This is a genomic window from Terribacillus saccharophilus, from assembly GCF_000725365.1.
GTDB classification, from domain to species: Bacteria; Bacillota; Bacilli; order Bacillales; family Amphibacillaceae; genus Terribacillus; species Terribacillus saccharophilus.
Genome location: NZ_CP008876.1, coordinates 230,686 through 285,844, shown reverse-complemented (window position 1 = coordinate 285,844; position 55,159 = coordinate 230,686). Strand labels below are relative to the sequence as shown.

The 55,159-nt window shown below is 43.4% G+C and carries 68 protein-coding genes and 3 riboswitches (2 of these 71 running past the window's edge); of the genes, 18 read left to right on the top strand and 50 right to left on the bottom strand.

Annotation, left to right across the window (positions count from 1 at the left end):
- The 4 genes from queE to ddlA all read right to left on the bottom strand — a co-directional run.
- Positions 1 to 693, bottom strand: partial view of a 7-carboxy-7-deazaguanine synthase QueE gene (gene queE / locus GZ22_RS01485; RefSeq protein ID WP_038558022.1) — the 5' portion only. The gene continues 39 nt to the left of window position 1, outside the view; the window shows 693 of its 732 coding nt (coding positions 1-693); the start codon lies at positions 691 to 693; its stop codon lies off the left edge, out of view.
- Positions 683 to 1,120, bottom strand: coding sequence for a 6-carboxytetrahydropterin synthase QueD (gene queD, locus GZ22_RS01480; protein WP_038558020.1), 438 nt, complete (start codon positions 1,118 to 1,120; stop codon positions 683 to 685). Before queD ends, queE begins: the two co-directional genes overlap by 11 nt.
- Positions 1,117 to 1,776: a 7-cyano-7-deazaguanine synthase QueC gene (gene queC, locus GZ22_RS01475; protein WP_038558018.1), complete on the bottom strand. Its 660-nt coding sequence runs from the start codon at positions 1,774 to 1,776 to the stop codon at positions 1,117 to 1,119. Before queC ends, queD begins: the two co-directional genes overlap by 4 nt.
- A gap of 104 nt (positions 1,777 to 1,880) precedes the next feature.
- A riboswitch (PreQ1 riboswitch) is annotated at positions 1,881 to 1,925 on the bottom strand.
- Between the two features lie 390 nt (positions 1,926 to 2,315).
- Complete coding sequence (gene ddlA / locus GZ22_RS01470; protein WP_038558016.1) at positions 2,316 to 3,422, bottom strand: D-alanine--D-alanine ligase; 1,107 nt, start codon at positions 3,420 to 3,422, stop codon at positions 2,316 to 2,318.
- Between the two features lie 144 nt (positions 3,423 to 3,566).
- Here ddlA and GZ22_RS01465 point away from each other — a divergent pair, with 144 nt between their 5' ends.
- From GZ22_RS01465 to GZ22_RS01455, 3 genes are read left to right on the top strand one after another with little or no spacing between them, the layout of a single operon-like run.
- Positions 3,567 to 4,022: a DUF4385 domain-containing protein gene (locus GZ22_RS01465; RefSeq protein WP_425427793.1), complete on the top strand. Its 456-nt coding sequence runs from the start codon at positions 3,567 to 3,569 to the stop codon at positions 4,020 to 4,022.
- A gap of 58 nt (positions 4,023 to 4,080) precedes the next feature.
- Entirely contained in the window at positions 4,081 to 4,707 is a 627-nt protein-coding gene (locus GZ22_RS01460; RefSeq protein ID WP_038558013.1) for a metal-dependent hydrolase, read from the top strand.
- A gap of 13 nt (positions 4,708 to 4,720) precedes the next feature.
- Complete coding sequence (locus tag GZ22_RS01455) at positions 4,721 to 5,851, top strand: MBL fold metallo-hydrolase (RefSeq protein WP_038558010.1); 1,131 nt, start codon at positions 4,721 to 4,723, stop codon at positions 5,849 to 5,851.
- 39 nt (positions 5,852 to 5,890) lie between these two features.
- Here the strand turns inward: GZ22_RS01455 and GZ22_RS01450 are convergent, their stop codons facing one another.
- The gene (locus tag GZ22_RS01450; RefSeq protein WP_038558008.1) at positions 5,891 to 7,069 is read right to left on the bottom strand and encodes a pyridoxal phosphate-dependent aminotransferase; all 1,179 of its coding nucleotides are present in this window, start codon (positions 7,067 to 7,069) and stop codon (positions 5,891 to 5,893) included.
- A gap of 106 nt (positions 7,070 to 7,175) precedes the next feature.
- Positions 7,176 to 7,278: riboswitch (SAM riboswitch) on the top strand.
- Positions 7,279 to 7,357: 79 nt separating this feature from the next.
- Here GZ22_RS01450 and GZ22_RS01445 point away from each other — a divergent pair.
- From GZ22_RS01445 to GZ22_RS01435, 3 genes are all read left to right on the top strand, one after another.
- Positions 7,358 to 8,452 carry an iron-containing alcohol dehydrogenase family protein gene (locus tag GZ22_RS01445; protein ID WP_038558006.1) on the top strand — a complete coding sequence of 365 codons (1,095 nt, stop codon included), beginning with the start codon at positions 7,358 to 7,360 and terminating at the stop codon, positions 8,450 to 8,452.
- A complete protein-coding gene (locus tag GZ22_RS01440; protein WP_038558004.1) occupies positions 8,449 to 9,231 on the top strand; it encodes a carbon-nitrogen family hydrolase in 783 nt (260 codons plus the stop codon). The genes GZ22_RS01445 and GZ22_RS01440 overlap by 4 nt, the downstream gene beginning before the upstream one ends.
- Before the next feature lie 94 nt (positions 9,232 to 9,325).
- Entirely contained in the window at positions 9,326 to 9,619 is a 294-nt protein-coding gene (locus tag GZ22_RS01435; protein ID WP_038558002.1) for a DUF3817 domain-containing protein, read from the top strand.
- 29 nt (positions 9,620 to 9,648) lie between these two features.
- Here GZ22_RS01435 and GZ22_RS01430 read toward each other — a convergent pair whose 3' ends face one another.
- The 4 genes from GZ22_RS01430 to GZ22_RS01415 form a co-directional block, all read right to left on the bottom strand.
- Positions 9,649 to 10,131 (bottom strand): DUF456 domain-containing protein, encoded by a 483-nt coding sequence (locus GZ22_RS01430; protein ID WP_038565413.1) that lies wholly within the window; start codon positions 10,129 to 10,131, stop codon positions 9,649 to 9,651.
- Positions 10,132 to 10,200: 69 nt separating this feature from the next.
- On the bottom strand, positions 10,201 to 11,277 hold the full coding sequence (locus tag GZ22_RS01425; RefSeq protein WP_038558000.1) for a tetratricopeptide repeat-containing glycosyltransferase family 2 protein: 1,077 nt from the start codon (positions 11,275 to 11,277) through the stop codon (positions 10,201 to 10,203).
- Between the two features lie 65 nt (positions 11,278 to 11,342).
- Entirely contained in the window at positions 11,343 to 11,705 is a 363-nt protein-coding gene (locus GZ22_RS01420; RefSeq protein ID WP_038557997.1) for a DoxX family protein, read from the bottom strand.
- Between the two features lie 23 nt (positions 11,706 to 11,728).
- The gene (locus GZ22_RS01415) at positions 11,729 to 12,232 is read right to left on the bottom strand and encodes an NUDIX hydrolase (RefSeq protein ID WP_038557995.1); all 504 of its coding nucleotides are present in this window, start codon (positions 12,230 to 12,232) and stop codon (positions 11,729 to 11,731) included.
- 74 nt (positions 12,233 to 12,306) lie between these two features.
- On the opposite strand from GZ22_RS01415, the gene GZ22_RS01410 reads away from it, so the two are divergent.
- Positions 12,307 to 13,350: an ArsR/SmtB family transcription factor gene (locus GZ22_RS01410; RefSeq protein WP_038557993.1), complete on the top strand. Its 1,044-nt coding sequence runs from the start codon at positions 12,307 to 12,309 to the stop codon at positions 13,348 to 13,350.
- Positions 13,351 to 13,354: 4 nt separating this feature from the next.
- A complete protein-coding gene (locus GZ22_RS01405) occupies positions 13,355 to 14,551 on the top strand; it encodes an MFS transporter (RefSeq protein WP_164071997.1) in 1,197 nt (398 codons plus the stop codon).
- A gap of 46 nt (positions 14,552 to 14,597) precedes the next feature.
- On the opposite strand, the gene GZ22_RS01400 is transcribed toward GZ22_RS01405, so the two are convergent.
- From GZ22_RS01400 to thiE, 4 genes are all read right to left on the bottom strand, one after another.
- On the bottom strand, positions 14,598 to 15,860 hold the full coding sequence (locus GZ22_RS01400) for a S8 family peptidase (protein WP_038557988.1): 1,263 nt from the start codon (positions 15,858 to 15,860) through the stop codon (positions 14,598 to 14,600).
- A 242-nt stretch (positions 15,861 to 16,102) separates the two neighbouring features.
- Positions 16,103 to 17,173, bottom strand: a complete 1,071-nt coding sequence (locus GZ22_RS01395; RefSeq protein ID WP_038557986.1) for a copper resistance D family protein — start codon at positions 17,171 to 17,173, stop codon at positions 16,103 to 16,105.
- Positions 17,174 to 17,179: 6 nt separating this feature from the next.
- Entirely contained in the window at positions 17,180 to 17,737 is a 558-nt protein-coding gene (locus GZ22_RS01390) for a copper resistance CopC family protein (protein ID WP_038557984.1), read from the bottom strand.
- A gap of 117 nt (positions 17,738 to 17,854) precedes the next feature.
- Positions 17,855 to 18,499 (bottom strand): thiamine phosphate synthase, encoded by a 645-nt coding sequence (gene thiE / locus GZ22_RS01385; protein WP_038557982.1) that lies wholly within the window; start codon positions 18,497 to 18,499, stop codon positions 17,855 to 17,857.
- Between the two features lie 183 nt (positions 18,500 to 18,682).
- On the opposite strand from thiE, the gene GZ22_RS01380 reads away from it, so the two are divergent.
- Positions 18,683 to 18,997: a YckD family protein gene (locus tag GZ22_RS01380; protein WP_038565409.1), complete on the top strand. Its 315-nt coding sequence runs from the start codon at positions 18,683 to 18,685 to the stop codon at positions 18,995 to 18,997.
- Between the two features lie 40 nt (positions 18,998 to 19,037).
- Here the strand turns inward: GZ22_RS01380 and thiM are convergent, their stop codons facing one another.
- The 10 genes from thiM to GZ22_RS01330 form a co-directional block, all read right to left on the bottom strand.
- The gene (gene thiM, locus GZ22_RS01375) at positions 19,038 to 19,835 is read right to left on the bottom strand and encodes a hydroxyethylthiazole kinase (RefSeq protein WP_038557979.1); all 798 of its coding nucleotides are present in this window, start codon (positions 19,833 to 19,835) and stop codon (positions 19,038 to 19,040) included.
- Positions 19,822 to 20,658, bottom strand: coding sequence for a bifunctional hydroxymethylpyrimidine kinase/phosphomethylpyrimidine kinase (gene thiD / locus GZ22_RS01370; RefSeq protein ID WP_038557977.1), 837 nt, complete (start codon positions 20,656 to 20,658; stop codon positions 19,822 to 19,824). The genes thiM and thiD overlap by 14 nt, the downstream gene beginning before the upstream one ends.
- On the bottom strand, positions 20,651 to 21,349 hold the full coding sequence (tenA, locus tag GZ22_RS01365) for a thiaminase II (protein ID WP_038557975.1): 699 nt from the start codon (positions 21,347 to 21,349) through the stop codon (positions 20,651 to 20,653). Before tenA ends, thiD begins: the two co-directional genes overlap by 8 nt.
- 114 nt (positions 21,350 to 21,463) lie before the next feature.
- Positions 21,464 to 21,564: riboswitch (TPP riboswitch) on the bottom strand.
- A 60-nt stretch (positions 21,565 to 21,624) separates the two neighbouring features.
- Entirely contained in the window at positions 21,625 to 22,653 is a 1,029-nt protein-coding gene (gene splB, locus GZ22_RS01360) for a spore photoproduct lyase (protein WP_038557973.1), read from the bottom strand.
- On the bottom strand, positions 22,646 to 22,891 hold the full coding sequence (locus GZ22_RS01355) for a transcriptional regulator SplA domain-containing protein (protein WP_038557971.1): 246 nt from the start codon (positions 22,889 to 22,891) through the stop codon (positions 22,646 to 22,648). The genes splB and GZ22_RS01355 overlap by 8 nt, the downstream gene beginning before the upstream one ends.
- 189 nt (positions 22,892 to 23,080) lie before the next feature.
- Positions 23,081 to 24,793: a methyl-accepting chemotaxis protein gene (locus GZ22_RS01350; protein WP_038557969.1), complete on the bottom strand. Its 1,713-nt coding sequence runs from the start codon at positions 24,791 to 24,793 to the stop codon at positions 23,081 to 23,083.
- 202 nt (positions 24,794 to 24,995) lie between these two features.
- Positions 24,996 to 26,027: an EAL domain-containing protein gene (locus GZ22_RS01345; RefSeq protein WP_051747930.1), complete on the bottom strand. Its 1,032-nt coding sequence runs from the start codon at positions 26,025 to 26,027 to the stop codon at positions 24,996 to 24,998.
- The gene (locus tag GZ22_RS01340; protein ID WP_038557966.1) at positions 26,027 to 26,440 is read right to left on the bottom strand and encodes a secondary thiamine-phosphate synthase enzyme YjbQ; all 414 of its coding nucleotides are present in this window, start codon (positions 26,438 to 26,440) and stop codon (positions 26,027 to 26,029) included. The genes GZ22_RS01345 and GZ22_RS01340 overlap by 1 nt, the downstream gene beginning before the upstream one ends.
- Before the next feature lie 110 nt (positions 26,441 to 26,550).
- The gene (locus GZ22_RS01335) at positions 26,551 to 27,021 is read right to left on the bottom strand and encodes a flavodoxin (RefSeq protein WP_245609695.1); all 471 of its coding nucleotides are present in this window, start codon (positions 27,019 to 27,021) and stop codon (positions 26,551 to 26,553) included.
- 72 nt (positions 27,022 to 27,093) lie between these two features.
- Positions 27,094 to 27,297, bottom strand: a complete 204-nt coding sequence (locus GZ22_RS01330; protein ID WP_051747928.1) for a hypothetical protein — start codon at positions 27,295 to 27,297, stop codon at positions 27,094 to 27,096.
- Between the two features lie 97 nt (positions 27,298 to 27,394).
- Here GZ22_RS01330 and crcB (GZ22_RS01325) point away from each other — a divergent pair, with 97 nt between their 5' ends.
- Complete coding sequence (crcB, locus tag GZ22_RS01325; protein ID WP_217258987.1) at positions 27,395 to 27,787, top strand: fluoride efflux transporter CrcB; 393 nt, start codon at positions 27,395 to 27,397, stop codon at positions 27,785 to 27,787.
- On the top strand, positions 27,784 to 28,128 hold the full coding sequence (crcB, locus tag GZ22_RS01320; protein ID WP_038557964.1) for a fluoride efflux transporter CrcB: 345 nt from the start codon (positions 27,784 to 27,786) through the stop codon (positions 28,126 to 28,128). Before crcB (GZ22_RS01325) ends, crcB (GZ22_RS01320) begins: the two co-directional genes overlap by 4 nt.
- 37 nt (positions 28,129 to 28,165) lie before the next feature.
- On the opposite strand, the gene GZ22_RS01315 is transcribed toward crcB (GZ22_RS01320), so the two are convergent.
- From GZ22_RS01315 to GZ22_RS01285, 7 genes are all read right to left on the bottom strand, one after another.
- Positions 28,166 to 28,591 carry a DUF4064 domain-containing protein gene (locus tag GZ22_RS01315; protein WP_051747922.1) on the bottom strand — a complete coding sequence of 142 codons (426 nt, stop codon included), beginning with the start codon at positions 28,589 to 28,591 and terminating at the stop codon, positions 28,166 to 28,168.
- Between the two features lie 23 nt (positions 28,592 to 28,614).
- Positions 28,615 to 29,025, bottom strand: a complete 411-nt coding sequence (locus GZ22_RS17905; RefSeq protein ID WP_051747920.1) for a DUF4064 domain-containing protein — start codon at positions 29,023 to 29,025, stop codon at positions 28,615 to 28,617.
- Positions 29,026 to 29,051: 26 nt separating this feature from the next.
- Positions 29,052 to 29,474 (bottom strand): DUF4064 domain-containing protein, encoded by a 423-nt coding sequence (locus tag GZ22_RS01305; protein WP_038557962.1) that lies wholly within the window; start codon positions 29,472 to 29,474, stop codon positions 29,052 to 29,054.
- Positions 29,475 to 29,494: 20 nt separating this feature from the next.
- The gene (locus GZ22_RS01300; RefSeq protein ID WP_245609694.1) at positions 29,495 to 30,424 is read right to left on the bottom strand and encodes an ABC transporter permease; all 930 of its coding nucleotides are present in this window, start codon (positions 30,422 to 30,424) and stop codon (positions 29,495 to 29,497) included.
- Positions 30,411 to 31,337, bottom strand: coding sequence for an ABC transporter ATP-binding protein (locus GZ22_RS01295; protein ID WP_038557957.1), 927 nt, complete (start codon positions 31,335 to 31,337; stop codon positions 30,411 to 30,413). Before GZ22_RS01295 ends, GZ22_RS01300 begins: the two co-directional genes overlap by 14 nt.
- A 125-nt stretch (positions 31,338 to 31,462) precedes the next feature.
- Positions 31,463 to 32,824 (bottom strand): processed acidic surface protein, encoded by a 1,362-nt coding sequence (locus GZ22_RS01290; protein ID WP_038557955.1) that lies wholly within the window; start codon positions 32,822 to 32,824, stop codon positions 31,463 to 31,465.
- A 163-nt stretch (positions 32,825 to 32,987) separates the two neighbouring features.
- Entirely contained in the window at positions 32,988 to 33,494 is a 507-nt protein-coding gene (locus GZ22_RS01285; protein ID WP_038557953.1) for a GNAT family N-acetyltransferase, read from the bottom strand.
- 160 nt (positions 33,495 to 33,654) lie between these two features.
- Here GZ22_RS01285 and GZ22_RS01280 point away from each other — a divergent pair, with 160 nt between their 5' ends.
- A complete protein-coding gene (locus GZ22_RS01280; RefSeq protein WP_038557951.1) occupies positions 33,655 to 34,032 on the top strand; it encodes a hypothetical protein in 378 nt (125 codons plus the stop codon).
- Positions 33,981 to 34,763 carry a membrane protein insertase YidC gene (yidC, locus tag GZ22_RS01275; protein ID WP_038557948.1) on the top strand — a complete coding sequence of 261 codons (783 nt, stop codon included), beginning with the start codon at positions 33,981 to 33,983 and terminating at the stop codon, positions 34,761 to 34,763. Before GZ22_RS01280 ends, yidC begins: the two co-directional genes overlap by 52 nt.
- A 45-nt stretch (positions 34,764 to 34,808) precedes the next feature.
- Here the strand turns inward: yidC and GZ22_RS01270 are convergent, their stop codons facing one another.
- The 7 genes from GZ22_RS01270 to GZ22_RS01240 form a co-directional block, all read right to left on the bottom strand.
- Positions 34,809 to 35,225: an organic hydroperoxide resistance protein gene (locus tag GZ22_RS01270; protein WP_038557946.1), complete on the bottom strand. Its 417-nt coding sequence runs from the start codon at positions 35,223 to 35,225 to the stop codon at positions 34,809 to 34,811.
- Between the two features lie 99 nt (positions 35,226 to 35,324).
- On the bottom strand, positions 35,325 to 36,269 hold the full coding sequence (locus GZ22_RS01265; protein ID WP_038557943.1) for an ABC transporter permease: 945 nt from the start codon (positions 36,267 to 36,269) through the stop codon (positions 35,325 to 35,327).
- The gene (locus tag GZ22_RS01260) at positions 36,262 to 37,182 is read right to left on the bottom strand and encodes an ABC transporter ATP-binding protein (protein WP_038565394.1); all 921 of its coding nucleotides are present in this window, start codon (positions 37,180 to 37,182) and stop codon (positions 36,262 to 36,264) included. The genes GZ22_RS01265 and GZ22_RS01260 overlap by 8 nt, the downstream gene beginning before the upstream one ends.
- A 43-nt stretch (positions 37,183 to 37,225) precedes the next feature.
- The gene (locus GZ22_RS01255; RefSeq protein ID WP_038557941.1) at positions 37,226 to 37,915 is read right to left on the bottom strand and encodes an ABC transporter ATP-binding protein; all 690 of its coding nucleotides are present in this window, start codon (positions 37,913 to 37,915) and stop codon (positions 37,226 to 37,228) included.
- Entirely contained in the window at positions 37,908 to 38,285 is a 378-nt protein-coding gene (locus tag GZ22_RS01250; protein ID WP_038557939.1) for a GntR family transcriptional regulator, read from the bottom strand. The genes GZ22_RS01255 and GZ22_RS01250 overlap by 8 nt, the downstream gene beginning before the upstream one ends.
- A gap of 3 nt (positions 38,286 to 38,288) precedes the next feature.
- Positions 38,289 to 39,074 (bottom strand): hypothetical protein, encoded by a 786-nt coding sequence (locus GZ22_RS01245; RefSeq protein ID WP_038557936.1) that lies wholly within the window; start codon positions 39,072 to 39,074, stop codon positions 38,289 to 38,291.
- 125 nt (positions 39,075 to 39,199) lie between these two features.
- Positions 39,200 to 40,309: a glycerol dehydrogenase gene (locus tag GZ22_RS01240; RefSeq protein ID WP_038557934.1), complete on the bottom strand. Its 1,110-nt coding sequence runs from the start codon at positions 40,307 to 40,309 to the stop codon at positions 39,200 to 39,202.
- Between the two features lie 155 nt (positions 40,310 to 40,464).
- Here GZ22_RS01240 and GZ22_RS01235 point away from each other — a divergent pair, with 155 nt between their 5' ends.
- A complete protein-coding gene (locus GZ22_RS01235) occupies positions 40,465 to 41,367 on the top strand; it encodes an SDR family oxidoreductase (protein ID WP_038557931.1) in 903 nt (300 codons plus the stop codon).
- Positions 41,368 to 41,411: 44 nt separating this feature from the next.
- Here GZ22_RS01235 and GZ22_RS01230 read toward each other — a convergent pair whose 3' ends face one another.
- Positions 41,412 to 42,578, bottom strand: a complete 1,167-nt coding sequence (locus GZ22_RS01230; RefSeq protein WP_038557929.1) for an iron-containing alcohol dehydrogenase — start codon at positions 42,576 to 42,578, stop codon at positions 41,412 to 41,414.
- A gap of 107 nt (positions 42,579 to 42,685) precedes the next feature.
- A complete protein-coding gene (locus tag GZ22_RS01225; protein ID WP_038557927.1) occupies positions 42,686 to 43,543 on the bottom strand; it encodes a dimethylarginine dimethylaminohydrolase family protein in 858 nt (285 codons plus the stop codon).
- Between the two features lie 129 nt (positions 43,544 to 43,672).
- Between GZ22_RS01225 and GZ22_RS01220 the strand changes: the two genes are divergently transcribed.
- Complete coding sequence (locus GZ22_RS01220) at positions 43,673 to 44,095, top strand: pyridoxamine 5'-phosphate oxidase family protein (RefSeq protein ID WP_038557916.1); 423 nt, start codon at positions 43,673 to 43,675, stop codon at positions 44,093 to 44,095.
- A gap of 13 nt (positions 44,096 to 44,108) precedes the next feature.
- Here GZ22_RS01220 and GZ22_RS01215 read toward each other — a convergent pair whose 3' ends face one another.
- From GZ22_RS01215 to GZ22_RS01185, 7 genes are all read right to left on the bottom strand, one after another.
- Positions 44,109 to 44,870, bottom strand: a complete 762-nt coding sequence (locus GZ22_RS01215) for an STAS domain-containing protein (RefSeq protein ID WP_051747918.1) — start codon at positions 44,868 to 44,870, stop codon at positions 44,109 to 44,111.
- Positions 44,857 to 45,504 (bottom strand): cobalamin B12-binding domain-containing protein, encoded by a 648-nt coding sequence (locus tag GZ22_RS01210; RefSeq protein WP_038557914.1) that lies wholly within the window; start codon positions 45,502 to 45,504, stop codon positions 44,857 to 44,859. Before GZ22_RS01210 ends, GZ22_RS01215 begins: the two co-directional genes overlap by 14 nt.
- A 12-nt stretch (positions 45,505 to 45,516) precedes the next feature.
- Positions 45,517 to 45,897 carry a hypothetical protein gene (locus tag GZ22_RS01205; protein ID WP_038557912.1) on the bottom strand — a complete coding sequence of 127 codons (381 nt, stop codon included), beginning with the start codon at positions 45,895 to 45,897 and terminating at the stop codon, positions 45,517 to 45,519.
- Entirely contained in the window at positions 45,894 to 46,199 is a 306-nt protein-coding gene (locus tag GZ22_RS01200) for an antibiotic biosynthesis monooxygenase family protein (protein WP_038557909.1), read from the bottom strand. The genes GZ22_RS01205 and GZ22_RS01200 overlap by 4 nt, the downstream gene beginning before the upstream one ends.
- A 127-nt stretch (positions 46,200 to 46,326) precedes the next feature.
- Entirely contained in the window at positions 46,327 to 47,565 is a 1,239-nt protein-coding gene (locus tag GZ22_RS01195) for an MFS transporter (RefSeq protein ID WP_051747916.1), read from the bottom strand.
- An 18-nt stretch (positions 47,566 to 47,583) separates the two neighbouring features.
- Entirely contained in the window at positions 47,584 to 47,988 is a 405-nt protein-coding gene (locus GZ22_RS17900) for a MarR family winged helix-turn-helix transcriptional regulator (protein ID WP_051747913.1), read from the bottom strand.
- Between the two features lie 119 nt (positions 47,989 to 48,107).
- Positions 48,108 to 48,341: a hypothetical protein gene (locus tag GZ22_RS01185; RefSeq protein ID WP_095233479.1), complete on the bottom strand. Its 234-nt coding sequence runs from the start codon at positions 48,339 to 48,341 to the stop codon at positions 48,108 to 48,110.
- 116 nt (positions 48,342 to 48,457) lie between these two features.
- On the opposite strand from GZ22_RS01185, the gene GZ22_RS01180 reads away from it, so the two are divergent.
- Positions 48,458 to 48,949, top strand: coding sequence for a GNAT family N-acetyltransferase (locus tag GZ22_RS01180; protein ID WP_038557907.1), 492 nt, complete (start codon positions 48,458 to 48,460; stop codon positions 48,947 to 48,949).
- 174 nt (positions 48,950 to 49,123) lie between these two features.
- Here the strand turns inward: GZ22_RS01180 and treR are convergent, their stop codons facing one another.
- The 3 genes from treR to treP are packed head-to-tail and all read right to left on the bottom strand — an operon-like array spanning position 49,124 to position 52,954.
- The gene (treR, locus tag GZ22_RS01175) at positions 49,124 to 49,837 is read right to left on the bottom strand and encodes a trehalose operon repressor (RefSeq protein ID WP_038557905.1); all 714 of its coding nucleotides are present in this window, start codon (positions 49,835 to 49,837) and stop codon (positions 49,124 to 49,126) included.
- Positions 49,838 to 49,850: 13 nt separating this feature from the next.
- A complete protein-coding gene (gene treC, locus GZ22_RS01170; protein ID WP_038557903.1) occupies positions 49,851 to 51,524 on the bottom strand; it encodes an alpha,alpha-phosphotrehalase in 1,674 nt (557 codons plus the stop codon).
- 20 nt (positions 51,525 to 51,544) lie between these two features.
- Positions 51,545 to 52,954 (bottom strand): PTS system trehalose-specific EIIBC component, encoded by a 1,410-nt coding sequence (gene treP / locus GZ22_RS01165; RefSeq protein ID WP_038557900.1) that lies wholly within the window; start codon positions 52,952 to 52,954, stop codon positions 51,545 to 51,547.
- Positions 52,955 to 53,164: 210 nt separating this feature from the next.
- On the opposite strand from treP, the gene coaA reads away from it, so the two are divergent.
- Positions 53,165 to 54,088: a type I pantothenate kinase gene (gene coaA / locus GZ22_RS01160; RefSeq protein ID WP_038557896.1), complete on the top strand. Its 924-nt coding sequence runs from the start codon at positions 53,165 to 53,167 to the stop codon at positions 54,086 to 54,088.
- Between the two features lie 24 nt (positions 54,089 to 54,112).
- The gene (locus tag GZ22_RS01155; protein ID WP_038557893.1) at positions 54,113 to 54,979 is read left to right on the top strand and encodes a MurR/RpiR family transcriptional regulator; all 867 of its coding nucleotides are present in this window, start codon (positions 54,113 to 54,115) and stop codon (positions 54,977 to 54,979) included.
- Between the two features lie 10 nt (positions 54,980 to 54,989).
- On the opposite strand, the gene GZ22_RS01150 is transcribed toward GZ22_RS01155, so the two are convergent.
- Positions 54,990 to 55,159 carry the 3' portion of a lysozyme family protein gene (locus GZ22_RS01150; RefSeq protein WP_051747911.1) on the bottom strand. It continues 475 nt past the right edge of the window, so the window shows 170 of its 645 coding nt (coding positions 476-645); its start codon lies beyond the right edge, outside the window; its stop codon occupies positions 54,990 to 54,992.

The following is a 55,159-nucleotide window of genomic DNA, read 5'->3' as shown; positions in this document are numbered from 1 at the left end:
CTGCGGCAGGACACGCACATGATTCAGTTCATTGGAGGCAGATACCTGGTCAATCAGCCATTCATACTTGGAAAGTAATGCATCCTTCAATGCCGCATCATCCAAAGTAGCTGTATCATGATTACCGACTTGTACATAAAAACTCACATCTGGATAACGTTTATGAACATTCGTTGCATAACGCAAGTCTTCTTCGTCAAATATAACAACCTTCAAACTCACATGCATAAGACGTCCTGCTTCTCTAAGATTGTTAATTATCTCATCAAGACGATGAAAATCGGTCTTCATCAATGAGCTTGGCGGCTTAGGCGATATAGTAAGATCATCGATTTCAAGGAACCACGGCTGATACCGACTTCCTTGAGTCTCCAAAGCAACTTTTACTTCTTTCTTTTTCAGAAGCTCTGTGAACTCCCCTAGATTCTTAAGTAGTGCAGGGTTCCCGCCAGAGATAGTTACATGACGGAAACGATCTCCGCCTACTTCCTCCAATTGGTCCCATATCTGTTCAGCCGTCAGCTGTCGAATGTCATCCTTCGCTGATCCATCCCATGTAAAGGCAGAATCACACCAGCTGCAGCTATAGTCGCAGCCTGCTGTACGGACGAACATCGTCTTCTGTCCGACAACCATTCCTTCTCCCTGCACGGTTGGACCGAATACTTCTAAAACTGGAAATTTACTTGCCATTTTTTGTTCCTCGCTTTGGTCGGTATACGCAATAGCTGGTCGGCGTCTCACGCAAGAAGACTTGCAGACACTTCGGCTGATGAGGCAGCTGATCCAGCTCTTGTTGAATCAATTCATAAATTTTACGCGCCATCACTTCTGTTGTCGGGAAATCGTCTTTTCCAAATACATCTGTATGGTCATTTAATAAGGTGTGGTCAAATTTCTTATGAATCAATGCTTTGATTGTGGAGAAATTGAATAAAAATCCACTGTCATCCAATTCATCGCCAGCAATCGTAACATTGGCAAAATACGTATGGCCGTGCACTTGCTGGCATTTTCCGGCATCCGGATGCTGGATGCTGTGTGCTGCAGCGAAATGCAGATCCTTATTCAATTCGTAGCTATAGTCATGCTGCACTTGCGGATAAATTTGCTGGATCATACCCCGGCCGCCTTTTTCGCTTCATATTGATCAAGTCCATTTTGGCGCAGCTTACAAGCTGGGCACTCTCCGCATCCTTCGGCAACGATGCCGTTGTAGCAAGTAAGTGTTTTTTCTTTTACATAATCAAGCTGGCCTAGCTGATCTGCCATTTCCCATGTTTCTGCTTTATCCAGCCACATAAGCGGGGTATGGATGACGAAATCTTTATCCATTGATAGATTGAGAGATACATTCAATGATTTCACGAAGATGTCTCGGCAGTCTGGGTAGCCGCTGAAGTCTGTTTCACAAACACCTGTCACAAGATGCTTCGCGCCTACTTGATGTGCCAAAATCGCTGCAAAGGATAGAAATACTAGATTACGTCCTGGTACGAATGTGGACGGCAGTTCCCCTTCTTGCTGTTCGATTTCGATATCGTCTCTTGTTAATGCGTTTGGTGCAAGCTGATTTAATAAAGACATGTCCAATACGTGATGTCTGATGCCTTGTTCTTTCGCAATTTGTTCAGCTACCTCGATTTCCAAACTGTGGCGCTGATTATAATTGAACGTCACAGCTTCCACTTCTTCAAACTGCTCCATTGCCCAAAACAAACAAGTTGTACTATCTTGACCGCCGCTGAATACGACGATGGCTTTATCCTTCTTCATTACGTTTCTCCTTTTTTCCAGACACTCCAATAAAAAAGCCTCTTCCAATAGGAAGAGGCTGCCAATTATCCATAAAAAATAAAAAAGACTATACCCAAGGATATAGTTCCTTAGTTTTTTATAGAGGGTTGTGCTAGAACCTCTCCCAGGATGGCCTGGATTTTTTATTCTATTCTGCAGTTCATTGTATCACAGTTAGGTACAATTGCATATGGAAAGACGAGTAAATAAAATGCCAAAACCAAGGAATCAGTATCTGAATGCCGCTTCGGAAATACACTCCGCTTTCCTGCGGGCGGCTGGTGAGCCTCCCGCGGGAGTCTCCGCGTATTTCCTACGCTGAATAGCAGACTTTCTTTTTGTGAGCAATTCTAAATAAGCAGGTTTCTTCTGTATTCATCCTAAGATTCTTTATACAATCTCCTACTCTCATAAGCCCCCAGAATGTAAATTCATTCCTAAACAAAAAGAAATCCGGACTTGAAGAGTATACCTCCTAGTCCAGATTTCTTTTTTAAAAACTTCTATTCAGGAACCAATTACTGCTGCTGAAAAGCTGCGTTGCTTAGTTCGTTATCTCGTTGATGACGTTCGATAGCAAGCTGGATCAGACGGTCAATGAGGTCTGGGTAAGAAATACCAGTGATGTCCCAAAGTTTTGGATACATACTGATTTTCGTGAAACCTGGCAGCGTGTTTACTTCATTTACGACGAATTCCCCGTCTCCTGTTAAGAAGAAGTCGACACGCGCAAGTCCTTCGACATCAAGTGTCTGGAATACTTCTACCGCAAGCTTTCTTGCTTGTTCTGTAACAGACTCTGAAAGTTGAGCCGGGATAGCGAGTTCTGCTCCTGATTCGTCGATATACTTGGATTCATAAGAATAAAATTCTGTTTTTGGCAAGATTTCTCCAGGTAAGGAAGCGATCGGTTCTTCATTTCCAAGTACCGCTACTTCGATTTCGCGTCCGACGATTGCTTCCTCGACTAGAACTTTCGTATCGTAGCGGAAAGCTTCTTCCAAGCCCTTGTAGAACTCTTCTTCGGTTTTCGCTTTGCTCACGCCGACAGAGGAGCCTTGGTTCGCAGGCTTGATGAAGACTGTAGAGCCTAGTACTTCTGCTACCTCTTCATAACGGATAGATCCAAGCTGGCGTTTTTTGAATGTGAAGCCATTTGCTACTCTTATACCAGATTCCTTTAGCAGACGCTTCGCAATGTCCTTATCCATGCATACAGCTGAGCTTAGTACATTCGGGCCTACATACGGTAAATTAGCGATGCGCAGCATTCCTTGCATGCTACCATCCTCGCCGAGTGTACCGTGGAGGATACTGAAAATAACATCCACTTGATCAAGGACAGCGCCTTGACTCGGATTGACGAGCTGTTTCTCTTTCAAACCAGGTACAACAGCGATACCTTGCTCGGAAGGCTTCAGTTCGATATTCTTCGGATCATTTGCGTTCAGCAGATAGTCTGCCTTGTCATTCAGTTGCCATTTCCCTTGTTTATCGATTCCGATTAAGACAACATCATATTTATTTTTATCAATTGCATCGGCAATATTTTTTGCAGATTGTAAGGATACTTCATGTTCCGCCGATTTTCCGCCGAAAACGATTCCTACTTTTGTTTTACCCACCTGTAACCATTCCTTTCTAACGTGAGACCATTACTTTCATTTTATCACAAACGTGTGCGGCTGCCTCCTATGTCCATAATAAAAAATCGCGTTTCACATGGAGCACATTCGGTAACTATATACATTAACAACAGAGACAGGGGGATGGGAATGGGCTATTACGATCATTTTGATGCCTCAACTGATTTTCGCAAACACCCGGATAAATATCGTGTCGGCCGCGGTGAGCAAGGTGTGCTGATGGTGGAGCCTTATAAAAGTGAGATCCTTCCTCATTGGCGATTCAAGACTCCGGATATTGCAGAGGAATCCTGCCAGAAGATTTCAGAGATGTTCGAGGAATATCGCAAGCAGGATGATTTTGTCGGGATGGATATGGCTAGGAAATACATTCAAATGGGTTATACCCGCGCTCGTCGCTATGCTAATTATAAGGGCGGCAAGAAATATAAGGATGCGGACAAGACAGAAAGGTATGACCGGCAGATCGATGATGAAAAAGCAGCATCTGCACAGATCTTCAAAAAAAAGTGGGATGAAATAAGAGAAGATGAAGATTATCTTTCTCGAAAGAAAGCGCATCAGAAACAATACGGATAGCCATCACATAAAGATTCTAGTATGCTTTTAAAGACTAACTTTTGGAGGCACAGCTAGAATGAAAGGAATCACACATCTATTAATTGGAGCTGGCGCAGGTTTCGCCAGTGCCACCGCATTGAATGCTGAAGGCGCTGTGACGGTCACAATGACTTGTACAGCAGCAGTCGCAGCTCTTGTACCAGATTTGGATACAGGAGGTCTCCTCTCTAACCGAATTACATTTTCACATAAAGCCATCCGCAATATTACAATTTTTATCGGATTATTGCTCATCCTATATAGTATGTGGAATTTATTCGGCCAAGATCGTTATATCGGGTTAGCAATCGGGGCAGGAATTATGGTTCTCTCCCGCGTAATCAATAAGAAGTTCATGCTGCTGATTACAGGCATCGCTGTTCTGCTGACCGGGTTGTATGCAGGGCATACTTGGGTGGTCATGAGCGGATGTTATATCGGGATTGCATCTTTCCTAGCTCACCGATCTTACACTCACTCCTTGATCGGGCTGATCTATTTCTACATATTGATGACATTCTTTGAACAAGAGACTGCCCTATTCGGCACACAGCTTGCCGGCACAGCCGGTTATGCAAGCCACCTGCTCGCAGACAGCAGGATATTCCCTGTGAATAAGAAAGGAGTCAAACTGCTCCTTCCTATAATCAAAAAAGATTTCTAAAGGAGACGATTGCATGAATCCATTGCACACAGCAGAACTGGCAGAAAAAATAAAAGCAAAAGATACCGTTCATTTGCTTGATATCCGGCAAGAAGCGGATGTTCAGGAATGGTCAATTGATGTTGATAGCGTTAAAAGATATGATATTCCATTTGCCACTATCAAAGCAGACCCAGATAAGGCTCGTAAAGAACTGCCAGAACATGACCCTGTCTATGTCATGTGCTATCGGGGCAAATCCGCTCAGACAGCCGTCTCCCTCTTACAAGCAGCAGGAATGGATAATATCGTCCATGTCGTTGGCGGCATGCAGGCTTGGGGAGAAACGCTTAGTCCCCGTAAAATCGGCGACCTCACATATGGCGGGAAGATTTATCAATTCATGCGTATTGGGAAAGGCTGCCTTTCCTACATGGTCGTCTCCAATGGCGAAGCAGCAGTAGTAGATCCGGCAAGGTTCACCGAAGTCTATACATCCTTTGCGAAAGAAAACGGATGGACGATCAAACATGTCCTTGATACCCATCTTCATGCGGACCATTTATCCGGCGGACGGAAGCTGGCAGAAGCAACAGGAGCGACTTATTGGTTCCCGGCTGATGATGGAAAAGAAGCGACATTCACCTTCTCTCCATTACACGACGGTAAGACGATTCCATTCGGAAAAACGGAAGAAGGCATGCGCAGTATTGCCTCACCAGGTCATACAGAAGGAAGCATCAGCTTTGTCGTAGATGACACATTCCTGCTGTCTGGAGATACGCTCTTTACCGAATCGATCGGCCGTCCGGATTTAGCTGGTCAAGCAGAGCAATGGGTACAGGATCTTCACAACACTTTATATGAAAAATACCCTTTCTTATCGCTGGATTTGATTGTCCTTCCTTCCCATTTTTCCGAGCTGGCAGAGATCGGAACGGATGGCACAGTCCAAGCACGTATGGAGGATCTATACAGAAATAATCCAAGACTGCAGCTGCAAGATGCTGGCGAATTTGCTTCCTCCGTTTTGGATAGTATACCTGCCCAGCAGCCGAATAGTTACCAGCTGATCCGAGAAACAAATCAAGGAAAAGCCGTCATTGACAGCACAGACGAAGCCGATATCGAATCCGGCCCAAATCGCTGCGCAGTGTCAACCTAACAGACAAAAGAGCCAGTCCCACTCGGGACTGGCTCTTTCTTATGCTTTTGAGAAGATACCAAGCTTTTCGATTCGCATCGCTGCTTCCAATAATCTTTCTTCTGTATCCAACAATCCTGCACGAACGTATCCTTCTCCATATTCTCCAAAACCATTACCCGGTGCGACTGCAACATGTGCCTTTTCGAGCAGCAAATCAGCGAATTCCTCAGATGTGTAACCACGGGGAACTGGCAGCCAAACGAAGAAGGTTCCTTTTGGTTCTGGTACATCCCAGCCGATAGCGCGTAAATGACCGATGAAAGCATCTCTTCTGCTTTCATACGTATGAACCAATTCCTCCACGCATGTCTGATCCGTTGTCAGGGCATAAGCAGCAGCCTCTTGCATACCGCCAAACAAACTTACATAAACATGGTCCTGGATCAGATTGATGCTTTCGATCACAGATGCATTACCAACTGCAAAGGCAATGCGCCAGCCGGCCATATTATACGTTTTGGATAAGGTGTACATTTCAATGCCGACTTCTTTGCTGCCTTCTGATTGCAGGAAGCTCTGTGGTTTTTCTCCGTCAAATCCAAGTGCACCGTAAGCAAAATCATGCAGCACACAGAATTTATGCTCTTTCGCCAGTTCCACTGTTTTATCGAAGAACTTCTGATCTGCTGTTGCAGCAGTCGGATTGTTCGGATAGTTCAAGAACATTAGCTTTGCTTCTTCTAGATCACTATCAGATATAGCATCATAATCAGGCAGGAAGTCATTCTCAGCTGTTAATGGCATGAGCGATGTCCGTGCTTGTGCCAGTTCGATGCCGGACATATAATCGGGATACCCGGGATCCGGAAGCAGTGCTAAGTCACCTGGGTTCAACAGACATTGGCTGATTTCCACCAAACCTGTTTTAGAGCCGAACATGATGGCCACTTCTGTTGTGGGATCTAATTTCACACCGTATTCCCGATCATAAAAATCACAGACTGCCTGTTTGAGAAAATCAAACCCTCTGAAAGGTGAATATTTATGATAAGCCGGATTATCAGAAGCTTCCTTTAGTTTCTCAACGATATGCTGCGGCGTCGGCAGATCAGGGTTCCCCTGTCCTAGCTTGATGATATCGTGCCCCTCTTTTTCAAGTAAACCTACTTTATGTACTAAGCCGGCAAAAAACTGCTCCGGCAATCGCTTTAATGCATCCGAAAACGGAAAATCCATCTTACTCACTCTCCTGTTGTGTCGCACTTCCTATTCTGACTATTACCAATCTTGACAGTGTTGGAAATAGAATGCGATAATGAACAAATCATACATGAATCACACACTCTTATCAAGAGAAGGCGGAGGGAATTGGCCCTATGAAGCCCGGCAACCGGTGCATTTGCACACGGTGCTAATTCCAACAGCGAGATGCTGAGGGATAAGGGGACGGATAACATTGGCCTTTCCCTCTTCCAGATACGCTTGGAAGAGTTTTTTTATGTAAAAAATCAATGAGGTGACAACATGACCATCAACATAAAAGGCGCTCCGAATTATTACGTTTGTGAGGATAATATATTGGAAAGCCTTCCAGCGAAGCTTTCGGAATTGAATTGGACCAATGGGTTGCTTATTCACGGAGATGCTTCTTGGAAAGCTGCTTCCCCATTCTTGGATCCGATCGATTTGCCAGTGAAACGCGTAGCTTATAACGGCCAGTGCACACATGCAGAAGCAGCGAGACTTGCAGGTATCGCAGCTGACGAAGCTGCTCAATTCATAATCGGTGTTGGCGGCGGAAAAGTGTTGGATACTGCCAAAGCCGCTGCTAATGATGCAGGTCTTCCAGTCATCTTAATTCCGACAATTGTTTCTAACTGCTCTCCATGGGCTTCGCTTAGCGTTTTTTATGATGAAGCAGGTAATTTCGTTGAATATACCGTATTCCCACGCAGCGCATTTATGCTGCTAGTCGAGCCGAAGCTTCTGCTTACGACACCTGCGCCTTATCTAATTGCCGGAATTGGCGATACATTGGCCAAGTGGTACGAAGCGGATGCACTTACCGAAAACATGACTGATCAGCCGCTTGCTGTCCAAATATCCCGTAACGCAGCGAAGTTATGCCGGGATATCCTTATTGCCGAAGGAGATGCTGCTATTTGTTCATTGCAAAGCAAACGTGCTGACAGTGCATTTCTCCGCGTTGCAGAAACGATCATTATGGCTGGCGGTATGGTTGGCGGTTTCGGTGATGAATATGGCCGAATTGCTGGCGCACATTCCATTCATAACGGACTGACAAGACTTGCCGAAACACATGAGCAGCTGCACGGAAACAAAGTAGCTTATGGTATCCTTGTTCAGCTTGCACTGGAAGAGAAATTCGAAGAGATCCGCACTTTGCTTCCGATTTATCAAAAACTCGGACTACCAACTGTACTTAAAGAACTTGGTGTAAAAGAAGATTTGGACAAGGTGATGAAAATTGCCGCAGACGGCGCTGTCGCTCCAGGTGAATCCATTCATTTCATGCATGTATCCGATTCAGAAAAAGTAGTCGAAGCCATGCGAAGTGTTGAGACATTCGTTGCGGCGAATAAGGGAGTGACCCAATGAAACTCGCTTTGATTCAGCATGATATCGTTTTTGGTGACCCGGAAGCCAATTACAGAAAAGTGGAAGAGTTAATAAATGAGGCACAGGAAAAGGCCGATGTCCTCGTGCTGCCTGAGCTTTGGACAACCGGCTATGACCTGACAAGACTCGATAATATAAGTGATACCGAGGGAGAAACGACAAAGCGCTTTATCAGCAGACTAGCTAAAACACATCAAAAATATATTATCGCTGGTTCCATCGCCAAGCAGACCGATACTGGTGTTTATAATACGATGCTTGTCTTCGGACCAGCAGGTGAGCTGCTCCATGAATATGATAAAGCTCATTTATTCCGATTGATGGACGAAGAGAAGTTTCTGAACCAAGGTGACAAATCCGCTTCCTTTTCCATCGGAAATAAACGAGCAGCTGGTGTCATCTGTTACGACATCCGTTTTCCCGAATTCATCCGCACGCATATGATCCACGATCAGCAAGTGCTCTTCGTCGTTGCCGAGTGGCCGAAAGCTCGACTGGATCACTGGCGCGCGCTTTTGCTCAGCCGGGCAATTGAGAACCAATGCTACGTCGTTGCTTGTAATCGCGCAGGAAGTGACCCTGCCAATGAATTTGCCGGGCACAGTGTGATCATTGGGCCATGGGGCGAAATTATCGCTGAGGCAGGAGAAGCAGAGACAATTTTGTACGGCGAAGCAGATCTTGACCAAGTTGATGACGTGCGAAACCGTATCCCAGTATTCCAGGACAGACGCCCGTCCATCTATGATGTAACATGATATTTTGACAATGTTATGACAAGTTCTCCCGATGAGTGGTAAATAGGGGCAAGCTTGCTTATACTATTTATAAATAGTTTTTGGGAGGGCTTTCATGCAAGCGACATTGAAATGGTTCCGTATCATCGGGTTTCTCGAGGGGACTTCCTTGCTTTTGTTATTGTTCATGGCAATGCCTTTAAAATACATGATGGATATACCGATTTTCGTCACCTACATAGGTGCCATCCACGGCGGTTTATTCGTCCTGTACGTCATTTGGACCGGTTACACGACCTTGAAAGTTGGCTGGGGAATGAAGTGGGCAATTTTAGCTCTGATCGCATCCGTCATTCCATTCGGTTATTACATCTTAGATATGCGATTGCAGAAAACAGAATACGCATAAGAAAAAGCGAGCAGAGATGCTCGCTTTTTTTATACGAAAGCTGCTATAAAGAACCAGATAATCATAATCAATTGAATTACAATCTTTGCTATCGATCCGCCAAGGAAGCCCAGCAATGAGCCGATGGAAGAATAGATAGCTTCCTTCAGTGTTCTTCTTTGAACAAGCTCTGTCACAAACACAGCAACGAACGGCACGACAATGATTCCAAAAGGCGGGATAATAAAGGAACCAACAATGACACCGATTGCTGCGATTCGCTCGCCCCATTTACTTCCGCCGAATTTTTTAACAAAATAACTATTGGCGATAATATCTGAGATGATCAAAATGACCGTCAAGATAACCATCGCTACCCAGAAGAATACAGACAAATCTCCATCACTGAGCATGAACTGAAAAACTAAGAATCCAATCCATAACATTAGCGGAGATGGAATAACGGGATAAACAATTCCCGCAAAACTAGCGATGAATGCCACCGCAATGATAATCCAAGCAATTATATCCAATGCCACAACTAATCCTCCACATCTTACCTTGATAGTACGTATTATGACATATGAAGCAGTAAAAGGAAATTAAAGACTGAGCTTCTCAAAGAATGCTGTATTATGAAGGATACTTGGATGATTCGGGTTAAAGGAAACAGCTTTTTCATGGGCTGATTTTGCCTGCTCAAGCTGACCAATTCGAGAATAACATAGCGTCAGCTGCAAATACGGATACCAAGTCGTATAAGCAGGTACACTGAAGCCTGGCAGTTCCTTCCCTTCATAATCCAAAGCCTGCTCATACCAATAAGCAGCTGCATGATAATTACGATCTTCTGTCAGCAAGTCACCAATTAGACAGCAAAATTCCGGCCGCGGTCGGTCATACTGGAATGAACGAAAGAGGTTAGTACGATACCCATCCATATCTTTTTCAGCCTTGCAGCAATCCGCCAGATATTGACACGCTCGTATATTGTCCTCTACCCAGCCCTTCTCTGATTGAAGAAACATCATATAATAAGACTTGGCAAGCTCAAACTTTCCATGATCCTTTAGCTCATTTGCATAGTAAAACATATCGCGAGGCGACAGTTCCCTGCCAGAAGCGACATAGGACTCGTAGATACGTAAATTGCGGTCTGAAATCGTAAAAGTTTTATCGCTTTTTCGATGTGTGACAGCTATATCCGAATCCACAATATTTCCCCCAAATTCCAAGTATTCATGTACAGCACCACGCCAGCGGAAATTCTTACTACGCTTCACGACTCTATTTCTTCTATACAAGTAAAGCGGACGACCTTCATCATCCAAACTTGTATGATACAACATCGATACGACGTCCACATCAAGGGTCAAATTACTCCATAGAGAACGGAAAGCTTCCTGATCCTTTGCTAGCAGCACATCATCCGCATCAAGCCACATAATGTATTCTCCCGTTGCCTTACTGAAGCTGTAATTTCGAGCAGCGGAAAAATCATCTATCCATTTGAAATCAAACATACGCGAAGTGTACTGTGCTGCAATTTCCTTTGTTCGATCCGTGGAGCCTGTATCCACGATAATGATCTCATCCACTAAATCACGAACACTTTCCAAACAGCCGGCCAGTACCTCTTCTTCATTTTTAACGATCATACATAAACTGATGGAACGCATAGGTCACCTCGGCATACATGATATTCTCACTATATGCGAAGCCATCCGAGGAATTGCAAATACGTTTATCTCGTAACCTTCCAAACCCACCAGATAAGTGCTGGTTGTGCAAGAAGTCGTATATAAAGTAGGGTTTGGTCTGTCTCCTCAAAGCCCGGCACCGGGATATCATAGACGGCACTGTAAATGTTTGCCGGGAAAATCGCAATTAAATAGATAACAGTAACGATAGCTGTTAATTTCCTGGTAGCAGGTACAAGTAGTCCAATAGCCAGGAGAATCTCCGCAATGCCAGTTAAGTATATTAATGTATAGCGCAGCGGTACATACGCGGGCAGCATGGCAACAAAACCATCATCCAATACAAAATGCAAAATACCAGCCACAATAAACATCAGACTGAACACATACAATCCTACTTTTTTCACCTAAGCTGCACCCTCTTTTTTCCTTATCTAATACCCTGATCTCCTTCCTGAAAACTCCCCTCTTTTATTTCCCACTCTGAATAGACAACTGTTTCTAACGGCACTTCTGAAGACAATAACCACTTGATTGCCTGAATGACCAAAGGTGAGCTGTTCGCAGCCAACAATTTCTCAAACGGCATCCATTCTGCACCTAGCGCATCTTGCCCTGCAAATTGTTCTGGTATCTGTATTTCTCCATTTACCTCTGCTGTATAAAAAACCGCTGTATGATGGACATGGGTAAAATCCTTCCACTGCCACGGAAGCTTAAAATCGACAGCGCCAATCTGCTTCTTCACTGATGCAGTCAAACCCGTTTCTTCCTTCACTTCACGAATGACAGCATCTAGCAAACCCTCCCCGCTTTCCAGACTTCCTCCGGGTAAATCAAAGCGATTAATATATGGACCTCTTCCTTTGTGGATGACAAGCAGTTTGTTTTCTTTATGTATAACAGCATATACGCCGAATGCACGATGATACATTTATCTTCTCCTTTGTTCGATTTTTATTGAATATAATATTCTAATAATATAGAATTATTTACGAGGTGATAGATATGCAGATAATTCAGACAGGTTTTAAAGCAAAACATGATTATACCATTCGTTTTGAAACATCGTTACTATGGGAAGCCGCATTAGGAATTGCCGCTGTCACAAATGCTTCCTTAGCTGGGACGCTTGAACACGTGGAAAAGATGTGGGATGATCCCGAAAATGACTTTTCAGATGAGCTTCAGCTTGAACTGCATAAGATTCATCAATGTAACACCTGGAAGACGCTTCTACAGCTGCTGCACCACTCAAATGCCACAACCTTAGATGAATGGACAGATGAAGTCTCGAACATGCCGGAACAGACATTGCGAAAACAGAGTCTTCCCTACATCGGAAGCGCGTTTGAAAAACATCGAACGCGGGCTGCTCAGGGACATGAAAGCTCCTTGACCACTTTGCAAGAAGTGACTTCAGACAACCCTTTCTTTCCGGATTATATCGCTTTTATTGCCAATGCAGATATTTCCTCCCTGAAAGAACACTTGATTTCTGTTATGAAAAAATGGTTCAAAGAAGTAATCAGACCACAGGAGAAACTCTTGCAGGATATGCTGGAAAGAGATATCTCGAACAAAGAACAAAAGCTTGTCTCCATGGATAAACTGACCTTTATACGCTCGGTGACAAATAGTACAAGCTACAAACCTGATGATGGAATCAATACGGTCCTGTTTATCCCGCATTTCCACTACAGGCCGTGGACAATCAGTGCAGACCTGCCTGGCACAAAGGTTTTCTATTACCCAATTCACTCTAATAGCATCGATCCAGAAAACAGATATAATCCAGATACGATGCTTGTAAGAAAGTATAAGGCATTGGGTGATGCAACAAGACTCCACTTGCTAAAACGTTTAATGGAAGGTGAACATACGCTACAACAATTAACGGAGCAGCTTCCCGTTGCAAAATCAACACTGCACCATCATTTGAAGATGCTCAAATCTGCCGGACTTATCGCATCAGACAAGCAGGTTTACTACGCAAATAAAGATAGTATTGCTTCCCTAGATTATGAGCTGCAGTCATTTTTGGAAGAGTAATCACATGACTGTGCAGAAAATTACGTTGACCCATCCGTTATCACGCCTAATGATGAGCACCACTATGGCTTCCATGGCCGGACAGGTTTACAGCATCTTGCTACCGCTATTAGTGCTCGACGTAACCTCTTCCACTATCGCAGTTACAATTGCTATAGCTGTAGAGCGAGCATCGATGCTGCTGCAGCCTCTCATCGGTCCTTTTCTTGACCGCGCAAACTGGAAGCACGTACTGCTGATTGCGGACTTTGTGCGCTTTCTCTGTTTTTTGCTGCTGAGTATATTCGCTATAACCGGACAGATAAGTCTCTTGCTAATCTGTATCATATCCATGTGCATCGGATTCGCTGGTCAATTCTATCAGGGTGCTCAGTTTACTGCCATTCCACATCTAGTTTCCGATCGGCAGCTTCATTACGCTAACAGTCTGGAAAGTGCTATATTTCAGCTTACCATCGTAATTGGACCGAGCATAGGCGGTGTTGTTCTTCTATTCTTCAGCATCCATTACAGCTTAATAGCAGTAAGCGGACTTTCCTTACTCGCCGTTTGGTTAGTGCTCCTGCTTCCATACGAGCAGCAAACGACCAGCTCCAGAACATTCTCCATATCTCAATACATCCACGAGCTGAGAGAAGGCTTCTCTTTCATCTATCAACAGAAAGAGATTTGGTATACCAATCTTATATCACTAATCTCCAACTTCGGAATACAATTTCTCATTGTTTTGCTTGTCATCTATGTAAACCAACTCACAAAAGATCCTTTGCTGCTTGGTATTGCATTATCTTCTGGCGGAATCGGAGCCATTCTAGGTACTTATCTGGGTTTCTTTGCCGATCGCTTCTCTACATACAAACAGATATTATTCGTTGCTAAAGTGATTGGCGGTTTATCCATCATCTGCGTCGGGCTGACGGATACTATCTGGCTGGCAGCTTGCTTCAATATGATTGGAACAGCGGCTGCAGGTGCCGTTAACCCGATTATCAAAACAATTCGACAGCGCTATACACCACGCAATTTACTAGGTCGTGTCCAATCTACATCCCGCTTCATTACGTTTAGCTTACTTCCAGTTGCTTCTGTTTGCGCTGGTCTCTTATCAGAGTCTGTCGGCATAGGAACAACAATTATAATAGGAGGATGTATTGCCAGCATTTCCGGTCTGCTTGTCTGGAAATTGCCTCAAAAACTATAAAAAGAAGGCCCCTGCTATAGAGGCCTTCTTCATTCCTTTTACTAGACTATTGAACACGAGGGAAACCGAATCCGGAGGCATAATCATCGCCTCTAGCAGCACCATAGCCGCCAAGGATATCGTTAGCACGAGCACGGGACTGCAATGTCTGTCTCACTTGGGAGCTGCTCAAGCCTGTGTTTTCTGACCAAATCTTAGCTGCCAAACCAGAGATATGCGGTGTAGCCATAGATGTTCCAGTCAGTGATGCATATGTGTTTCCTGGATAAGTTGATAGGATAGCTGACCCTGGAGCTGATACTTCCACATCACCTTGCTGAATAACATAATCACCATCTGTACGGCTGTAGCCTCTGGAAGAAGAATCGGCAACTCGGTATGTACCGTTTTGCTGGCGGTTCTCCAGATTTGCTACTGCAACAGCTTCTGGGAGTGCAGCAGGATAGCCGATTGAACCTTCATACGGGCCGGAGTTACCCGTTGCCGCGATGACTAATGCCCCTCTGCTATTTGCATAACGAACTGCATTGGAGATGAGAGTATCCTGCCCTCCGCCAAGAGACATTGAAATGACGACTTTCTCCCCACGGTTTGCTCCATCATCGGCAGCTTTCCGGATACCGTTTGCAATGTCATCGGAATAGCCGCGCCCATCGTCACCGAGTACTTTATATGCCCATAAATCTGCTTCCGGTGCTACACCAAAGATACCAGAACCATTCCCGCCATTGGCAAGTGCAGAACCAGAGACATGGGTACCATGCCCATCACGATCGACACAAGTGCCATTCACTTGTCCGCTGGATGCTTGAGTAAAGTCGACACACTGCTCCACATTGGCAGCAAGGTCAGGGTGGTTAACAGACGTACCAGTATCGAGAACAGCGATGTTGATATTATTTCCGCCGCTTGTTCTAGTTATGGATGAGTTATTATAAATTGCTTGAATTCCCCATGGTGTACGGTCGGATACAGCTTGTGTGGATATATCCCTTTTTTCAGACACTTCCTGCTTCGTATATACACTTACTTCCGTTACTTCCAGAGCTTTGTCGGATTTCAGCTCCTCGAGTTCTTTTTCAGATACCTCAGTTGTAAAGCCTTCGTTACCGAAGCTGTTGCGGACACCATGCTCTTCCTTCACCTCATCAGTTGCTTGGGTGGAAAACACGCCGTCCTTCTGCTTAACGAGAATGCGGACTTCCTCATTTTTTGCCGTCTCATCAGGAGCGGCACCAGCTTGTAACGGCTGAAATACAGATAATCCTATCATTGCCACAGCAGCGACACTTACCAGTTTTCTTTTCATTCAATCACCTCGCTAGATTTTATAGTCACTGAAGTGGAGTCCGACCTTCTGCCTTCTAGACTCTCAGAAACTATTAAAGTAAATCTAGCATAGGCTATCTTGGAAATGTATTGGGAAATCAGACGACAGCAGAACACAAAAAAAGACATTATTCCAATTTCTATTTCCTTTTTCCAGCAGAATGTTTGCCTAGTGGAAACTTTCTGTGATTAAAGGTGGAATAATGCCGTCCTATGAATTTATTAAAATTGCAAACTAGTCATTATGGCAGTGTACAAAAGTGCCGAAGCAACGAAAGCGGACGCCAATGCAAAGCTTGCTGCAGCTCTTTTTTTGAAAAGATAAACGATACTGGCCAAAAACAAGCCAAATCCGATGAAGCAAACAACTCCAAGTACACCCCAGTGCCAGGTTGCGACACTTTCAGCTGTCACACTAGAAAAAATGCTGCCGAATATCAAGGCAGATCCCTCATTGCTTAGGGTCGCTGGAATATCAGCAGGTGTAGCAGAAGTGCCAAGTATCGCTGTGCAAATAAATATAATTGCTAGCAGAATTGCTTCGGCCCGAATCCAGTTAAGCGGACGAAATGCAGGATCACGATGAGCTTTTCTCGCTAGGATGCCGTTAATAACAGCAAATACAAGTACAGGTACGAACACGATATGCTTTACGAACAACATTTGGCCATACGTCAGCATCAAAGCATTTCCATAGTTTCGGATATCCATAGCAAACAGCATGACAATTATGCCACTAACTATAACTAACATGACGAGCAGAATGGCAAATGGTGTAAACCATTTTAGGAAACTTTCCCAACTGAATTGTTCTGAAGTATAAAAACATACTTGAATCAGTACACCTACCCAGAAAACAGCAGCACCTAAATGGACGAAATGGGCAAAAGCACCGATCAACCCACCCTCCACTGCTGAATGGCTGCCATACGCACTAAGAAATAGCATACCAAGGAATAAAAGTAGCGTGAGAAACGGAAATTTGTTGAAATAAAGCAGTAGCCAAACACAGATAGCCAGGAAAAAGATTCCGATCCACACTCTTCCTGCTGTAAATTGGAATAAGACTTGGCTCAATGCTTGCCCATATCCATTCTGTGCGCCAATTATAGAAACGAGGTTAATAACAGGACCACTCGTGACGAGTGCGGCAGAAGCTGCAGCAGCTAATACGTCACTTCGCGGTGTCCGGATTGCTGCTTCTTCCTTTCGTACAAATCTGAAAACAAGATGACCGGCGAGAAAAGAAAAAGCGATATACGACAGTAATTCCAACAATGGAACTAGAATCACGGCGAGTTAATCCTTTTTACGATAAGTGAAGAACAAAACAGCGGCACAAAGTAAGGCGATGATTACCAATCCCGTCACTATGAAACCTGTATCGGAACCTTCCTCTTCTTCATGTGATTCTTCTGCTGCTGTTTGCTCCTGTTCATTCACTTGTGTATTTTGTTCATTTTTGACTGCCGAGCCCTGTTCACTATCGCTTTCCTCAGCTGAGGCAAGACCTTCTGCTGTAAAGGAGATTGTGTTACCGACTTCGTGTCCATCTGCTGAAATTACTTTATAGCTTAATTCATAATTCCCATCAATCATTTCCTGAGCCAATGGAACAGTGACAGTCGTTCCATCAACGGCTGCAGAGTCAGTAGCAAGTGCTTGTCCATCGACTATCACTTTCGTCTCTACTACATCCTCCACATTAGAATTGAATGTCAGAGTGAAAGCATCCATGCTTTCTGTCACCGTACCACCTTGTCCTGGATCAGATGCCGTCAGTACTGCATGGGCGGACACAGTCTGCGGCAGCATATATAAGAACAATGCCAGCAAGACCAACATTGGCTTCTTCATATTTACCACTCCAATTTTTAAATGTCCCTTTCATCGTATAAGAGAATACAGATAGCGTATAGAACGAATTGTGACCAAATCCTTACATTTTAATTCCACTCAACAAAAAAGATGCACTCACGTGTGCATCTTTTCCATCTTCATCTTCAGTTCATTTACTGCCTGCTGTATATCCGTCGCTTTCGTTAAAACGGATATGAACGAAATACCATCCGCTCCAGCTTGCCGGACAGCCTCGGCATTTTTCTGATTGATGCCGCCGATTGCAACCATCGGGAAGTCACCAACTTGTTTCCGAATCTCGCGTAATCCTGTCAGACCGATTGGGAATTTTGCGTCAATCTTCGTGCGAGTAGCGGCGATTGGACCAACACCGATGTAATGGGCTCCGTCCTGGATTGCTTTTTTAGCTTCCTCGGCATTTTGTGCGCTCACACCGATAATGAAATGCTCCGGACAGCGTGTTTTTACTTGCTGCATTGCTTCGTCTGTCTGTCCGATATGCACACCATCTGCTCCAATCGCAATCGCAAGATCCACATCATCATTAACGATGAAAGGAATGCTGTGCGCCCGACATCTTGCCTGCAGCCGTTCAGCCAGCTGTCTTTTTTCCAGTCCAGTCGCAGCTCCCTCTCCTTTTTCCCGAAGCTGAAACATTGTAATACCAGCTTCAAGCGCCTGTTCCAGTATGTCCTCCGGATCCTTGTCCTGGCAGTTTTGACTGCCCATTATGAAATAAAGCTCCAATTCTTCTTTCATGTTTATTACTCCTTTTCCATTTAGACATTCCACATCCCCATTATGTGTTGTACATGTTCTCATTCCTCAGGTAGAAATTCTTCTTCTCCTAATTTAGGAAAAAGTGTGGAAGATGGATAGCAATCCCAAAACTGCGTAAAGTAAGCCCAAGCTTTGAACAAGGAGATGATAAAGTTGAAATGGATGAAAGCTGGGGCTGTAGTAATCGCTCTATGTGTCGGATTGGTCATTTCCAATCCAGCTGCTGGTTTTGCTGCTGACAAAGCTGTTGCCGATGTGCTGACAGATGAGCAGAAGCAAGAAATAGCAGCTTTGCAGAAGCAGGCATTAGAGCAGGAAAAGCAAATTATTGAAAAGTACGTAGAATACGGTGTCTTTTCTGAAGAGAAGGCCGACCAAATCGAAAAGCATTTGGATCAAAGGTTTAAACAATTAGAGCAAGATGGTTTCATCCCAAAGCCGCTTCGGCATGGCCCTCACCCTCATCCAGAAAAGTGACATCCTACAATCAGCAGGTATACTTCTGCTGATTGTTTCTTTATACTCCTACTTCGAGTTGTTCCACTTTTTCCGAATCAATCACTTGATCTCCTAACAAATATAGCTGATCCAGAAAAGCGATTTGAAAGCTTCCAGGAGCTTTTGCGGTCTTAGCCGCTTCCTCGGCTGCAATACCGTAGAAAGTAAGAGCACCGATGCAAGCTTCCAATACATTGTCTGCTGCTCCAGCACATGCTGCTACAACGGCACCAAGCAAACAGCCAGACCCTGTTATTTTACTGAGCATCATATGTCCATTCGCAATACTATACGTATGGTTCCCATCTGACAGGATATCTATTTTTCCTGTTGCAATCACAATCGTACTCAATTCTCTGGCGAGCTGCTGGACAACTCTTGGTGAAATACCATCCTCGGAGCCATCTACACCTTTCACTTTGACTGATGTGCCTCCTAGAACAGAGATTTCACCTGCGTTTCCGCGAATGACGGTAACATCCACCTCCGCCAATATGCGACGGGCCGTTTCTGTCCGATACGCTGTGGCGCCCACTCCGACAGGATCGAAAATAACTGGTATTCCGAGTCTATTCGCTTCTTTACCGGCTAAAATCATTGCTTCTACATCTGCTGCGGCAAGTGTGCCGATATTCACTAGGAGCGCTTGTGCATGCTGAACCATCTGCGCTGCTTCTTCCTTAGCTGACGCCATCACTGGTGAAGCACCGAGTGCAATCAAACCATTGGCCGTAAAGTTAATGACGACATTATTCGTAATACAGTGAATCAATGGATTCGCTTCCCGGACTTGCTTAATCACATCAGTATACTTCATTATGCTGTCCCTCCTGGACTGGCACACCTTGCAGACGGTATCCCCAATGATTTGTCGGACCATTACCTTTTCCAAGCTGAAGCGAATACGAAATCGCATCTGTAACAAAATCCTTACCGATTCTAACTGCTTCTTGCAGAGATTTCCCTTTAGCCAGTTCCGCAGTTATCGCTGCCGAATACGTGCATCCCGTCCCATGAGTATGTTTCGTTTGAATACGTTCTGCGGTATAGGCGGTGAAGCTATTTCCATCGTGGAGCCAATCAGCCGCAGATGCTCCTTCCATATGTCCGCCTTTCATCAAAACAGCACTTGCCCCATATTCCTGAACGATTATTTTTGCTGCGGTTTTAACGCTATTTTCATCATTAATACGAATGCCTGTAAGTTCTTCTGCTTCCGGTATATTCGGTGTGATGAGCGTAGCAAGCGGAACAAGGTGCTTCTTTAGTGCAGCTCTGGAATCCTCTCCCATAAGTGCATGCCCACTTTTGGCATACATAACTGGATCCATTACATAAGCAGTCTTTGATGTAATCAAAGCAGCAGCGATGCAGCGCATCATCTCCTCTGATGCAATCATCCCCGTTTTTACAGCAGCAGGCGTGATATCAGAGAAAATTGATTCCAGCTGCTGTTCAAGAAAATCTACTGGAACATGATGAACAGCTTGCACTCCTGTCGTGTTTTGAGCAACAAGGGAAGTAACCACGCTCATTCCGTATACTTCACGTTCTTGGAATGTTTTCAGATCCGCCTGAATTCCTGCTCCTCCTGACGGATCAGTTCCGGCTATTGTTAAAGCACTCCTTATATCAGGCATGAACAGACGCTCCTCTCAATGGAATCATCCAGTCCTGCTGAGTGGCAGCCATCTCCCAGAAACTGTGTTCCAGCATACAACTTTTAAGAAAAGCTTTCCGCGCACGCTCTTTTGCAGCAGCTCCCGCTGTCTCGGCCCACTTATCCAGTCGCTTGCTAAGCTCTGCTGTCACATCTGGCATGCCATCTTCCCTGCCGCTGTAAAACTGAATCCACTCCAGGAACGGATTAGATTCATCGGGTGCCTTTGTTTCGATAATATGAGCTGCCAGCGCCTGGTACGTCCATGGACAAGGTAAAAGTGCTGCCATCAGCTCTCCTATATCTCCTTGTACAGCACTGTTCATCATGTGCGAAATATAATGGTCAGCTGCAGGCGGAGGTGTCATGCGCTGCAAGTCTTCGTACCGTACACCTGCTACCTTGCAGAAGACGTTATGCGGATGAATCTCACTGTGCAGAACAAAATGAATTTGAGACTGATAGAACTCCATCTCTTCTCGCGTTTCGCATTTGCTGACTGCCAAACCATAGATACGGGCAAATGCGGTCAAATACTCATAATCAGCTTTCACATAATGGATCAATGCCTCACGTGGCACATAGCCATTGGCGACTCCTTCTACGAAAGGATGTGCATAGATTGCTTCGAATACCGGTTTTGCTTCTTCTCTCAATTGTGCAGAAAACATTTTTTCTCCTCCTATTGGAGAAAGCCCTGTCGGAAGGGTGATTGGCGCCGGCCATATAAAAAAGTCGCTCCAGAAGTATGGAGCGACTCGTATAGTTAAGTGTGCAGAAAATACACGAATCCGGCTCCACTTTCCTACGCTGGTGTTAACCAGATCAGGTTCAAAGGGATAAAGATTACTCTTATCTCAGCCAAATGGCACCCCTAGTGGACTTCCTCGAAATTCAATTGTCCCCTTAACTATCACATGCACAGATATGAATGTCAACCGATGAATCAAGTGAAATATTCAATTCTGGCTTGCGGGAACATCTTATAGATTTTACTTCCTATTACATCTTTAATTTCTTCTTGCTCTTCATTTTGGTAGACGTATTTTCCTATACCATAGCGCCCCCATTTATATTTCCGCTTGCTTTCATCTAACTCAAGCTTCGACATCGGATAGTTTTTCTCGATAACGCGCTTTGCCGGCTTCGTGAATCGATGCTGGATCAATTCGAAGGTCAAGTTCTTTTTAGCATGAGCAGGTAAAGCAGCTTCCAAATGCTCTAGCATTTCCGGGTAGCCTGTCTGCCAGCCATCATGTAAATAAATTGGAGCAACGATAAATCCGAGCGGATAACCTGCCTCCGCCACTTTCACCGCAGCCTCGATACGATCTTTCAATCGTGAGGTGCCTGGCTCGAAGTACTTGATCACATAATCATCATTGATGCTGAAGCGGAATCGCGTCCGTCCTTGATGATCTGCATCCAGCAAATGATCCACATGAGCGAATTTCGTTACAAAACGCAGCTGCCCGTGCTTGGACCTGCCAAAATATTCAATCGCATGTTTTAAAGTGTGCGTCAGGTGATCGATACCAACGATATCTGATGTACAGGATGCCTCAAACCGCGTTTCTTCTGGCGCTCTTTCCTGCATGTACTGCTCTGCTGCATCAAATATTTCATCTGTATTTACATACGTGCGAATATAAGGTTTGGATCCCATCGTCGTTTGCAGGTAACAATAGTGACAATGCCCCATGCAGCCTGTCGCAAATGGAATAGCATATTCAGCTGATGGTTTAGATGTATCGAATTTCAGTGTTTTCCGCACACCGACAACCAACGTTGATTTGGCAGTACGGTACTTCTGGAAATCATTATCGCCCGGCAAATTACGGACCTGATTGTGGGAAGTCGTCTCACGAATCTCCACGCCCATGTCCTGGAATTTGTTCTTCAGCTTCACACCAAGCGGGTATTCTAATGCCCGAGGCTCTATATACACAAGCTGTGGTACAAACGGTTTAACCATAATAACCACCATCGGCTAAGCCAAAAGCGGATACATATGCTTCTTCCGCCTCTCCGAGATCCTGATAAACCGCCACTTCATCATTGAGCGGATAATAGGTTTCATACACAAACAAAGCCAATTCACCTGGCTTTTCCGGGTTATGGACGACCGCTGCCTCCTGTATATTGGCTACTCCCTGTGCATGGGGATTGCGGATAATTACATAGACGATTTCTCCTGCTTGAAAAGCATCCATTTCATTGCCTCCTTTGAACATACTGCAACTAGTATGCACAGATTGGATGAAAACAATGTAAAAAAATGAACCCTTTTCCAGGAAGTATGCGTCTACTTCTTAGAGGAGGGTTCAATGTGAAATGGATGATATACGTTTTCCTGTTATTAATCTTATCCTTTATCGGTTACTATCTGCTAGTCAATTAACTTACACACGGAAGCGAGCAATTGCGGTTTGGAGCTCCTCTGCCATAAACGCAAGTGAGCTAGATGATGCCGCTATTTCTTGCATGGCAGCCAGCTGTTGTTCTGTTGCTGCTGACACACTTTCCGTTGAAGCCGCTCCTTCTTCTGCTACCCCGTTCACATCACCAAGTGACATATTGACAGAATCTGTGCCTGCAATCATGCCTTCCAGAGCAACTCTCACCTCGCGGAATTCATCAACCAGACCCGCTACTGCAGTTTCAATTTGATGGAATGAACCGCCCGCTTGATCCACAACTCTTGTACCTGCCTGTACTTCATCCGCTGCATGCTGCATCAAATCAATGGTTTTCGTCGTATCCTGATGGATAAAGTCGACCAAAGCAGCAATTTGTCCCGCGGCTCCCTTTGTTTCCTCGGCCAACTTACGCACTTCATCCGCAACAACTGCAAATCCCTTTCCATGTTCTCCAGCTTGAGCTGCCTCGATGGTTGCATTCAGCGCAAGAAGATTTGTCTGTGCAGAAATATCCGTGATAACACTCGTAATATCACTGATTTCCCGGGACCGCTTGTTCAGACTGTCAATCGAAGCAGACAACTCCTGCACATGAGAAGTGATTGTATTCATCTGTTCGTTTACATCCTTAATTGCATGTCCTCCCTGGACAGATAATTCAGATGTCTTCTGCACTGCTTCTTCCACATTCTGAGCGTTGGAAGCTAACTTATTTGTATGCTGATCCATATTACCCATTGTCCCTGTAGCTGTTGTAATTAGCTCTAGCTGCTGGACGGAGCCCTCTGCGAGCTCCTGAATCGTTTTAGCCACATGTTCAGATGACGAACTGCTTTGTTCAGCACTCGCACTCAATTCCTCTGCAGATGCAGCCACTTGCTGGGATGTATCATTCACAACTCGGATAATAGAACGCATGCCATCTGCCATAGCATTATAAGAAGCGGTCAGTGCTCCCATCTCATCCTTGGATTGATACGAACCATCAGAGCTGAAATCTCCATCTGCAGCTTTGCCCAATAAGTTTTGCAGTTCTTTAACTGGAGAAACGATAAGTTTTGATATAAGTATGCCAATAGCAATTAATAGTATTAAAGCAACACCTATAACGCTTGATAATATGATTGTGGCCTGTCTGACGTCCTCTGTTGCCTGCTCATATGTTTGTTCTGCTTCCTTCGTATTCTGTTCCTGCAACTCTTTCAGGGTATCGTTCACAACCGTACGCTGCGGAATCTGTTCTTCAACAAAGAGATTGTATGCTTCATCGTTTTGATTTTCTAAAGCAAGCCGCATAACACGATTTCGGATTTCATGTAAACCTTCACGCTCTTGCTTATAGTTTTCAAATATCTTTTTACCATCTGCGGACATAAAACTATGCTCCAGTTTATCCATCTCATCATCAATTCCGACAATGGATGATGTAAGCATGTCATTGAGCTCATCATTTCTTGACTCATCCTCAGTGAGCATCATCTCCAAAATGTATGCATCGTTTGCCTGATTGTTCTCGCTAATTTGACTTAAAGATAAGTTAGGCAAAAGCTTATCTTTGTACATCAATTCAGCCTCTCGCGCCATTTCTCGTGTATAAAATATGCCAGCCGTCCCTACAATCCCTAGTGCTATAGCTCCTACCAGGATTAAAATAAGCATTTTCGTCCTGATTTTCACATTTTTCAATAATTTCATTCCAGCATCCCCCTGATGATAGCTATTACACAGCCACTTCCACACTGTATATTGACTTTCAATATATCGGCAGGCTTTCCAGAACTTAAAGGTATTTTAAAGAAAATGTAAAATATTTTGATCCATTTTGGATATTAAGTTAAAAATCCCATTATCAATTGGATATACTCCAATCAATAATGGGGTTTCATTGGCAAATAAATTACCTCGAAGGAAACAGGGAATTTCCTGAGACAGCTTCAGAACTCGGTTTCCCAATAAAGTAGCCTTGAGCTAAATCCACTCCAATCTGCTTGCAGAATGAAAGCTCCTCCTGTCTTTCAATCCCTTCTGCCAACACCTTCGTGCCAAGAACGCGGGCAACGTCCATTACTTTATATAGAAATTCTTGTTTCTGTGCGCTAGTGTCACAATAAGATATGTATGCTCTATCTATCTTGACGAAATCGGGTTCCAGCTCTTTAAGCAGTTCGAGCGTGGAATAGCCTGCCCCAACATCATCCAAGGCTACCATCATGCCTTCTTCCTTGTAACGCTTGAAAATGCGTTTCAAGCGGGAAACGTCATCCAGTTTCTCAGTTTCAACTACCTCGAATACAAGGTCTTTTGGATCTACTCCATATTCCTCAACTGTATGGAATGTCTGCCTTAGACAAAAATCCGGATTATAAATAGTTGATGGCATAAAATTAATGAAGCTTTTCACTCCATCTGATATTTCTTCCTGTGCCCTTTTCCTGACTGCCGTCTTTCTTGCACGCTGGTCGAGCATACTAGTGAGTCCTGCTTCTGCCGCAAAATTAAACAGAGCAGCAGGTGAGACTTCCCGTTTGTCTGCACGCAGCAAATGCTCGAATCCGAAGATTTTCTCATCTTCCATAGAGATGATAGGCTGCAGAAAAGATTGAAATGCACCCTTTTGGACAATTTCTGTGAATTGCGGAAATTGAACACGCTGGAGCAACTCTTCGACAGATACCATTGGGAAACTATTTGTTACTTTTTTTGCGACGGTACACCTTACACCTGATATACTTTGACTTCTTATAGACAAGAGCATCTGCTCTAGCTGCTGTAAGCTGAAATATTGGTAAATCGTATATGTATCTTCCTGTTTGAGCGGATTACCGAGAGATAAATTTCTGAATGATTCCGGTGACCTCATCAGCAATTCACCCTTTTCCGGTATATCAAGGACTGTCCCGCACATTGCACATACAGACAGCTGTTCCATCACGCACCATCCCTTCCAGACGATAGTACTTGGACTGCATATTTCCGTGAGCTGGGTCCATCGAACTCACAAAAATAAATACCTTGCCATGTTCCTAATACGAGCTTGCCTTCTGAGATGAGCACTGTCTGAGCATGTCCGACTGTACTTGTCTTCAAATGAGCTGCCGTATTTCCCTCCGCATGCAAATCCAGCTCGTGCTTCCATGGATATACCTCTCTGAGCCTGCGCAGAAAATCCTGTTTCACATCAGGATCAGCATTTTCATTTACTGTGATACCCGCAGTCGTATGTAAGGAGGAAATAACTGCAATTCCCTCTTCGATACCGACTGAATGGATGTAGCTTTGAATAGAGTTAGTAATTTCGATCATGTCATCACGGTGCTTTGTCTCTATAGGGAATATGTCCATAGTCCTACCTCCTATCCGCTCCTATACCCGAATTTATTCGACATTATTCTACATAAACCTTTTTATATTTTAAAAAATAAAAAGCAGTCTGCATGAAGCAGACTGCTTTTTTAAATGCTACGCTCTTTATTTACTTCAGTTGCAAACGAAGCAGCGAACTCCTGACAGTTACGGATATCCTCATCTTCAGGAGATAAGTCAACTTTCAGAGTCTCAAGAACAATTTCCGCTCCGCGCTCCTTGAATTTATCCTGAAACGTGTCAATTGCGGCACCATAGCTTGCATAGATAGAATCACAAGATCCGAATAGAGCCACCGGTTTGCCATCAAGTTCGATGTCATCCAGTTCATCGTAGAAATCCTCGATTTCGTAAGGGATATCTCCGTCTCCCCAAGTATAGGTGCCCATTAAGATGCCATCATAATCCGTCATCGTAAAAACGTCTAACTGATCTATATCAATCTGGAGCTTCGTTACCTCGACTCCTTTTTCTTCCAAAGTCTGTTCCATAATGTCAGCCATTTCTTCCGTATTACCTGACATACTGGTGAATGCTATCAGTACACTTGCCACCTTCATTCACTTCCCTTCATCTGCTCTCATTTTAATTGATAACCATTCTCAATGTCAAATGAAGCATGTCAGGAAGCCTCAGTTTCCTTTTATTGCTTGATAGGCAAGTTTGAAATTCTTTTTAGTATCCTCTCCAAAGAGATTGATATCTCCTTCGAAAATCTGCTCGACTGTGAGCTGATACGCTTGTTCTACAGTACAGCCGCGCGTATTCATCAGCAGGCGAAAGTAGGATACAAAATATTCCTCACTCAAAATCGCCGCGTTTTTCATCATAATCATACTACCTTTCCTTCTAAATCCGTTCTAATAGCGTAACACAGATAATGGGGTATAATACAGGCATACAGCATTATATGCAGAAAAAGAAGGTTTGTGTATGAAAATGTATTTCGCAATTGGCTGCGGGGGCAGTATTGGTGCATTTCTCCGTTATCTGGTTGGCGCATTGGTGCCGCAGGCCGGCAATTTCCCTTCAGGGACGCTTTGCATCAATATTATTGGCTGTTTCGCTATGGGTTATTTGACTAACTTTGTGAAAAGGCGCTACTTTGCGGATAAACCTGCACTAGCTAAAGCACTGACAACAGGCATGATCGGAGCATTCACAACTTTTTCGACCGTCAGCCTGGAAACAGCACTTCTTGTCCAAGATGGTATGGCACACATCGGATTAATTTATCTCGCTTCTAGTACAGCGGGTGGTTTAGGTGCACTGCTCCTAGGTCTGCGACTTTCTCCGGACCCAGTCCAAAAGGAGCAATCCATATGAGTATTATTTTTGTACTTGCAGGCGGCTGGTTAGGGGCAATTTCTCGTTACGAAATAAGCAGAAGAGTAGAGACGTTCTGGAGGAACGACTTTCCGCTTGGGACCTTCTTGATCAATATTTCAGGTTCCTTTCTAATTGGACTCGTTTATCAAGCTGATTGGGGATTGACCTGGCAGAACTTCCTCGCCATCGGATTTCTCGGTTCATTTACAACATTCTCCACGTTCTTCCTGGAGATCTTCCAATTGGGAAGCAGAAAGAGAATTACCATTGCAATCAGTTATTTGCTAAGCAGTTATATCATCGGTATATTATTAGCTTTCCTAGCACTATCCATATAAAAGGGGCACTGCTTTTTTAGCAGTGCCCCTTTTTCATTTAATAACTCTCTATTTTGTTATCGTTTGTACCAATCGGTTTCCGGGTTATTGCAAGGATACCTGCAACCAGATAAAGAATTGCGGGAACAGTAGCTACGAAAATAGTTAATAGTGCTGATAATACTGCCGTTACGATGAAAATGACGCCGGATACTGTTGATCCGCTGTTACGACGTAAAAGCACAAGAGCAACTACACCAAGAATAGCTGCAATAGCACTGACTATCACATAATACCAGCCGATGCCTCCGAAAAAGCTGCTGACGATATCGGCTTCTTCTGCTGTAAATTCAGGGTCATTCCGAATATCTTCTGCTATATAATCACCGGTTGCTCCAATGAATACACCAACTAAAATCGCACTTAAGGCGTTGAAAACAACTCCTATTATTCCTAAAACTAATTCCGCAGTACGTTTGATCAATCTTTTTCCCTCTTTCTCTCTTATTATCTGATCTCATCCGATGGTCTTCTTGCCAAGACCATAACACCTGCAATAATATAAACCATACCGCCGATAAATCCCGATAGGAAAGTACCGATAGAACCCACTAATGCCACGATAATAAGCATGATACCAAGACCGGTCTGCTTACGATCCGTTTTCAGTCTAACTGCTGCCACAATGCCTAAGATGGCACTAATGACACTCACAATAATGACAAAAATCCCAATGGATCCTGCGATATCGGCAATCATTCCAGTATCAACTGTCTGATCAACTCCACTTTCCAGAATCTGTTCGCGAGCAGCCTCTGGATCGTATGTAGCAACCTGAACTGTTGTCATGACCGCAGTAATGAGGAAGACAATTGCACCAATGATGGCAAGTACCTTCTCTGCTGTTCTTTTCAACATGTCAAACCTCCTTCCTGCGTTACTTCTTAATACGTTTCTCCTCTATCATTATATTGCTCAACAGGCTTTCGCACAATTGCCATGATACCTGCGATCAAGTAAAGGATACCTCCGATGATACCTGTAAAGATAGATAGAATCGTACCAAGCACTGCTGTAATGATAAGAAGGATGCCTGCTCCAGTTGCTTTTTTATTAGGTTTTAGCATAGCCAGAGAAACAAAACCAAGAATTGCACATATTACGTAAAGAATAATGAACCAGATAGACATTCCTGTCACGAGATCAGTAAACATAGATGCATCCTCTGCCGTTAAACCTTGGTTTACGAGTTCATTAGTTGTTGCCTCATCAGCTCCTCCAAGACCTATAACTGACCAAACTGCAAAGACAAGAAACAAAACCGCTCCAATAATTGCCAATACTTTTTCTGCCGTTCTTTTTACCATTTAAATTCCCCTCTCTTATTTTAGTGACCCGCTACATCGCGCTTTGTGAACAATACCCAACCTATGATGAGGAAGATTAGATAATACACGGTAATCGTCACAACCGAGAATGTAAGCGTTAAATCCTCAATGATTTTATACCCTGTAGTAAATTGGGTTAAATCCAAATTAGAAAATAATACATATTTTGCGAATGGTTTGTCGGATATAAACATAGTGACAGAACTACCGACAAACATAAGGAAGATTGCTGTCCCTATTGCCAAGGCCCCATTTCGAAGCGCAGCAGAGATCATAAATGCAAAAGTTGCCCATACAACCAGTTTTACCAACTGTAACCCATAATCCTGTGCTATGCGTGTCCATATCGAAATTTCAACAACTTCTCCATCCTGCACTTGCAGAGTGGTTCCATCCCCGCCAAGACCAAAGAACAACATCCCAAACAACCAGGAGAAGACGAATAATACAATCAGTGCAGTTAAAGCAAATAAAAGTACACTAGCATATTTGGCAAAGAATATCTTCGTCCTTGTTGCTGGTCGAATTAACAGGAGCTTAATGGTACCCCAACGATATTCATTCGCTATAATTCCGCCAGCTACTATTATTGTCAGCAAGCTGAGCACACTTGTCATGAAGTTACCCTGATAAAGAAACTCCCAAGCCGTTGTTCCTTCTGGCTTCATATCGTTTTCAATCCGGTAATTATTGATCATAATTTCTGGTGCAGTCGGATCATACTCGGCTATATCTGCACTTTGTTCCTGCAACTCCTGCTTCCATGTAGCATCATCATATTCTCCGATGAAACTATCAGCTGTACGCATGATAATAGCAAATCCCAGCACAACTACTATGAGGATGCCCAACATGATCCAGGTCGCCAGCTGGCTGTACAGCTTCGTTTGCTCGTTACGCACAAGCTGGAAAAAGTTACTCAATGACATTCTCTCCAATCACGTGTAAGAATTTATCTTCCAGTGTCTTACGCTCCACAGCCACACCATACATCTCAACATCTGCTAGCGCCAGCGCTTTAATAATGGATGGGATTTCTTCACGCGTTATGGGGAATGTTAATTTCTCGCCGCTTGCCATTGCTGTAACCCCAAATTCCTCCTGCAAAAGACGCTGTGCTTTTTCGTGATGCGCTGCCGGACAATTGATTTGCACGACTTCAGATGGTGTGTCTTCTTCAGCATTCTGAATTTGCTGGATGGAAATAAGCTCCCCGTTTTTCAAGATGCCGATTCGGTCACACATTAGCTCCATTTCCGAAAGCAAGTGACTGGAGACAATGACTGCTACATTCTCTTGTTCTGCCAATCTGCGAATATACTGACGGATCTCCCGGATTCCTGATGGGTCCAATCCGTTAGTCGGCTCATCCAATATCAAGATAGAAGGATTATGTAATAATGCCTGTGCGATACCTAGCCGCTGCCGCATACCTAAGGAATACCGCTTCACTTTCTGATGAATACGTTTCTCCAATCCTACCAGCTTCACCACTTCGTCGATACGTTCCTTTGAGATCCCGGGAATCATCCTTGAAAATACAAGCAGATTCTTGTATCCGGACATGAACCCATATAATTCCGGGTTCTCGACAATAGCACCAACATGGCGTATTGCTTCTTTATAGTCCGTCTTGATACTTTTCCCTTGTATCCGCACGTCACCTTCTGAAATACGGATCAAGCCTACCATCATCCGGATTGTCGTTGTCTTACCCGCTCCGTTCGGTCCAAGGAATCCGAATACCTCACCCGGCTGAATGTCGAAGTCCAAGCCCTTCACAATCAGTTTTGAGCCAATCTGCTTCTTCAGACCGATCAGCTGCATTGCCGGTTCTGTCATCTCGTTCACCCTTTCCCTGTAACAATTTTGTCACTTCCATAATATGTACGGAGCACCTTGTCAGATTGTTTCATTTTTATATAGAAAAAGCACCACGAATCAAATGATTCATGGTGCTTCCGTTATCAATTACTATGTTTCTTGCGTCGATTCCATGCGTATAATGCTGCTCCAGCAGCCATCAATACTGTACCAAACGCGAGAATATTACCAACAGGAGAAGCTGTATCCGGAAGACGTTTGCCTTCTTCTTTTACTGTCTCTGTTGCAGTCTTTGTTGGTGCAACTGCAACTTTTTCTTTTACCGGTGCTTCGTGTTTTGGTGCTGGTTCAATTTCTTCCCTTGGTTTCTCAATACCATTGGTAATATTAAATATTGAATTATCTACATCCTTACCGGTTATAGAAAAATTCATTAACAGATTACCATTAACGTCATATAACTCAACAAATAGTATCTGATCATCTATCTCAGTTATTTTAGAAAGTTCCTCAATTGTCACTTCTTTTTTTGTACTTCCGTCAAATAGATAAAATTTAGCTTTGAGCTGGAATAGATCCATGAAATCATACCATACAGAGACAATCTCTTTTCTTTGGTTATCATCCAATTCATTAATTGTTTCAAATTCACCTAGTGCATATAGACGTTCACTTAATTCCAAAAGCTTTTCAAGAGTCGTATCGGATATATTATTGAATACTGAGTTTATGTGATCATAAAATTTTCTAAACTCTTCCTTACTTATACCAATACTTTCTAGAGTCGGAGGTTCACTGTTTAAACTTTCCCAAAGCATCTCAAAATCATAACCACTTTCCGAATAAATGAATGATGCTAATTCATCATAACTGGAAAAGTCGTCTAGTGTAACTCCATTGTCAGCTAATAATTGTTCCAATTCTTTCTTGCTCATGTCTACTTCCTGTAATAAGAAATACAAAGACACGTCGTTAATATCGTTATAAATCAATTCATATAGATCATCCATATACTCAAAGCTATAAAGATCAAATCCATTTTCTGAGAACAAGTCAGCTAATTCTTTTTCTGTCATACCAAGATCATCAGCTAACATTTGCAAGGTTTCAGCATTCGCCGGTTCACCCATCACATAATACAAATCTGTAACGAGCAAGATATTGTCAGCAGTATAACCTTTCTTTGCATATCCTTTATCTATTAATCTTTGATCAAATTGTTCTCTTGTATAATTGTTTTCTTCAAGAAAGGCATTAAAGTTTTCTTTAGTTACAGGCTCACCCAAATAATCTTTTAATTCTTCCACAGAGTCAGCATTGAAATCCTCTATAGACTCCCAGTCAAAATCCTCCAGATAGCGGTTCAAACCTTCTACATCTGTACCTAGCTCAGCCGCATAGGCTTCAAGGTCTTTTTGTTTAATAGCAGCAGACGCAGTCTGTGGTGCTACTACTTGCAGGCAAAGCATAACCATGATTATTCCAACCAATAGCTTCTTTGTCACTTATGTATCCTCCTGGAAATATATTTATGTAATTCCAGATTATTATAATTGGAGCGGATAGGCTTGGCTACATAAATATTTACAAAAATTAAACTTTTTTACTTGACATAGAAAAACCCCTTATAAAAGGGGTTGGATAGGAGTTAATTCGACAATTTTCTACTTATTTCAATGATATTCCCATACGTTTTGAGCGTGTCTGCATGCCCATCTTAACATAGAAATCTTCTGCACGATTATTGAAATTCCACACATTCAGTTCTATTTCAGATGCACCTATCTTTTTCCCATGGCGCTTAATTTTTTCGAATAGGTGACCGCCGATTCCTTTACCGCGCATGTCGGAACGGACACAGAATTCTTCGATGAAAATGTGCGCATTGTGCGAGATTGTCTCATTTGTTACACGTATCGTGGCAAACGCCATAACTTCCTTTGTTTTTTCCACTAAAAACACTTTTTTATTATCCAAGTATATATTGCTTTCAAACACGTGCTGGTCAAGCGGTTCGGCCTTCTTGGCAAAATGCTCCGGCTGATATGTGTAATGCGTATTGTATAGTTCCTTGTACAGAACAGCGACTTGGTCATAATCCGAGACCTTTGCTTCGCGTATCTTGAACATCGGTTTCACCTCTGCAGCTTGTAGTCTTGTTAACCAGTTTATCATGTTCGTCCCCCTCCGTCATAAAACTGTCCAAATAAACCGCTGTTAGCAGAGAAAACGCTTCTCCTAGCCATTTCTCCATACTAAACGAAAATCCCTGCGCAGCTTTGACAAGTTTCTAATTCTATAGGAAAATAGAAGGAACGAAAGGAGGTGTATACAGATGCTGTATGCTTTTTGGAATATGTTTGCCGATGATTTCACTTCGTTGGTCTTTTATATTGGTCTGACGATGACATTTATCCTGGCACATAGAACAACAACGAAAGTTACGAGTCGTTTTCGTGCTGGTGATGCGATGCAATGGCAGCATGTCTGTACATTAGACAGCTGGCAATCGCATACTCCTACTACTGTTTGTTACAGCAAGCCGATCGTTCATTGGCTCGCTCGCACTACCATGCGGAAGGACGGTCCGGATGATGATGGCGAAGCAGCTTCTTGTTTGTATCCAGATAATCAATCGATACAACAAGGAGGAAAAACAAATTGCAACGCACATCTGTATCCACATTCTTTAAAAAGTACGGTATTATTTTAAGCTCTATTACTCTGATAGTCTTGCTTGCAGGATGCCAAAGCAGCAGCGGGAGCGCATCCAGTGAAGGATTTTTTAATCACTATTTTATCAGTCCATTTTCTTACTTGATCAAATGGATTGCTGCCAACTTTAATGATGATTATGGAATCAGCGTTATCTTAATTACGTTAGCAGTACGTCTCATATTGATGCCTTTCATGCTGATGCAGCTTAAGAAGAGCTATGAGACGCAGGAGAAAATGAAGCTATTTAAACCAGAGCTTGATGCTTTACAGGCAAAATATAAAAACAAAACTGATGTTGAGTCTAAACAAAAGCAACAGCAGGAAATGATGGAACTGTATCGAAAACACGGAATGAATCCATTTTCCGCGATGGGCTGTCTGCCGCTTTTGATTCAGATGCCTTTCTTAATCGGCTTCTACTCAGCTATCCGAAATACGCCTGAAATTGCGACACATGATTTCCTCTGGTTTAACCTTGGAACACCAGATATGGCGCTCATGGTTATTGCAATGCTAGTCTATTGGCTGCAATATCGCGTGTCCCAAATTGGGGTGGACCCAGCTAGAAGGCAGCAAGCTCGTATGATTGGCATTATCTCGCCGCTCATGATTGGCTTTATTTCCTTCAGCTCACCAGCTGTACTGCCGCTATATTGGGCAGTCGGCGGTTTGTTTGTCATCTGTCAGACATTGCTGGCAAAGTTTTTATTCCAACGAAAAAAATGAGCATAGAAAAACCACTTCCTATATCAGGAAGTGGTTTTTTGATTATTATTCTACAACGTTCACTTTCAAATCTACATCGATGTTGCCGCGAGTCGCTTTGGAGTAAGGGCAGAACTGATGTGTTTTTTCCAAAAGATCTTCCGCTTCTTCCTGTGAAACGCCTTTTACATCTACAGAGATAGCAACGCCTAGTTTAAAGCCATCGCCATCTTTCAATAGGCTGACATCAACAGAAGTTTCTGTTTCAACACGCTTGCGCTCAGCTCTTGCTACATGGTTGAATGCTCCATCGAAGCAAGCAGAATATCCTGCTGCGAACAATTGCTCTGGGTTGGAACCTTCAGCATCCTTTTTACTGCCTGGTTGGACAAGATTAAGATCAATCAAACCGTCATCAGATTTTACATGGCCTTCACGACCGCCAGTTGCTTTCGCGTGAGATGTGAATAATACGTCACTCATGTTAATTCACTCCTATTTCGTTTGTTAGTTTGAAAAAGCTGCATACAGTATTACTAATTCCTTTTTACCGTTATTTTAAACATAAAGCAAACGAATTGCTTAGGCTGTAACGTCCCTTTTCATAAAGCTGAACCAGGTGATAACCATGATAATGACAAAATAAATTGCCATTACTGCAACGGAGAATCCCAGTGTCATGCCATCCACAGCCGGAACATTACCTGGATTATATACTGTAAGATCTACGTTATTGAATAAGATATATTTCGACCAATCATATCTGGAAAGTATGAAACTGATGGTCGGGAAGAACATTGAAATAAAGATGGAAAATCCAATTGCTAGGGCTGTGTTACGGAAAATGGTAGATAAAGCAAAAGCAATTGTCGCATAGATTAATGTTTGGACAAAGTTCAGTCCGTAATCTCTCATAGTTGAAGCTAATAAGTTATTGCTTACAGTTTCTCCATTGTCAAAAATCACACTTTTCGCGTCAAATCCATTGAAGCCGAAGAAGATACCGCCGACAACAAAGGAAAATCCAATAAAGAATACGAAGAAGATAACTGTCGTGATGAACATACTTACATACTTGGAAGTTAATACACTGAAACGAGAAGGCGTTTTAGTAAGTAATAGCTTGATTGTCCCTGTGCCGAATTCAGTAGAAACAAGGCCCCCTGCAATGATAGCGATGAACAGGATTAGAAACGGCGCACAATAGTACATGACGCTTTCCATATAAGCAGCTAGTGAATCACTTTGAACTGGTGCAATATCCTGATCCAACTGATATTGCATTGTAGTCAAGTCCTGTTGGACAGCTGCGGCTTCCACATCACCATTTTCAACTTGCTTCTGTAAATCTTGCATTTGCTGTTCTGTATTTGCCCGCCAGTCTCCACTGCTGTCTTCAGCGTAATACGCTGTAAATGCAGCGATTGTAATTAGTAAGGCCGCTGCAATCCCAAACATAATCCACGTCGACAGACGACGGAATGTTTTCATATGTTCATTACGTACCAAACCAATGAATTTAGACAATTTCCTTCCCTCCAGTCAATTCCAAGAATGTATCTTCTAATGTTTTCGTTTCTGCCTGGATTCCATAGATGCTGATTGCTTCCTTGGCTAATTTGGCAGCTGCTGCCGGTATTTCGTCACGTGTCAGCTCCATGATGATTTGTTTATCCTTAATCTCTGGTTTCTTACTGCCCATATCGCGGAGTACAATTGCCGCTTGTTCCAATGGTTCAACCTGGAAGCTAACCATTTGTGTCTGTTCACTCGACATCTCATGGACTTGCTGTACGCCAAGCATCTTACCTTGTTGAAGAACACCGATTCGGTCACACATCAATTCCATCTCGCTCAGCAAGTGGCTGGATACGATAACGGCAAGTCCTTCTTTTTCTGCAAGGTTGCGGATATAATGACGCATCTCTCTAATACCAGCTGGATCTAATCCATTTGTTGGTTCATCCAGGATAAGGACATCCGGCCGATGCAGCAGCGCTTGTGCGATTCCGAGACGCTGTCTCATTCCAAGGGAATATGTTTTCACTTTGTCGTTGATCCGATTCTTCAAGCCGACTAGCTCGATAACTTCATCAATCCTATTCTTGTCTACGCCATCACTCATTCTCGCAAAATGCACAAGATTCAGATATCCGGAAAGATACTTATACATCTCCGGGTTCTCAACGATAGCACCGATATGTTTCATGGCAGCTCCATGTGATGTCTTGATACTATTTCCTTTGATAAGAATATCTCCATCTGTGATGCCCATCAGCCCGACAATCATTCGGATTGTTGTTGTTTTACCGGCGCCGTTCGGCCCTAGAAAGCCGAATACCTCACCGGGATAGATGGAAAAATTGACGCGATCAATGATTTTTCGTCCGCGTATCACTTTGGTAACCTGCTTGATTTCAACTGCTGGCTGTTTTTGCATACTTTTCCGCTCCTTTGCTTGTAATAAGAGTTGTAGTGCTTCCTTACTCATAAATCGAGCTCATCCATTCCAATATGCCCTTCTGCTCGTCATAGCGCAGTTCTTCTACATTCCGGTGATCCACTAGCTCACCGTCTTTGATAGCAATCACTTCATCAAGTATCATTTCTACTTCCATGATTTGATGCGTGGACAGGAGAACAAGCTGTTTTTCCGTGTCTACAAATGTGATGAGACCTTTGACAATGGAGTCTCGCACAAGTGGATCCAAGCCGGAAAGCGGCTCATCCATTAACAGAACAGGCACTTCCCTGGAAAGTGTAAGGATAATTTTAAGCCTGCCGCGATTTCCTTTGGACAGATGCTTCACTTTTGTATTGGCATCCAAATTCATGTAAGCACGTATTTCTTCTGCCTTCTCTTTATTGAAGTCAGGAAATTGCGTAGCAAAGAAATCAATTGTCTGCTGGACAGTATAGAAGGAGTAATACTCATCCAACTCGGATAGATAACTGACTTTCGATGCTATCCGGCGCGTTACTTTCTCCCCATCTAATTCTACAGATCCTTTAGATGGATTAATCAGCCCGGCGATAAGCTTCATCGTCGTTGATTTACCCGCACCGTTCAAGCCGACTAGACCAATGATTTTGCCCTTATCAAGCTTTAGATCTACATCTCGCAATGCCGTTTTTGTCATATATCGTTTTGACACATTTTTAAATTCAATCATGACGTGCTCCTCCTTCTAAATAAGTCTGAAGCCCTTCTTTGATTTCTTCATTTTGATAACCCATATCATGCATAACTTGAATGAAGTTCTGTATTTGTTCTTGTTTCAGCTTCTCACGTATAGAAAGGAGAATATCCTCATTTTCCGTTACGAATGTTCCTTGTCCTCTGCGTGATTCCACGATTCCCGATGCCTCCAGTTCGCGGTACGTCCGCTGTACCGTATTCGGATTTACTTTCGATGAGACTGCCGTTTCCCGAACGGAAGGCAGTTTGTCGCCAGGCTTCAGTTCGCCGCTGACAATTTGTCTATTCAGCCGATCTGCCAGCTGCAGATAAATCGGCTGGGATGATTGAAATGTATCAGTCATGCTCTACACCTCTACTTTTTTGTCTAATAACCAGGATGCGATGAAATAGATGATTAGAATGATAATCAGTTCAATAATGTAATAACCAGCATAGACCGTAAGTTGTTCACCTTGCATATTGATCAATGCTTCCTTTGTACTAATATCGAATTGTAATGAATTAGCGATAAAACCTAAGTCTATCTTTCCCCATTCTGTAATGGCAGCATAGAATTTTGATTGACTAAAAAGACCAAAATATAAATAAGCGAAAAGCCACCAACCAATAAACACTACTGCTCCACTCAGAAATGTTGGCATGTATCTTACTAATAAGAGAAAAACAATATATGCAAGAATCACATAAATAGAGAAATCAATGGATAACGAAACGACATGTACGAATGCAATCATACCGACCTTGAACCACGTGCCATCTGAAAATGGTACAAAGTTCAAACCGCCCACATACGCCGCAATACTTACGATAAGCAAAGAGATTATCATATAAACCGTACCTGTCACCAACTTCGCTGCGAGAAGCCCTGAAGCATGCATCGGATTATGAAGCCAAAGATGCAATCTCTTCCTCTCCACCCCGAGACTGTAAAGCATGTAAATAGCCATGAAGAAGAAGTGTCCGCCACCCCAGGCTAAACCGATAATACCGACAGCATCCCATGCATACCCAAATTTATAGGTAGTCGCGGTGACTATAACCAAGCCGACAAGGAATAGTACTACCGCTAAAAGCATAATCGGCAATCCGATACGGAATTCCTTCTTTACTAATGCTAGCCAAGCTTTCATGAATTAAACCCTCCTGATGTATTACTGTATTAATTACATAGTACACTAGTACGGAAATACACGTCAATGGGCAAAAGAAAAAAGCTGGAACATTTTTTCCTGTTCCAGCTTTTTATCTTTGTTATTTAGTTTTCGTAGCCAACTAATTCTTTGTATGCTTTTGCATATTGATCGGCAGCTTTAATCGCATCCACGACTTGATCTGCTGTGATTGTACCAGGCAGGTTATGGATTGATTCACCTTCCTGCACCGCAAGTTCTGCCACCTTCAGCAAGTCTTCATCTGAAACATCTTTGAGTTTGATGTCTTCTAGTGTGACCGGGAGGCCAAGAGCAAGATAGAAATCAATGTACGTGTTGATTTCATCAAGTGTACGATCCTCCAGCGCAAGCTGTGTTAGCGTACCAAATGCTACCTTTTCGCCATGGGTAAGGCTATGGATTTCACCATGCAGTGCGGTGAAGCCATTATGGATAGCATGTGCCGCTCCAAGCCCGCCGCTTTCGAATCCCAGTCCGCTCAGCAGTGTATTTGCTTCGACAACCGCTTCCAATGCCGGTGTAACGATTTGTCGTTTGTTAGCCTCATAAGCAAGCAATCCATACTCGAAGAGAACTTCTTCTGCTTTTTCTGCAATCGCTTGTCCAGCAATAGTAGCCAGTCCGCCAGCCATGTTTGTGCCGCGTCCTTCAATAGAAGCACGTGCTTCCACCCAAGTAGCCATTGCATCAGCAATTCCGGAAGCTAGGAATCGAGGTGGTGCCTGAGCGATAATTTTTGTATCGACAAGGACAAGGTCCGGGTTCTTGTCGTAAAACTTGTAGCTTTCAAAAGTTCCTTCTTCAGAGTAGATAACACTCAATCCGCTCGTCGGCGCATCAGTTGATGCTGTTGTTGGCAGGATCACCACACCAACGTGCAGCTCGTCGGCTACTGCTTTGGCAGTATCAAGTGTTTTTCCGCCTCCGATACCGATGACAACATTACTTTCCTTACCATCAGCAGCAATACGCTTGATTTCCTCTGTTGATGCTTCTCCGCCGAATACGATTCTTTTCGTTTGGATACCGCTCTGCTCCAGATTCTCAAGCACTGTATTACCTGCCAAGTCCCATACAAATTCATCCGCAAGGACAAGAGCATTATCCCCGATTTTTTTGACGTACTCCCCAGCTTTCTGAAGTACATCTTTTCCTTGAACGTACCGGCTTGGACTGATAAATACTTTTTCCATGAATAAGACCCCTCTCCAACTCGTAAATAATTACATTCTGATACCTTTTCCCTTTCTGTTCTGTTTCGTAACATAAAATACCTCTTTTTTGGCAAATCAAGAGTTCCTTTTGCATATATTTCTTTTGGAGCCAAGAATAAAGAGGAGGACAGGAATTGACGCAGCAGCCTTATAGCAAAAACCGGCCGGTCCAACCCGGCACGAACTTTTACTTTCCGCCTCAGCATCAAAACCAACAGCCTGGAATAGAAGGACTGATGCGGCCGAAGCCGATTATCGAGACAGACACGTACAAAGGTTCAGGAAAGCTGAAAGGAAAGATAGCGATCATCACTGGAGGGGACAGCGGAATTGGCGCAGCAGCAGCCATTGCTTTCGCCAAGGAAGGTGCCGATATTGTTATTGCTTATTATTATGAATATGAAAACGAAGATGCCAGACGGACGAAGAACAGGATAGAACAGCTTGGGCAGCGCTGTACTCTGATTGTCGGTGATTTGCGGAGTGAAGCACATTGCCAAGCTGTTGTTGCACATACAATCGAGACTTATGGGAAATTGGATATTCTCGTAAACAATCACGGCGTCCAGTTTCCTCAAGATTCGCTGACCGATATCTCTACTGCGCAATGGGATGCAACATTCCACACGAATATTTTTGCTTTCTTTTATCTGACAAAAGCTGCATTGCCGCATTTGAAAAGAGGAAGCACAATCGTTAATACAACATCAGTGACAGCATATGAAGGAAGACCAGATCTGATTGATTATGTTAGTACAAAAGGTGCCATTGTCGGCTTCACGAGAGCACTATCCCAGAATCTAGCAACACAAGGAATCAGAGTGAATGGTGTCGCACCAGGACCTATCTGGACACCGCTTATCCCTTCTAGTTTCTCTGCTGAGGATGTAGCAACCTTTGGACAGGATGTACCAATGAAACGTGCCGGTCAGCCCTATGAACTTGCTCCGGCCTATGTTTACCTTGCTTCTGAGGATTCCTCTTATGTAACTGGTCAAATCATTCATGTGAACGGCGGGACGATGGTAAGCTCATAAAAAAAGAGCCTGCGCAATTTATGCGCGGGCTCCTTTGCTGATTATTAGAAAGATGCTTTGTAGATCTCAAGTGAATCTTCTTTGTTCAATGTGCGATATCCACCGAATTCGCCGTTCGCGTATGCTTTTTCAGCCATCAATTCCAAGCTGTCTTCGGAAATATCGTAGTCACGAAGTGTAGCTGGTGCATCAATGCTATTCCAGAATGCGCGCAATGCATCAATTCCTTCTAGCGCCGCTTCTTTATCCGTTTTACCTGTCGGATCAATACCGAAGACACGGACAGCAAGCTGCTTGAAGCGTGGTGCAGTCTCATCATTGAGTACATGCTTCATCCAGTTAGGGAACAGAATCGCCAAACCACCGCCATGCGGAATGTCATGAACTGCAGATACAGCGTGCTCCAAGTTATGTGTTGCCCAGTCGCCGCGATAGCCCATGTTCAAGACACCGTTCAATGCCATTGTTCCGCTGTAAAGAATAGCAGCACGATTGTCGTAGTTTTCCAGATCCTCAAGCAGTTTCGGTCCTGTTTCCATTACCGTGAGCAATAGGGATTCACAGAAGCGGTCCTGCAATTCTGTATTCGTCGTTGTATGGAAATAATGCTCCAATACGTGTGACATCATATCGACGATACCATAGATTGTTTGGTCACGCGGTACAGTGAATGTGTTCTGCGGGTCTAGGATTGAGAATTTCGGGAATGTATGCGCACTTCCCCAGCCATACTTTTCATTTGTTTCCCAATTCGTGATAACAGAACCAGAGTTCATTTCAGAACCTGTCGCTGCAAGAGTAAGCACAGTACCGAACGGAAGAGCATCATCTGCGAATGCTTTCTTCGTCACGATATCCCAAACATCTCCATCGTATTTGGCACCAGCTGCAATTGCTTTTGTACAGTCGATTACACTTCCGCCGCCAACTGCAAGCAATACATCGATACCTTCTGTTTTACAGATTTCTACACCTTTACGAGCAGTAGAAACACGTGGGTTTGGTTCTACACCAGAAAGTTCGAATACTTCTGCACCGATTTCTTCAAGTTCTTTCAATACTTTTTCATACAAACCGCTGCGCTTAATGCTTCCGCCGCCATAGACAAGCAAAACTTTCTTGCCGTATGCAGGAATTTCTTCTTTCAATTTATCTAATTGGTCTTTACCGAAAATTAATTTTGTTGGGTTATAAAACGTAAAATTATCCAATCTGATCGCCTCCACATTTTATTATGCTAAAGGATTGGGACATAAGTAAAGTAATCCGCTCATGCCTTCCAAACCTTAGGATATATATATCTGCCTTCTTTATTCCCTCATTGCCGCTGCAGTGGCAATGAGCAGCAGCGGAACGATCCGCCAGATTTGATGATTTCTGAGAAGTTTACTTCAATTACTGTTACTCCTTCCTTCCGCAATGCTTCATTCACCCGCTTATTAGAAGGCAGGCTCAATAGCTTATCCGGCGCAATGGAAAGAATATTCGTTCCCATGTAGAATTGTTCTTCTTCCGAGATTTCGATTGTCTTATACAGTTTACGGAATCGTTCCAGATCTTCCTCGTTAAAAGCATCTGGATAAAGAATTGCCAGGTCATCCCGGACCAAGTTGAAGACACAATCCAAATGAAGGATATCCTCACGAATCTTAACTGCAATCACTTCGTAGTCTGGGAGCTGCTGCTGTATTTGCTGCACAGCTTTCTCGTCTGTCCGCTTACTCAGACCGATCCATACACGCTGACCGTCAACGACTACATCACCGCCTTCGATCGTTCCTTCTGTAACGTCCTTATATGTAAGTCCCTGTTCCTTTAGCCATTCTCGTAAGATTTTTGTTTCCCCTTTGCGTATGTCATCTTCCATATTCGACACAAAAAGCGTATCTCCTATACAAAAACCTATATCACGGGTATAGACTTGTTCATTGAATGGCTCTTTTGCCGGCACTGACATCACATCAACGCCATTGTCGCGCAAGACTTTTACAAAGTCAGTATGCTGCTCCATAGCTGCATGTTGATCGATATTATGATTCAGATAATGTTTTTGTGTTTCGTTGATGACTTTGCGGATTTCCATATATGCTGGCGGACAGACAACGACATGCGTTAACTGGCCAAATTCTGACTGGCACTTTGTTTGAGGTTTTTTCTCTTCTTGCATCTTAGTCATGTGATTCCCTCCATTAGTTGGCTTTTAGACGATTCTTCCTTCCACTCCTTATACACTTCCCTGTTTTGGGGTTTAATAAGCTGCCAAAAAAGGGATACTACCTGTAGAAATCAGAAGGAGGAGATCATAATGGAACAAGCAGAAGTCAAAAAACACGTAGAACAGATTCTGGAAAATCAGAAGATCGGAACACTTGCTACCGTTCAGGGTGGTAAGCCTTATACACGCTATATGGCCTTCTTCAACGAAGGATATACATTATATTGCGCAACAAGCGGCAACTCACACAAGGTGGACGATATCGAAAGCAATCATAACGTCCATATCCTGCTAGGATATAACGGCGATGGCGTCGGAGACGAATATGTTGAAATCGAGGCTGAAGCAAAAGTCAGCGAGTCTCCGGAACTAAAGCAGCAGCTTTGGAAGGATAGCTTCAGTGCTTGGCTTGACGGTCCGGATGATCCGGATTATGTCGTACTGGAAATCAAGCCAGATAAAATCTATTTGAAAAATGTAAATAAAAGCGACGTTTATACCGTCGACGTATAAGGAAAAAGCAGAACTACTTGTGGTTCTGCTTTTTTATATATTCGGAAATTGCTTGCTTCAAGCTAGCCATCGAAGGCGCCTTTACTGTCCCTTTCGACTTGAATCCTCTAACTTGTGATGGAGATAAACCGACAATCATTGTTTTTGTGCCCATCAGCTGAATTGTTTCAAATAATTGCCCAAGCTGCTTTTTGCCCTCATCCGTTATCTCTCCGACAGCATGGAAATCAAAGAAGACCTGTTCATAATCTCCTTCATCAATTCGATACAAGATATTCTCCTCGATCACCCGGAGCTTATCGGCTTGCAGATCTCCGAACAAAGGGACAAGTCCTGCTTCTGCATAAAGAGGAATGAATGGACCGCTTAGTTTATGGATTCGCTCTATTGCGTCCTCCAGTTCTTCCTTTTTTTCGAGCAGTTCAAAATCTGTATCTGATAATCTGTTTCGGAGCTTTATCAGCTGCCCTGAGAGATTATCTACTTCTTTCGTTTTTTCCACACATAGTATATGCGCTTTATTGCCTTCCCATTTCACGGAAATACCGAACACCGCCAAGGGGTCATATTTCGTTTTCATATTAAGTTCTATTTCTATTTCCGAAAAATCAGGCTGTATATACTGGCTGACTTTCTGCCGGCTCTCTTCATCGATTAAAGTTATAAAATTATCGCCAATTAAAAAGATATCACTGGCAGAGCGTGAATAATCCAATATCGCAAGCTCTTCATTGAGCAAGAAATACGGAAGTGGAAGGAATTTACCGGACACCATCAGCTGGTGCCTCCGTCTTTTCCTCGAGCCAAGCAGCGACCTCATCCAAATCGTAAATTACGCGGGTCTGTCTGCCGCAATAAGCTCTTAAATCATGCATAGCTACAACCCTTCCCCCGACAAGTATCTGAGGTTCCCAGGACAATTGCTCAAATGCAGCTATATATTCCTTCAAGGCCGTAATCCGGTATGGAATGGCCGCAGATAAACCAATAACATCCGGATGCCATTGCTCCGCACTTTTCAACGCATCAGATAATGGAAGATTCTGTCCCAGATGTCTAACCTGCCAATGATTCTCCTCAAATAGAGCCGCTATCATTTTCGAGCCGATAACATGCTGTTCCTCTTCCAGACATAAAAACATCGCTTTTTTCTCCGATCGTCTGTTTCGCTGTTTGAATTGAAAGGTATACTGCGCTAACGCAAAATCACAGACGCTCGTCGCCAAATGTTCATCCGCTACCGTGATTTCATTACGCAGCCATTTTTCTCCTATGTCGTACATCGCCGGTGTAATGATTTCCTTGTACACACGTATACTCGGTCTTGTATTCTCTATTAAAATTGTGTACGCCTGCCGCTCATCGCCTGCAAGCAACGCAGCTGCAAAATGCTGCCATGCTTCTGTCATCACGTATCACCCTCAGTTGTCTTCTTCGTCCTTTTTCTTTTCTGCAATCAAAACCTGAATTCCTTCTACCAGACATGCTTTAAAAAAGTCGTATTTCCCTTTATCCATGTGATCTTTCAGAAGCGGGATGAGCCGCTCATAATTATCAATAATGATTTTTTCATTCATTCCGCGTGCAGACAGCAGCTCATGCAGCCATACGGTGTAGTCCACAAACAGCTTTGAGTCATCTGCTTCATAAGCTGACTGCAAATAATCAAGATGGTGCTGATTGTCTTCTCTCGTCCGCTTTTTTCCGTTCTCGCCGTATCGCTCGTATAAAGAAGGATAAGCGTTGAATATCTCCTCTACGATTTTATCGAGCAATGCATCGTTACTAAATTGCTGGTTCATTGAGCCACCACCTCGAACATTTTGACGGTCGGCCGGATAGCTGCAAGCTCTTGATCCGGATACTTTTTCTCCAGATCATGGATTCGCTTAAAATCTTCTCCGCTCACCCAGGTTAAATAGCTCTGCTTGTCCTCCCAGGTGATTTCTACGGTCAGCTCACCTGGCTTTTTTTGATTATGCAGCAGTTGGAACTTTCGGAAACCAGGTGCTTGATCCACTAATTTCGATCGGTTTTTATAAATTGCTATAACTTCTTCTGCCTTTTCAGCTGGAACATCAAAAATCGAATGGACGATATACATGGAATCCCCTCCAATTGCTTTAAATTCGAATACTATCAGCGTATCATAATCCGAAATACAGTTATAGCATTTACCTTTGTCTTCCCATACAAAAAAAAAGCCATGATCAAATGATCATGGCTTTCCCTTAACTCAAACGATCCATCGCACTTCTTCTAGCGGTGAATAATAGCAATCCAACGAGCACCGCTGCTGCAGCGACATAATATGGTGCTCCAATCGATATATGCTCTGACACTTTACCAGCGAGCCATGGTGAAATCGAACCACCGGTGAAACGCAAGAAACTATATGCAGCTGATGCTGTAGAACGCTCAACTGGTGATACTTCCATAACAGCTGTTGTCATGACAGTATTATTAATACCAAGTAATAATCCCATTAATGCAATCATCACAATTAGGAATACCGGCCAATCTGCGCCAATACCCATCAAAGCCAACACAATTATGATACCGACCATTACCATACTAAGTGATTTTTTCGTACCCAGCTTCGTTTCGAAGGACGGTGCAATAAAGATCGACCCGATTGCCAGCATAACGCCCCAGACAAAGAATACGAAACCAATACCGAATTCACCTAAATTTAAAACAAATGGTGAATATGTCAGTAAGGTGAAGAAACCGAAGTTATAAAATAGTGCTGTCAGCCCTATTGTCAAAAGTCCCGGGTGACGCAATGCCTGGAATGGTGCTGAAAGCGGAATTTTCTTTGTTGGTTTAGGCATATCTGTGAGTAATATCCATACCGCCAGCAAACCAATCAGCATTAAGACCGCCACACCAAAGAATGGTGCGCGCCAGTGGATGGACCCGAGCAAACCACCCAAAAGCGGTCCGACAGACATCCCTAATCCAAGTGCAGCTTCGTAAAGCATGATGGCTACAGCTGAGCCACCACTGGCAACACTAACAATTACAGCAAGTGCAGTGGAGATAAATAATGCATTACCTAGTCCCCAGCCTGCGCGGAGCCCGACTAGTTCGTCTACACTGCCAGCCAGGCCACCTAAAGTCGAGAATAAAATAATAATGACCAGCCCAATAAGCAATGTCATTTTCGGACCAATTCTGCTGGATAACCAACCTGTGATTAACATCATAATTCCGGTAACGAGCAAATAACTCGTGAATAATAGCTCTACTTGACTTGGCGTTGCATCCATTTGTGCTGCAATAGATGGAAGAATCGGGTCAACAAGACCAATCCCCATAAATGCAACGACACATGCAAAAGCAACCGCCCATGCTGCCTTCGGTTGCCGGAAAATCCGTTTTATACTATGTGCATCTTCCTTAATTTCATTTTCAGCTTGTTCAATTTCGTGTCCATCGGGTATCGTTTCATTACGAATGTCCGACATACACTCATCCCCTTTCTATTAATCAGCGAGCATCTTACGGCTTAGCCGGATGAACTCATTTTTCTCTTCTTCCGTCAATTTATCCAGGAAAGAACCAAAGGCTTTGTCTCTTGCTCCAGAAAAGCTCACATAAAAATCGGATCCTTTTTGCGTGATCGCAAGCATAACCACCCGACGATCCTTCTCAGAATGAATACGTTCCAAATAGCCTTCTTTAATCATACGGTTTCCTAAATTCGTTGCTCCGCTAAAGCTGATCCCTACTTCTTCAGCTAAATCAGACATGCGCATCGGACCATTATTTTTTAACAACCTCAATAATACGAGCTGCGGCCCGGAAATCTGAAAATCCCATTCCTTACGCAACGCTTTATTGACATTACGTACTAATTCGATAAAATCAACCATATCTCTGCTTTCCACTTACAGACCCCCAATTACTGCTTTCTACTAGTATTAGTATACATTAATATTTCATACATGTGAAATAAATTTTATTAAAAAAAATTTCAACTGCTAGAAATAGCAGCTGAAACATATTGTTACACTCTCTTTTTCAATGTCTTTTCAGTCTGTTCATTTACTGCTTGCCTTATATGATACAACTCAGCATACATACCTGCTGCGAACGCTCCAATAATGCTGAGCAGCACACTTAGAATCATAGCCATAAAGTTTAAGTCAAAGCCGAGCATGGCGACCATGCCGATGATAAAGCCGATCACTAAGCCAATAGCAGCGAACTGCAGTAATTTACCGAAAGTTACAGAATACATAATCCACATCCTCTCATCTGCCTGTTCATCTACTTATCTTGTACCCCAAATTGAACTAGACTATGCTTCTATCCAATCGTTTAGTATAATAAGCCAAAAAACATGGGGGAATAGACATGCAATACCGCATCGCAGAAATTCATGATCTTCCTGCAATTGTCTCTATCTATAATTCCACGATTGCCGGCAGAATGGTCACTGCAGATTTGGAAGAGATATCAGTGGAAAGCAGACTGGATTGGTTTCAGCACCATACGGAACAGCGACCGCTTTGGGTTGTGGAAGAAGACGGGAATATACTAGGCTGGATAAGCTTGGAGCCGTTTTATGGCCGAGCTGCTTATCATAAAACCGTGGAAGTCAGCATCTATCTTCATCAAGATGCTCGAGGAAAAGGACTCGGAAGAAGTATGCTGCAATTCGTCATTGATCAGGCCGAGACGCTGGATTTCAAAACAGTTCTAGGATTTGTTTTTGGCCATAATGAACCGAGCATCAAGCTCTTCGAACGCTTCGGATTTGAACGCTGGGCTGATATGCCAAACGTAGCCGAATTGGATGGGATCGAGCGGGATTTAGTTATTTTAGGCAAGCGAATCCGCTCTTAATCGATATCCACTTGTGGATAAAATATTGTGCACCAGCATTCGTCAAATTTTTCTGTGTATAACTTATGTTACACACAAATTATGTGAACAAACAGAATCTTTCTGTGTACAAGCTCCTCTTTACCCACAATAAAATGTGCATAGCCTTTAAGCTATGCACATTTTATTGTTTTCTCATTTTGTTCTTCGAGCAAAATCGACAAATCTAAACTTATCCGGTCGATGCTTTGACTCGGTATATTGGAATAAAGTTGTATCCTCAAGATAAACAGCACTGCGCACGACGACAAGCTGTTGATAACTTCCCAAATCCATAATGGCTTTATCTTCCGCTTGAGCTTCTTCAACGACTACTTCTTTTTTTGCATAACTGATGGACAATCCAAGTTCCTTCTCCAGATAATCATAAATCGAGTCACCTGCAATTTCTTCTGTCAAACCAGGAGCAAGTTCATTCAATAAGAAATCTTTATCATAGATGACCGCTTCATTATCCAGTTTACGCAAGCGATGCAGCTCCCAAACAGGCGTACCTTCCTCGCATTGCAGCACCTGTTGGATTAAACCATGCGCGTTTTTACAAGAAAGTGACGTTACAATTGTCTCTACCTTCTGCGACATTGAGCGGGACAGTTCCTTGAAGCTCGTAAGTCCGCTTACCGGCAAAGGCAGCTTATCCTGCTCAAGCACGACCGATCCTTTTCCTTGCAGCTTTTGGATGTACCCATTCTGGGACAGCAATTGCAAGGCTTTACGAACAGTTTCTCTGGATGTCGTGAATCTTTCCGTCAGCTCATTTTCAGAAGGAAGCAGCTGTCCTGCCTTAATTTTTTCTGTCTGGATTTCTTTTGCTAACAAATCATAGATTGCTTGAAATTTCTTCTCCATCCACATCAGGCCTTTACGCTTTAATATGGTAAATGACCGCTTCAAACGGACGAAGCCGTATCTTTCTGTAATCCGACGGACTATCTTCATAATTGGAAAGCAGGATTTCTGCTTTTGCTATGTGTTCTTTAGGATAGGAAAATTCTGCTGTCTCACCGAAGAAATTCGCAACAACTAGCAGTTTTTCACCATTCCACTTCCGTTCATAACAGAAGAGACGCTCATCATCCATACATATCGGTTCATAGTCTCCATGGGTTATGATAGCATATTCCTTCCGTAAGCGAATCAGCTTTTGATAATGATAGAAAATCGAATCCTCATCCTGCAGCGCCTTTTCCACATTAATAGCTTCATAATTCGATGCCACTGCGAGCCACGGCTTTCCATTAGTAAAGCCGGCATTGTGCCCTTCGTTCCATTGCATCGGAGTTCGCGAATTATCTCTGGAGCGGCGCTGGATAATTTGCAAAGCCTGTTCACTGTCCATTCCTTCCTCTTTTAGCGCTTGGAAGGCATTGTGGGTTTCTACATCTTTATAATCTTCAATGCTAGAGAACTTCGGATCCGTCATCCCTATCTCTTCTCCTTGATATATATAAGGAGTTCCTTGCATCATATGCAGAACGGTTGCCAGCATCTTCGCTGATTCTTTCCAATATTGACCGTCATCTCCGAATCGGCTGACAATACGCGGCTGATCATGATTGCACCAGAAAAGGGCATTCCAACCGCCCACTTCATGCATACCGATTTGCCAGTCAGATAAAATCTGCTTCAGCTTAATGAATTCCAGCTTGCCATCTGTCCATTTCATACCATTATCATAATCCACTTTCAGATGATGGAAATTAAACGTCATGCTCAACTCCTGGGCATCTGGTTTTGTATACTGTTGGCAGGCAGCCAAGCTTGTAGACGACATCTCCCCAACTGTTACCAGACTATGAGGTGTGAAAACTTCTTGATTCATTTCATGCATATATTCGTGAATTCGAGGTCCGTCTGTGTAGTACTCCTTCCCGTACTGACCATCTGGAGCATTTTGGTCATTTGGGAAGCTCTGAACTTTTGAAACAAGATTGATAACATCCAGCCGGAATCCGTCAAGACCCTTTTCTGCCCAAAAATTCATCATCTTGAACAAATCTTTCCGAACCTTCTCATTCTCCCAGTTAAGATCCGCCTGTGTCTTGTCGAACAAATGCAAATAATACTGATTCGTATGCTCTTCCAACCCCCAAGCGCCACCGCCAAACTTGGATACCCAGTTGTTTGGCTCTGCACCATCTTGCGAATCTCGCCAAATATAATAATCACGGTAAGGGTTATCCTTTGACGATTTTGCCTGGCGGAACCATTCATGATCTGTTGAGGTGTGATTGATGACAATATCCATCATCAGCTTCATATCCCGATCATGCAATTCCTCAATTAATCGTTCCACGTCTTCCATCGTGCCGTAAGCCGGCTCGATCTCGTAATAATTACTGATATCATAGCCATTATCATGCTGCGGGGAGCGGTAGATCGGTGTCAGCCACACCATATCAACACCGAGCTCCTTCAAATAATCCAGCTTTTCAATTATTCCTTGCAGATCCCCCGTCCCAGTGCCCTTTGTATCATGAAAGCTTTTTGGGTAAATTTGATATACAGTACTTCTCTTCCACCATGGCTCACTCATTTACAATCTCCTTTCCTTTGTTACACATTCTTTTTTCTTTTAGCTACTAGATAAGTTGTCACAAACGGTACTACAATGACTATCACCATACCGATTGCAAATGCTCCCCAGCTTCCCGGCAGGATAGAAAAGATACCAGGGACGCCGCCGATTCCTACTGAGCTTGCCTCCACACCTCTCCAGGCTATAAATGTTCCCGCAACAGCCGAAGCCCCGAGAGCAAGGAAGAACGGATAGCGGAATCGCAGATTAACACCGAATACAGCTGGTTCTGTAACTCCGAGCCAAGCACTGATCCAGGCCGTCAGCGATAGCCCTCGCAGCTTCTCATCCTTCGTTGCCAGCATCACACCAAGCGTCGCAGAACCTTGGGATATATTAGACAGTGCCAGTATTGGCCATAAGAATGTTGCGCCAGTATTAGCAATCAGCTGCAAATCCAGAGCAAGGAATGTATGGTGAAGTCCGGTAACAACCAAAGCTCCATACAAAGCTCCATACAGCAAACCGCCAACTGGAGCGACAGTATCGAATACAGCTACGAATCCATCTGTAATGGCATTCCCGACGATGAACATAATTGGTCCGATCACGATGAAGCTTATAATACCAGTAAGCAAAAGCGCGACAGGAGCGACAACGAGCAGCTGAAAACTATCAGGTACTTTGCGTCGCAGGAAAATTTCTATTTTAGCTAAAACCCATGCCGCAAAAAGTACTGGCAGCACTTGCCCTTGGTATCCGATACGCTGAATCTCCAGTCCAAATAAATTCCATACCGGAGCATTCCCTTCCATGGCAGCACTAGCATAATCAGTCGGATTTAATAGAGACGGATGAATCAAAGCTAAACCGAGTACCATCCCGAGCAGCGGACTGCCGCCAAATTTCTTGACTGCCGACCACCCTATCAGTGCCGGCAGGAAGGCAAATGCCGTGTTAGCGATTACATAAATCATGTCAGCAATGCCTGCCCACTGTGGATAAACCTCAATGATAGATGCACTGTCGAAGAAAATACCTGGATTATTTAAGATGTTATGAATACCTAGCAATAGACCCGCAGTTACGATGGCTGGCAAAATCGGTATGAAAATGTCGCCAAGCGTTTTTAATGCCCGTTGCAGTGGATTCCCCTTCTTACTTACAGTTTCCTTCACTTCATCCTTTGTAGATTCTCCGACTTCAGCAATCTGAATAAATTCTTTATATACTTTATCAACTGTACCTTGACCGATTACAACCTGATACTGGTTATTTGCTGAAAAAGAACCTTTTACAACATCAATGTTCTGCAGTGCCTCTTTATCGACTTTACCTTCATCCGCCAACGCCAGCCGCAGCCGCGTGACGCAATGCGTCGCAGCTTGGATATTCTCTTTTCCTCCAAGCGCTGCCAGTATTTCTTCTGCCTGTTGTCTTAGATCCACCTCTGCCACCTCACCCTAGTTTTATAATGTAAGCGAATACAATGATAGCATAACTTGTATATACAAGTTATGCAAGAAATACCTACTCTTCTATACCCCAAGATTCAGCTCTGGATTATTAAATTTTGTCGTAGTAAAATGGAAAAGTATTTGTAAACGTTTTTACTTTGCACTATTTCTCAAATCCGCAGACAGAAGTTGAGGGTAAACATGCATACATACAAACCTTACTATCATTTCCCCCGGGAGGCGTGGGCAGCTCTTTCAGAGACTAAAACACCGCCCCTGACTCAAACAGAGCTTGAGGAAATCCGGGGAATAAATACGAGAATTTCTTTATCCGAGGTAGAAACTGCCTATATGCCTCTAACTAAGCTTGTCTCTTATTATCTGGAGGCAGCTGAAATGCTTCATGCTAAAGCAGGTAACTTCCTAGGTACAAACGAGAAAAAAGTTCCTTTCATCATCGGTATCGCAGGAAGTGTGGCTGTTGGAAAAAGTACAATCGCCCGATTACTTCAATTAATGCTTTCCCGTGCATTGCCTGATAAGAAAACAGAGCTTGTCACAACAGATGGATTTCTGTATCCGAATGCTGTTCTTAAAGAAAAGCAGATGATGCAGCGTAAAGGATTCCCGGAGAGCTACGATATAAAGGCATTAATCGATTTTATGGGTCAGGTGAAAGCTGGAAACACAAATATTATGGGGCCGCAGTATTCTCATCTCACTTACGATGTACTGCCTGAGCAAACAGAATTGGTATCTGATCCAGATATTCTGATTGTTGAGGGTGTGAATGTTCTGCAAGTGAAGAAGGAATATCAATTCTTTGTCAGCGACTTCTTCGATTTCTCAATCTATATCGATGCTGACGAATCAAACATTGAAAAATGGTATAAAGAACGTTTCCTTATGCTGCGTGCAACAGCCTTCCAAGATCCCAAATCCTACTTCCGTCATTATGCAGAAGTTTCTATTGACGAGGCATTGGAATCAGCGGACACAATTTGGGAGGAAATAAACGCGAAAAACTTACATGAGAACATCTTACCAACAAAAGGCCGTTCCGATCTTATTCTCCGTAAGGGAAACAATCACGAAGTTGAAGACGTATATTTGCGTAAACTTTGAAAAGTGAAAGGGGTCTTTTCCGTCATGCCGGATATATACCATCGTATTTCCAGTCAGCGGGAGCAGATGTCGAAGTCCCAGAAGAAAATTGCCAATTTCATTATCGAACATCCGAATCAGGCACCTTTCCTCAATGTAGAGGGACTGGCGAATGCAGCAGATGTGAGTGATGCAACAATTGTTCGTTTTGCTGCTTTTATGGGTTATCGCGGCTTTCCGGAGATGCAGCTCGCCTTGCAGAACGCTATGCAAGAGCAGTTGAGTGCGACCGAACGTTTCAAGCATCCTTCAGAAGAAGCCCAGTCAGAGGATCAGGACCTGTATGCCATCTTCCTGCGTGATCAAGCGAACATCCAGGAAACGATGGAGGCAATCGATATGCAGGCCTTCCATGCAGCAGCTGATACAGTAATCAATTCCAAGCGAATATTTATTTTAGCGAACCGCAGTGCAGTCAGTGTTGCAGACCTATTGCATTATCATCTTTCTTTTATTTTTGAGAATGTAGAAATTGTCGAACCATCTGACAGAGCAATAGACCAGATCTCTACGATACGGGAAGACGATGCGCTTATCGCTTTAAGCTTTGTGCGTTATTCTAATCACACGCTGCGATTGTTCCAAATGGCCAAGGACCGTGGCGCAAAAGCAATTGCCATTACAGATGGGCTGTCATCTCCATTGCTTACAGCGGCTGATTATTCATTCATGGCATCTAGTAAATCTCCATCACTGACGCATTCCTTGACTGCTCCAATCAGCTTGATTCATGCGTTTATCGCTTTGATTGGAAAAGAAAAGGCTGCCGACGTAAAAAAACGCCTCCGAACAATCGAGGAGGCGTGGCGTGATTTCAATGTATTCTCTAATTTCAAACCCCCATCTGCTTAAGCAGTGGGGGTCATTTGTCTTTAAAAGCTTCTTGAGCAGCCGGCAAGTAACTATAGACGGCTTCTACATATTGAATATCTCCGTAGCACGCATCCAGTTCTTCTGATTCCGGGCGTATACAGCGATAAATCTCTGGGTTTTCGACCTTCTTATATTGCTCCTGAGAAAATTCAACTGCCA

What these genes read in the sequence shown, in the direction of transcription:
- queD (WP_038558020.1), bottom strand. Translation starts at nt 1,120, where the DNA reads ATGATCCAGCAAATTTATCCGCAAGTGCAGCATGACTATAGCTACGAA.
- queC (WP_038558018.1), bottom strand. Translation starts at nt 1,776, where the DNA reads ATGAAGAAGGATAAAGCCATCGTCGTATTCAGCGGCGGTCAAGATAGT.
- GZ22_RS01465 (WP_425427793.1), top strand. Translation starts at nt 3,567, where the DNA reads ATGGGAATGGGCTATTACGATCATTTTGATGCCTCAACTGATTTTCGC.
- GZ22_RS01460 (WP_038558013.1), top strand. Translation starts at nt 4,081, where the DNA reads ATGAAAGGAATCACACATCTATTAATTGGAGCTGGCGCAGGTTTCGCC.
- GZ22_RS01455 (WP_038558010.1), top strand. Translation starts at nt 4,721, where the DNA reads ATGAATCCATTGCACACAGCAGAACTGGCAGAAAAAATAAAAGCAAAA.
- GZ22_RS01450 (WP_038558008.1), bottom strand. Translation starts at nt 7,069, where the DNA reads ATGGATTTTCCGTTTTCGGATGCATTAAAGCGATTGCCGGAGCAGTTT.
- GZ22_RS01445 (WP_038558006.1), top strand. Translation starts at nt 7,358, where the DNA reads ATGACCATCAACATAAAAGGCGCTCCGAATTATTACGTTTGTGAGGAT.
- GZ22_RS01440 (WP_038558004.1), top strand. Translation starts at nt 8,449, where the DNA reads ATGAAACTCGCTTTGATTCAGCATGATATCGTTTTTGGTGACCCGGAA.
- GZ22_RS01435 (WP_038558002.1), top strand. Translation starts at nt 9,326, where the DNA reads ATGCAAGCGACATTGAAATGGTTCCGTATCATCGGGTTTCTCGAGGGG.
- GZ22_RS01425 (WP_038558000.1), bottom strand. Translation starts at nt 11,277, where the DNA reads ATGCGTTCCATCAGTTTATGTATGATCGTTAAAAATGAAGAAGAGGTA.
- GZ22_RS01415 (WP_038557995.1), bottom strand. Translation starts at nt 12,232, where the DNA reads ATGTATCATCGTGCATTCGGCGTATATGCTGTTATACATAAAGAAAAC.
- GZ22_RS01410 (WP_038557993.1), top strand. Translation starts at nt 12,307, where the DNA reads ATGCAGATAATTCAGACAGGTTTTAAAGCAAAACATGATTATACCATT.
- GZ22_RS01405 (WP_164071997.1), top strand. Translation starts at nt 13,355, where the DNA reads ATGACTGTGCAGAAAATTACGTTGACCCATCCGTTATCACGCCTAATG.
- GZ22_RS01400 (WP_038557988.1), bottom strand. Translation starts at nt 15,860, where the DNA reads ATGAAAAGAAAACTGGTAAGTGTCGCTGCTGTGGCAATGATAGGATTA.
- GZ22_RS01390 (WP_038557984.1), bottom strand. Translation starts at nt 17,737, where the DNA reads ATGAAGAAGCCAATGTTGGTCTTGCTGGCATTGTTCTTATATATGCTG.
- thiE (WP_038557982.1), bottom strand. Translation starts at nt 18,499, where the DNA reads ATGAAAGAAGAATTGGAGCTTTATTTCATAATGGGCAGTCAAAACTGC.
- GZ22_RS01380 (WP_038565409.1), top strand. Translation starts at nt 18,683, where the DNA reads ATGAAAGCTGGGGCTGTAGTAATCGCTCTATGTGTCGGATTGGTCATT.
- thiM (WP_038557979.1), bottom strand. Translation starts at nt 19,835, where the DNA reads ATGAAGTATACTGATGTGATTAAGCAAGTCCGGGAAGCGAATCCATTG.
- thiD (WP_038557977.1), bottom strand. Translation starts at nt 20,658, where the DNA reads ATGCCTGATATAAGGAGTGCTTTAACAATAGCCGGAACTGATCCGTCA.
- tenA (WP_038557975.1), bottom strand. Translation starts at nt 21,349, where the DNA reads ATGTTTTCTGCACAATTGAGAGAAGAAGCAAAACCGGTATTCGAAGCA.
- splB (WP_038557973.1), bottom strand. Translation starts at nt 22,653, where the DNA reads ATGGTTAAACCGTTTGTACCACAGCTTGTGTATATAGAGCCTCGGGCA.
- GZ22_RS01355 (WP_038557971.1), bottom strand. Translation starts at nt 22,891, where the DNA reads ATGGATGCTTTTCAAGCAGGAGAAATCGTCTATGTAATTATCCGCAAT.
- GZ22_RS01350 (WP_038557969.1), bottom strand. Translation starts at nt 24,793, where the DNA reads ATGAAATTATTGAAAAATGTGAAAATCAGGACGAAAATGCTTATTTTA.
- GZ22_RS01345 (WP_051747930.1), bottom strand. Translation starts at nt 26,027, where the DNA reads ATGGAACAGCTGTCTGTATGTGCAATGTGCGGGACAGTCCTTGATATA.
- GZ22_RS01340 (WP_038557966.1), bottom strand. Translation starts at nt 26,440, where the DNA reads ATGGACATATTCCCTATAGAGACAAAGCACCGTGATGACATGATCGAA.
- GZ22_RS01335 (WP_245609695.1), bottom strand. Translation starts at nt 27,021, where the DNA reads ATGAAGGTGGCAAGTGTACTGATAGCATTCACCAGTATGTCAGGTAAT.
- GZ22_RS01330 (WP_051747928.1), bottom strand. Translation starts at nt 27,297, where the DNA reads ATGATTATGATGAAAAACGCGGCGATTTTGAGTGAGGAATATTTTGTA.
- crcB (WP_217258987.1), top strand. Translation starts at nt 27,395, where the DNA reads ATGAAAATGTATTTCGCAATTGGCTGCGGGGGCAGTATTGGTGCATTT.
- crcB (WP_038557964.1), top strand. Translation starts at nt 27,784, where the DNA reads ATGAGTATTATTTTTGTACTTGCAGGCGGCTGGTTAGGGGCAATTTCT.
- GZ22_RS17905 (WP_051747920.1), bottom strand. Translation starts at nt 29,025, where the DNA reads ATGTTGAAAAGAACAGCAGAGAAGGTACTTGCCATCATTGGTGCAATT.
- GZ22_RS01305 (WP_038557962.1), bottom strand. Translation starts at nt 29,474, where the DNA reads ATGGTAAAAAGAACGGCAGAAAAAGTATTGGCAATTATTGGAGCGGTT.
- GZ22_RS01300 (WP_245609694.1), bottom strand. Translation starts at nt 30,424, where the DNA reads ATGTCATTGAGTAACTTTTTCCAGCTTGTGCGTAACGAGCAAACGAAG.
- GZ22_RS01295 (WP_038557957.1), bottom strand. Translation starts at nt 31,337, where the DNA reads ATGACAGAACCGGCAATGCAGCTGATCGGTCTGAAGAAGCAGATTGGC.
- GZ22_RS01285 (WP_038557953.1), bottom strand. Translation starts at nt 33,494, where the DNA reads ATGATAAACTGGTTAACAAGACTACAAGCTGCAGAGGTGAAACCGATG.
- GZ22_RS01280 (WP_038557951.1), top strand. Translation starts at nt 33,655, where the DNA reads ATGCTGTATGCTTTTTGGAATATGTTTGCCGATGATTTCACTTCGTTG.
- GZ22_RS01270 (WP_038557946.1), bottom strand. Translation starts at nt 35,225, where the DNA reads ATGAGTGACGTATTATTCACATCTCACGCGAAAGCAACTGGCGGTCGT.
- GZ22_RS01260 (WP_038565394.1), bottom strand. Translation starts at nt 37,182, where the DNA reads ATGCAAAAACAGCCAGCAGTTGAAATCAAGCAGGTTACCAAAGTGATA.
- GZ22_RS01255 (WP_038557941.1), bottom strand. Translation starts at nt 37,915, where the DNA reads ATGATTGAATTTAAAAATGTGTCAAAACGATATATGACAAAAACGGCA.
- GZ22_RS01250 (WP_038557939.1), bottom strand. Translation starts at nt 38,285, where the DNA reads ATGACTGATACATTTCAATCATCCCAGCCGATTTATCTGCAGCTGGCA.
- GZ22_RS01245 (WP_038557936.1), bottom strand. Translation starts at nt 39,074, where the DNA reads ATGAAAGCTTGGCTAGCATTAGTAAAGAAGGAATTCCGTATCGGATTG.
- GZ22_RS01240 (WP_038557934.1), bottom strand. Translation starts at nt 40,309, where the DNA reads ATGGAAAAAGTATTTATCAGTCCAAGCCGGTACGTTCAAGGAAAAGAT.
- GZ22_RS01225 (WP_038557927.1), bottom strand. Translation starts at nt 43,543, where the DNA reads ATGACTAAGATGCAAGAAGAGAAAAAACCTCAAACAAAGTGCCAGTCA.
- GZ22_RS01220 (WP_038557916.1), top strand. Translation starts at nt 43,673, where the DNA reads ATGGAACAAGCAGAAGTCAAAAAACACGTAGAACAGATTCTGGAAAAT.
- GZ22_RS01215 (WP_051747918.1), bottom strand. Translation starts at nt 44,870, where the DNA reads ATGGTGTCCGGTAAATTCCTTCCACTTCCGTATTTCTTGCTCAATGAA.
- GZ22_RS01210 (WP_038557914.1), bottom strand. Translation starts at nt 45,504, where the DNA reads ATGACAGAAGCATGGCAGCATTTTGCAGCTGCGTTGCTTGCAGGCGAT.
- GZ22_RS01205 (WP_038557912.1), bottom strand. Translation starts at nt 45,897, where the DNA reads ATGAACCAGCAATTTAGTAACGATGCATTGCTCGATAAAATCGTAGAG.
- GZ22_RS01200 (WP_038557909.1), bottom strand. Translation starts at nt 46,199, where the DNA reads ATGTATATCGTCCATTCGATTTTTGATGTTCCAGCTGAAAAGGCAGAA.
- GZ22_RS01195 (WP_051747916.1), bottom strand. Translation starts at nt 47,565, where the DNA reads ATGTCGGACATTCGTAATGAAACGATACCCGATGGACACGAAATTGAA.
- GZ22_RS01185 (WP_095233479.1), bottom strand. Translation starts at nt 48,341, where the DNA reads ATGTATTCTGTAACTTTCGGTAAATTACTGCAGTTCGCTGCTATTGGC.
- GZ22_RS01180 (WP_038557907.1), top strand. Translation starts at nt 48,458, where the DNA reads ATGCAATACCGCATCGCAGAAATTCATGATCTTCCTGCAATTGTCTCT.
- treR (WP_038557905.1), bottom strand. Translation starts at nt 49,837, where the DNA reads ATGGAGAAGAAATTTCAAGCAATCTATGATTTGTTAGCAAAAGAAATC.
- treC (WP_038557903.1), bottom strand. Translation starts at nt 51,524, where the DNA reads ATGAGTGAGCCATGGTGGAAGAGAAGTACTGTATATCAAATTTACCCA.
- coaA (WP_038557896.1), top strand. Translation starts at nt 53,165, where the DNA reads ATGCATACATACAAACCTTACTATCATTTCCCCCGGGAGGCGTGGGCA.
- GZ22_RS01155 (WP_038557893.1), top strand. Translation starts at nt 54,113, where the DNA reads ATGCCGGATATATACCATCGTATTTCCAGTCAGCGGGAGCAGATGTCG.